Genomic DNA, 55,338 nt, shown 5'->3' on the forward strand with positions numbered 1-55,338 from the left:
ATCGCCACGAGGACGTCCGGGCGGTCGCCCGGCGTCAGGATGTCGTAGTCGGCGAAGTGAAGCTGGAAGCTCGACACCCCCGGCAGGGTCCCGGCAGGCGCGCGGATCTCGGCGGGGAAGTTCGGCAGCGTCGCGAGGTCGTTGCCGAAGGCCGCGGCCTCGGAGGTGAAGCGGTCCCCGGTCAGCTGCATCCCGTCGCCGGAGTCGCCGGCGAAGCGGATCACGACGCGATGGGTCTGCCTGACCTCGGTCTGCCGGATCTCGCCGTGGGCCACCAGGTGGTCCGGCAGGTCCGCCCCGACCTCGGTGTCAGTGCTCATCGAGCGGTCCAGTCCCTTCCTCGATCGTCGTGGCGTGCGATGTCACCACGTCAAACCTCCACGCTAACCCTGTGGTGATCGCCGCAGCGGGGCGGTTCGTCACGTGTCACAACGCTGGACCGAGCAAGCCCGCCTCAGGAGCGTCGGCGCAGCCGCTCGAGGCCCTCTCGGAACGCGGACGAGCGCAGCGAGGTCAGCTGCGGGCCGACCTCGGTGCTCACCGCGTCGGCGTGCTCGGTGAGGGTCGCCGTGGTGCGGATGGAGGCCTTGGTCGCACGCACCAGGTCGCGCGGCGCGCGGGCGGAGAAACCGGCCATGCGCAGCGCCTCCGTGACGACCGGCGAGTGCCCCTGGTCGGGCACCTCGCCGGGCACCCGGCGGAGCACGAGGCCGGCACGTTCAGCGGCCGCCGCGTCCATCGCCTCCCCGGCGAGCAGCATCGCCAAGGTGGTCTGCGGACCGACGAGCCGCTGGGTCATCCAGGTCATCCCGCCGCCGGGGTGGATGCCCAGACGCAGGAAGCCGGGCTCGAAATGGGCGGTGTCACCGGCGAGCCGGATGTCGGCCGCGAGCGCCATGTTGATGCCGGCGCCCACGGCGGGCCCGTCGACGGCGGCGATCGTGGGCAGCGGGCACGCGGCGAGCCGCAGGAAGCCGGCGTAGACCCCGCGGATGGCCTCCTCGCCGTCCTGCCCGGTCGTCGCGCCCACGGCGGCCAGTTCGTCGAGGTCACCGCCCGCGCAGAACGCGGGGCCACGATCGGCGGCGCCGGTGACCACGACGGCGTGCACGCGCTCGTCGGCCTCGACCTCGTCGAGGACCGCCACGAGGGCGTCCGAGAGGGCCCGGCTCATCGCGTTGCGGCGCTTCGGGTCCCGCAGGGTCAGCAGGGCGGTGACGCCACCGACCCCGCTGTCGTCCCGCGCGCCGTCGGGCGTGATCCGGTCGAGCAGGACGTCGGGGGTGTTGTCTGCCACGGCCGCCATCCTGCCCGGGACGGTTAACGTTCGCTCATGCCCGCGTCCCCCACCGCGTCGCCGAGCCTGGAGCTCCCCGCCGACGCGACGCTCCCCGAGCGGCATCCGAACGCCCCCGGCGTCGGCGAGCGGATTCCTCCGCACTCCGAGGTGTGCTTCGGGTGCGCGGACGTCCCGCACGGGCTGCGTCTCGAGTTCCGGGTCGCGGAGGACGCCGCGGGCGGGGTCGCGGTCTCCGCGCGCATGGTGCTGCGCGCCGACCAGCAGGGTGCGCCCGGCCTGCTGCACGGCGGGCTGCTGACCGCGGCCTTCGACGAGGTGCTCGGCTCGGTCGTCGCGCTGGTCACCCGGCCGTGCGTCACCGCACGGCTGGAGACCGACTTCCGCCGTCCGATGCCGATCGGGTCCACGCTGTGGCTGCGCGGCCGGGTCGACGGCCGCGCGGGACGCAAGCTCTACGTCAGCGGTTCCGCCCACCTCGACGCCGAGGACGGACCCGTCGTCGGGACCGCGAAGGCGCTCTTCCTCAAGGTCGGCATGGAGCACTTCCTGCGCAACAGCCGCCCGGAGGATCTCGAGGCACTCGGGGTGTCGGCGGAGCAGATCCGCGCCGCGCGTTCCTGAGCCGGGAACGGGCGGTGCGCCGCGCTCGTTGATCCGGGTGGAGTACCGGGAGCCGACTCCCGGAACGACACGAGAGGAACGACGGTGCGCAACGGGCTCAAGACCGCCCTGCTCCTCGGGGCGCTCAGCGCGTTCATCCTGGTCATCGGCTCGTTGTTCGGCCGTGGCGGCCTGCTGATCGCGCTGCTGATCGCCCTCGGGGTGAACGGCTACTCGTACTTCTTCTCCGACCGGCTCGCCCTGCGGGCCATGCACGCCGTGCCGGTCACCGAGGCCGAGCAGCCGCAGATGTACCGGATCGTGCGGGAGCTCGCGTCCGCCGCCCACCAGCCGATGCCCCGGCTCTACGTCAGCCCCACCGAGGCGCCGAACGCGTTCGCCACCGGCCGCAGCCCGCGGCACGCCGCGGTGTGCGCCACCACCGGGATCCTGCGGCTGCTCGACGAGCGGGAGCTGCGCGGCGTGCTCGGTCACGAGCTCTCGCACGTCTACCACCGCGACATCCTCATCTCGTCGGTCGCGGGCGCGCTGTCGAGCGTGGTCACCTACGTCGCCCTCGGCGCGCAGCTCTTCGGCGGGAACCGGAACGTCCTCGCGACCCTCCTGCTGGCCCTCGTCGGGCCGGTGGCGGCCGGCATCGTGCAGATGGCGGTCAGCCGCACCCGGGAGTACCAGGCCGACGCGAGCGGCGCCGAGCTCACCGGCGACCCGCTCGCGCTCGCCTCGGCGCTGCACAAGCTGGAGTACGGCACGCAGGCCGCGCCGCTCGCGCCGGACCCGCGTCTGGTCCCGCAGTCGCACCTCATGATCGCCAACCCGTTCCGGCCGGGCGAGGGCCTGTCCCGCATGTTCTCCACGCACCCGCCCATCGCCGACCGGATCGCCCGGCTGCAGCAGATGGCCCGTCACGGCTGATCGTCCGCGACGACGAGGTCCGCGACGTGCAGGAACACGTCGTCGTCGATGCCGACCGGTCCGGGGATGCGACGCAGGGGCTCGGTGCGGGGCGGGCGGCCACCCGTCCGGAGCCGGTACCGGCGCACCGCGACCAGGCGGTAGACGCGGCCCGTCGTCGACGGGAGGTCCGTGTCGAGGTACACCGAGCCCTCGACGTAGACCGGTTGGTCGGGGTCGAGGTCGGGCACCGACTCCAGCCCGGCGCGGTTGACCGGGACCACCCGGTCGCCGATCTCGAGGGCGTCGAGGTCGCCCGCCTCCGTCGTCAGCACCCCCGGCACGCCGCAGGCGACCACCGTCCCGTACTCGTCGAGATCCCACAGTCGCTCCGGGCGGCACCGGAGGCGGTCCACCTCGCTCGCGTAGATCACCGGGGTCGCCGTCAGGACGTCCCCGACGGCGGCCGCGGGCAGCAGGCCCTCCCGCAGGTGGCGGGGCAGGAGCTGCGCGGTGGTCACCTCGTCGCGGCGGGCGTCGGCACGCGAGGTCCAGCCTCCGTGCCGATGCCGGGCGGCCGTCATGTCCCCGCCCCGTCGGGCGCCGCCGCGCCGCTCGCGGTCTCCGGCGCGTCGAACGAGCGGTCCGCGACCAGGTCGGCGATGTACACCGCGTCCTCGGTGACCTCGGCCGGCGCGGGGAAGCGGGGCAGGGGCACCGGCGCGACCGGCACGTCGAGGGTGCGCCGGTAGCGCCGGACGGCGGCGAGCCGGAAGGGACGGCGGCAGAGCGCGACCGCGTCGCCGTGCTCGGTGCCCGGCTCGAGCACCGGATCGAGGTAGAGCGACCCGTCGAGGTGGACCGGGCTGTCGCCCTCCGGCGGCTGCGCCGCCGCCCAGTTCACCGGGGCGAGCCAGCCGCCCGCGTCCAGGACCTCGATCCGGCAGGTGCAACCCCCGGCCGGGTCGAGGTGGATCGTGGTGAGCGTGCCGCGGGCGTCGACGCAGCCGAACTCGTCGACCGACCAGTGGTCCGTGGGCCGGGTGCCGTGGTGCGTGGCGTCGGGATGGACCACGCCCGCGTAGATCGCCGGGGCCACCTCCAGGGTGTCGCCGACCCGCGGTCGTCCGAGCTCCCCGGCCGCCAGCAGGTGCGGCAGCAGCTGGACGGCCGTCGCCCCGGACGTCCGTGGCCGGGCGCCCGTGTTCCCGGCGGTGCGCCTCGTCCTGCGTCGCGTACTCATCGCGCCTCCCGTGTCGTCGTCTCACGGGCTTGGACTGCGGTGGGCGCCGATCGGTTCCGACTTTCTCTCAGCCGGTCGTCCTGTCGCGGTCTACGTCCCGGCCGGGGTCGCCTTGTCGTTGAGATTCACAACGACAGGGTGAGCGGTGGTGGGTGGAAGGCCGCGACAAGCTGGCCGGTGGGGGTCCTGTCGTTGTGGTTCGCCGGGACGAGCGGGCGCGGGGCGCGTTCGGCGTCTGTGGGAGACGGCGTTGGGGCCCGCCGGAGCGTCAGCTGGCGCCTTGTCGCGGTCTACGTCCCGGTCGAGCTCGCCTTGTCGTTGAGATTCACAACGACAGGGTGAGCGGTGGTGGGTGGAAGGCCGCGACAAGCTGGCCGGTGGGGGTCCTGTCGTTGTGGTTCGCCGCGACAAGCCGTCGTCACCCGGAGCCTCCACCCCGGGGTCTCGCCGGCTCCCCGCGCGGGAAGACTCGACCCATGAGCGCCGACTACGGCCCGCACGGCTCCAGCCTGCGGGACCTGCCCCGCCTGCGCCGCACCCGCCGTCGTCGGGAATCGACCTGGGATCGCACCGGGGGTAACGACGACCGGGCGCACGTGCCCGCCGGGGGCTCGGTGACCCTGCTCGACGTCGACGGGGCCGGCGTCGTGACGCACCTGTGGATCACCGTGAACGGCCCCCGACGACGGCGCGCGGAGCTTCTGAGGCGACTCACGATCCGGATGTGGTGGGACGGCGAGGAGTCCCCGAGCGTCCAGGCCCCGCTCGGCGACTTCTTCGGCGTGGGCCACGGGCGCACCACGAACTTCGTCTCCGCGCCGCTGCAGATGAGCCCCCAGGACGGACGGGCGCTGAACTGCTGGTTCGCGATGCCGTTCGCCGACGGCGCCCGCATCGAGGTGGCGAACGAGGCGCCCGGCGAGGTGTGGCTGTACGCCTACGTCGACCACGAGGAGCTCGACACCCTCGACGCCGAGGTCGGCCGCTTCCACGCCCAGTTCCGACGCGAGCGCACGCGGGGAGTCCGGCCCGGGCTCTCCAACGCCCGCTACCAGTTCGGCGGGCGGAACCTGACAGGAGACGGCAACTACACGATCCTGGACGCCCGCGGGCACGGGCACTACGTGGGCTGCGTGCTCAACGTCCGGCCTCGTCGGCGCCGCCGGTGGAACTGGTACGGCGAGGGCGACGACATGATCTTCGTCGACCAGGAGCCCGGCGACTGGCCCCCGACCCTGCACGGCACCGGGACCGAGGACTACGTCAACACGGCCTGGTGTCCGACCCAGGCGTACTCCGCGCCATACCACGGGGTCACGCTGCCGGGCGGCCGTAACTGGCGCGGCCCGGTCTCGCTCTACCGCTTCCACGTCGAGGACCCGGTCGTCTTCGAGCGCAGCATCCGCGTGACGATCGAGCACGGCCACGCGAACCGGCGCAGTGACGACTGGTCGTCGGTCGCCTACTGGTACCAGGCCGAACCGCACGTGCCGTTCGACCTCCCGCCGCTCGCGGAGCGGCTGCCGTGACCGGTCATTGGGTCTGGGTCGTCGGCCCGGACTGCTATCTCGACGACGACGGGCGCGAGCACCCGAAGCTCGCCCCGGGCGCCCCGGCGATGCGCTGGGCCTGCCACCGTGACACCCGGCCCGGGGACCTCGCCGTCCTCTACCGCTCGCAGCGCGCGAAGGACCTCGGCTACCTGTTGCGGGTCACCTCGGAACCGGCGTACGAGGCCGGGCCGCGGCCGTGGAACTGCGCTGCCGAGGTCGTCCGGCGACTCACCCCGCCGATCCCGCTCGCCGACCTGCGGGCCGACCCCGTGACGGCGACGTGGCCGGCGCTGCGGGCGTCGTTCGTGCGGACCGGCGCCCCGGTCCCCGAGGACGTGTGGGCACGGCTCCTGGAGATGGCCCCGTGACCGACCGGGCTGCTTGCCGACCACGTGCCACCCGGCTTCCTGACCCGCCGTCGGGAAGGATGAGCGCATGCACGATGCGGTGACCGAGCACGTCGACGCCCCGCCGGAGCGGGTGTGGGAGCTCGTCGCCGACGTGACGCAGACCCACCGCTACAGCGAGGAGACCTTCGAGGCGGAGTGGCTGGACGGAGCCGACGGTCCGGCGGTCGGCGTGCGCTTCCGCGGCCACGTGAAGCGCAACGGCCGCGGCCCGACGTACTGGACGACCTGCCGGGTCACCGCGTGCGAGCCCGGCCGCGAGTTCGGCTTCGAGGTCCTCGCCGGCGGACGGGTGGTGAACACCTGGCACTACGCCTTCCGTCCGTCGGACCGGGGCACCGACGTCACGGAGTCCTTCCGGCTGCCCGCGACCCCCGCGACCCGCCTCTACTGGACGCTCGCCGGCTGGGCCCGCGGGCGTACCAACCGGGCCAACATGCGGACCACGCTGCGCCGCATCAAGGACGTCGTCGAACACGGTTAGCCCGGGACGTGCTCGTCCCACCAGTCGACGACCTGCTGCCGGTGCACGAACGCGACCTCGGGCAGCGTCGTCACGTGCGCCAGGAAGTCGCGGACCGCGACCGCCCGGGCGGCCTGACCGCTCCAGCGCGGGTGCAGCCCGACCGTCATCATCCGGGCGCCCGCGCCGTGCCGGGCCTCGTCGAGCAGGAACTCGACCGCCCCGGTCAACGACTCCGCGAAGTGGCGCGGGGTCGCGTAGGTGGGCGGGAGGAAGTAGCGCGTGTCGTTGTGGACCTTGGAGTACGGCACGACGAGCCACGGGCGGCCGTCGACCTCGGTCCGGTACGGGAGCTCGTCGTCGACGGCGTCGCTGTCGTAGCGCAGGTCCGGGTGTGTCGCCGCCAGCCGGCGGGTCCGCTCCGACGGGAACGACCGCACGTACCACCCGCGGACCGGCCGCCCGACCAGCTCCGGCAGCACCCGCATCGCGTGCTCGAGGTCCGCCCGCTCCTCGTCCTCGGTCATCGCCGTGACCTCGGCCCAGCGGTAGCCGTGTCCGAGCACGTCGTGGTCGCTCGCCCGCAGCCAGGCCGCGAACGGAGGGTTGCGCTCCAGCGCGCGGGCGCAGACGCCGAACGTGACCGGGACGTCGAACCGCTCGAACAGCCGGACCAGGCGCCAGATGCCGACCCGGGCGCCGAAGGCGTAGTGGCCCTCGGTCCCGAGATCGCGGACCGCGGGATCGATCGGCAGGGCGTACTCGCCCCAGCCGTCGTTGCCCTCGCCGTCCTCCCAGGACGCCTCGGCGCCCTCCTCGACGTTCACGACGACGTTGACCGCGACCAGCGAGCCGTCCGGCCAGCGCGGGAGCGGTGTGGTCGGCCCGTACCCGACGAGGTCGCGCACCGCGTCGCTACCCGCTCGCCCCGGCCCGTCGCGCGACGTCCATGACGTACTCGCCGTAGCCGGACTTGCCCTGGGCCAGGCCGAGCCGCAACGCGTCGTCGGGGGTGATCCAGCCCTCGCGCAGGGCGAGTTCCTCGAGGCAGGCGATGCGGACGCCCTGGCGGTGCTCGAGCACGGAGATGTACTGCCCGGCCTCGACCAGTGAGTCGTGGGTGCCGGTGTCGAGCCAGGCGAAGCCACGGCCGAGGTCGATCAGGCGGGCGTCGCCGCGGTGCATGTAGGCGAGGTTGAGGTCGGTGATCTCGAGTTCGCCGCGCGGGGAGGGCGTCAGGGTCCGGGCGAGGGAGACGACGTCGTTGTCGTAGAGGTAGAGCCCGGTGATGGCGCGGTTGGACCGGGGCTTCGCGGGCTTCTCCTCGATGGAGATCAGCCGGCCGGTGGCGTCGGCCTCGCCGACGCCGTAGCGCTCGGGGTCGCCGACGGGGTAGCCGAACAGGGTGGCGCCCTTGTCGGCGTCGACCTGGGCGACGGCGCGCTGCAGGATCGTGGAGAAGCCCTGGCCGTGGAAGATGTTGTCGCCGAGGACGAGGGCGGCGGTGTCGTCGCCGATGTGGTCGGCGCCGATGAGGAAGGCCTCGGCCAGCCCGTTGGGCTCGGCCTGCTCGGCGTAGGAGAACCGCACGCCCCACTCGGAGCCGTCGCCGAGCAGCCGTTGGAAGGCGGGCAGGTCGACGGGGGTGGAGATGATCAGGATGTCCCGGATCCCGGCGATCATGAGTACCGAGATCGGGTAGTAGATCATCGGTTTGTCGTAGACCGGCAGGAGCTGCTTCGAGACCGCCCGGGTGACCGGGTGCAGTCGGGTGCCGCTGCCCCCGGCGAGCACGATTCCCTTCACGCCGGCGACTCTAGATGGCGCAGTGCGCCTCACTCCTTCGAGTGTCCCGGTCAAGGGGCGATAACGATCCGGTCGCCACTCGCGACATCCCGGTCACGAGCGCATCGCTCGGAAATCCCGCCCAGCGCACCTCCCGGGGGACACCTGTGCCCAGCCACCGACGTACCCGTCACGCCCGCCCCGTCGTCGGGCGGATCGCCCTCGCGGGTGTCGCGCTCGCCGGCCTGTCGGCCGCTCCCGGTGCCACGGTGGCCGTGACGACGCCGACCGAGGCCGTGCAGGCACCGACCGTCGCCGCTCCCGCGGACCAGGACGGTGCCCTCTGGTACGGCCTGCTCTCGGCCGCCGCACTCGCGGGCGCGGCCGGCGCGCACCAGCTCGCCGGCCGGCCGCGCCGCGCCTGAGCCGGGTGGTTCCCCGGGCGGCGCGGTCCCGGGGAGCCACCCGTCGCCAGGAGGCTCGTGAGGCTCAGGCCGGGAAGGCGACGAGCTCCTCGCGGTGGTGGAAGGGGTAGGGCGCGGGCCCGGCCTCGACCGCGCGGGCCGCGAGGATCTCCGCGTACTGCGTGCGCGGGTCGACGACGCCGTACTGCGCCCGGGCCTCGGCCGGCTCCCGCACGACGGGGTTCACCGGCTCGATGCCCCGCAGCAGGGGCTCGATCACCGGCACCGTCCGGGGGCTCGCGAGCTTGAGCGCCCACAGCTGCACGTGCTTGCTCGCCGCGACCGCCCGGACGACGGGGCGGGTCAGCGCGATGGCGACGTGGTCGGTGAATCCCGACTGCCCCGTCGCTCCCAGCTTGCGCATCCAGCGCGGCATCGTCGCGATGACCGCGCGGCGGGCGACGGCGTTGAACACGAGCCGCAGTGGGGCCGGCATCCGCTCGGGCAGCACGATCGTGTTCGCGTCGAGCAGGAAGTCCATCATGTCCTGCGCGACCTCCGAGCCGACCAGCCGCGGCCGGTAGGCGGCGAAGTAGGCGCGGATGCCGTCCCGGTCCCGGGGGACGTCGGCCGGGTCGATCGTCTGGAACTCGGCCGCCCGCGCGCACTCCTCCCAGTACCGCGTCTCCTCGTCCGGGGTGAGCTTCCCGGGGCCGAACACCTCGTAGGTGTAGAGGATCGAGTGCCACGCGGTGAGGTGGATCCACAGCTGCGAGGCCGGGTCGTTGGCGTCGTAGGTCCCGCCCGTCACCGGGTCGTGGCCGATCGCGCGCGAGTGGATCTTCATCAGGGTGTCCGACGCGCGGAGCACCGACTCGGCGTCGCCGAACTTCACCGTCGCGAAGTACTGCATCGTCCGGTCGTAGCGCAGCTTCGGGCGCTGCTTGACCTGCCCGGATTGGTCGACGGACGCCACGAGGTGTGGGTCGAGCTCCTCGATGACGACGGCGCGGAGGAACCCGAGCACGATCGAGGTCGGGTAGCTCCAGACCTTCCAGGTCACCGACTCCGGCCCGAAGAACCCGTAGTCCTGCTGCCGACGAGTGCCCACCACGTCCCACCTTCGTCGCTGGTATGTGAGACCGACGGTAACGGCAAACACCATGTAAGGGCTACCCCCGGTAAGAGGTACATGCCGTTCACCCTGGCGACGATCAGGGTTCCACCGGAGGTGCCGGGGCCTTCCCGACGGCGAGGGTGGTCGGCATGCGCCTGACCTCCCGCTCCTCGCGATCGCTCGACCTCGCCCGCCTCGAGGCCCTCGGGCTGGGAGCGGTCGAGATCGGGACGGCCCACCTGCTGCTCGGACTCGCCCGCGAGGGCCGCGAGAACGGCGACCCGCTGCTCGCGGACGTCGATCCGGACCGGGTCCGGGGGCTGCTGCCGATGCGGGGTGGTGACGTCGGGTCGCCCCCGCTGAGTCCGTGTGCGGCCGCGTCCCTCGCGGTGGCCGCCCGCCACGCGGCCGGCGGCCGGGTCGACGTGACCCACCTGCTGGCGGCCGTGCTGACCTACCCGTCGTCGACCGCGATCGGGGTCCTCGAACGGCTCGGCGTCGACGCCGGCCACCTCTGGGTCCGGGCGACCGCGGCCGTCCCGGAGCCGACTCCGCTGCTCGTCAGGAGGTGAGCAGGAGGTCGACGATCGCGACGACGCCGATCACGACGATCACCACGCGCAGCACCACCGGCGAGAGCTTCCGGCCGATCCGCGCCCCGAGCAGCCCGCCGACCGTCGAGGAGATCGCGAGGATCAGCACGACGGTCCAGTCGATGGGCGCGACGACCGCGTAGATCGCGCCCGCGACGAGGTTGACGACGGCGGCCAGCGCGTTCTTGAAGGCGTTCAGCCGCTGCAACGGGTCGTCGAGCAGGAGTCCCATGACCCCGACGAGCATGATCCCCTGCGCCGCGGTGAAGTAGCCGCCGTAGACCCCGACCAGGAAGATCAGCGGGTAGAGCAGCCAGGGGTGACCAGTGGACCCGGTGTCGCGGTCCCGGAGCCGCTTCGTGAGCAGCGGCTGCACGGCGACGAGCAGCACGGCGGCCGCGACCAGGACCGGCACGATCGTCTCGAAGGCGTCCGCGGGCAGCGAGAGCAGCAGCACCGTCCCGCCGATCGCGCCGAACAGCGACGCGATCCCGTAGCGCACGAGTCGGCGACCGTGCCCGCGCAGTTCCTCGCGGTAGCCGTACGCGCCGGTGATGGTCCCGGTGATGAGGCCGATCGCGTTCGACGTCGTCGCCGTGACGGGCGGGAAGCCGAGTGCCACCAGCACCGGGAAGGTCACCAGCGTCCCGGACCCGACAACGGTGTTGATCGTCCCCGCCCACAGCCCGGCGACGGCGATGAGCGCGATCTCCCACCAGGTCACGGCGCGCGACCCTACGACCGCCCGTGGGGGCGCCGCCCGCTGTCAGCACTGCGGCCTTGCTGACACTGGACGTCACGATCGCCACAACGTCGATCGGCGCCGGTCCGGCGACGACCGCCGACGTGATCAGCAGGCACTCAGAGCTCTCGCAAGCCCTCGGCGACAGCGCTGAGTACCCGTTCGTTGATCAGGAGCCGAAGGCGTTGCAGTTGACCGAGGCCGAGCCGTAGTCCCCGCCCTGCGACGAGGCGGACTTCGTGTCGAGCACGCGTCCGGCCTGGTCCGTGATCGTGCAGGTGAGGTCACCGGACGTGCCTGGGTAGGTGTAGGCGCTCAGCGACGCCGAGTGCCACGAGTCGCTGCCGACCGTCATGACCTTCGTCCACGGAACCTTGGTCGACTGCCCGGCCGATCCGGAGGAGCCGTCGACGCTCCAGTTCACCGAGGTCTTCGACGCCGACCCGGTGATGGAGAGCGTGTAGCTGGTGACCGCGGCCGACTCCTCGGTGCCGCCGACCGACTGCGCCGGAACGGCGGGACCGGACGACACGCTCGAGCCGATGTTGTTCAGGTCGTTCACGAAGGCCTCGGTGAAGGCGATCGCGGAGATGACGCCGAGGACCGACAGGGCGAGACCGATGGCGGCCATCACGAGACGGATACGGCGTCGGACGCCGATGACCACGGCCGCGATCCCGAGGCCCGCACCGACGATCCCGACGAGGATGCCGGCCTGGTTCAGGAAGGGGAGCGGCGAGAGGCCGAGCGTGACGATGCCGAGGATCAGCGTGGGCATGGCCAGGGAGTTCTTCGGCTGCGGCGGCTGCGGTCCACCCCAACCGCCCTGCATCGGCCACTGCCCCTGCGGGCCCCAGGGACCCTGCGGCGGGACGTACGGGCCACCCTGTTGCGGGTAGCCCGTGCCGGCCGGCGCGCCGTAGCCGTAGCCGTAGCCGTAGCCGTAGGGCGGCGGGTACTGCCCGGCGTCGCCGGAGGCGGGCTGCTGCTCGTGCGGCTGCCGGATGTCGGTCACGCGGGTCTTCCTTGACGAAGCGGTTACCCACGCTTCGTCAGGAGTGGAACTTGCGTTACCGACGCCGCCCGTTCGAGCGGATCGCCGTCAGCGGTAGTTCGTGAACTGCAGCGCGATGCCGAAGTCCTGGCCCTTGAGCAGGCCGATGACCGCCTGGAGGTCGTCCTTCTTCTTCCCGGTGACCCGGAGCTGGTCGTCCTGGATCTGCGCCTGGATGCCCTTGGGGCCCTCGTCGCGGATCACCTTGGAGATCTCCTTGCCCTTCTCCTTGGAGATGCCCTGCACGAGGGTGCCGGTGACCTTGTAGGTCTTCCCGGAGACCGACGGCTCGCCGACCTCGAACGCCTTCAGCGAGATGTCCCGCTTGATCAGCTTCTCCTTGAACACCTCGATCGCGGCCTTGCAGCGCTCCTCGGTCTCCGCGCCGATCGTGATGGCCTCCTCGCCGGCCCACGCCACGGACGCGCCGGTGCCCCGGAAGTCGTAGCGCTGCGAGAGCTCCTTGGCGGCCTGGTTGAGCGCGTTGTCCACCTCCTGGCGGTCCACCTTGCTCACGACGTCGAACGACGGGTTCGCCATGCCGGGGCTCCTCCTCGAGACTGCGGTGACGGCGGGTCGCCGCCCGGTCTACACCCACCCCCGGGTGCACCCCAGTGGTACACCGGCTTGTAGTCTTTCGGTCGCCGTCCAGCGAGGCGGTGTCCCCGGCGGGTTGCCCGAGCGGCCAATGGGAGCGGACTGTAAATCCGTCGCGAAAGCTTCGAAGGTTCGAATCCTTCACCCGCCACAACACGGCCCGTCGGCCCCGGTGTCACCGGGGGACGGGCCGTCGTCGCGTCCAGGGGTGGAAAGCCTGGTCATCTGTACGTCGAGCGATGACCCTGTACGCCCACCGCACCCCGACGAGGCGTAACGTCGATGATGTCGGTCGTGCCCCCCGCGGCCGATCCGGCCCCGGGACCGCACCCCCCTGCGTCCCGGGGCCACCCCTACACCGCGTCGTGACCCATCTCCCCGGTCCGCACGCGCAGCACGAGGTCGACGTGGCGCACGGAGATGTGGCCGTCCGCGTCGCCGAGGTTGGTGCGGATCTGCTCGACGAGCCGCTCGACGACGTCGTCGTCGACCACCGTCTCGATGCGCAGCCGCGGGACCAGGTCCACCGCGATCCGTGCGCCCTTGCGCAGTTCGACGTGGCCCGCCTCGTGCACCCGGACCTCGCTGATCGTCATCCCCAGGACCGCGAGGCGCTCGCAGGCCCGCCGGACGCCGTCGAGCGCGTGCGGGCGCACCACCGCCGTCAGCAGCTTCACGCGCTCCTCCTCCGGATCGGGGCCCCACGCTAGGCCCTGGACGCCCGGTCCTGCGACGCTCTGCGTCCGTGTCCGGTTCCGTTCTCGTCCTCGGCGGCCGCAGCGAGATCGGGGTCGCCCTCGCGCGGCGTCTCGTCGCCGGCGGCCGCGCCTCCACCGTCGTCCTCGCCGCGCGCCGTCACGACGACCTCGTCGCGGAGACGGCCTCCCTCGGCGCGGCGCGCGTGGAGACCGTCGAGTTCGACGCCGACGACGTGGCGGGGCACGCGGCGGTCCTCGACGAGGTCGAGCGCACCTGCGGCCTGCCGGACGTCGTCGTGGTCGCCTTCGGCGTCCTCGGCGACCAGCAGCGCGCGGAGTCGGACGCGGAGCACGCCCTGGCCGTGGTGCACACCGACTACGCGGCGCAGGTCGGGATCCTCACGCGGATCGCGGCCCGGATGCGGGCGCGCGGGCGCGGCGAGATCGTCGTGTTCTCCTCGATCGCCGGCTGGCGGGTGCGGCGGGCCAACTACGTCTACGGGTCGGCCAAGGCGGGCCTGGACGGGTTCGCGACGGGGCTCGCGGACGCGCTGCGGGGCTCCGGGGTGCACCTGACGGTGGTCCGCCCGGGCTTCGTCGTCGGGCGCATGACCGCCGACAGCGGCCTCTCACCCGCCCCGCTGTCCTCGACCCCGGAGCAGGTCGCCGACGCGGTCGCCGACGGACTCGCGTCGGGGCGGGACGTCGTCTGGGTTCCGCGTCGGTTGCGCCTGCTCGCCGCGGTCATGCGGGTGCTCCCGGCGCCCGTCTGGCGTCGGATGCCACGGTGACGATCGCCCGGGTGTGTGCACCCGACCGGGGGACTTCTCCTGCTCTCGACGTCGCTGCACGCCAGGGCGGCAACCGCTGAGCGGTGATGTTCGCCCTTCCGTCGCACGCCGGCCGCCGTTCGACGCAGTCGCAGGAAAACCGCGTGTGAACTGTTACTCGCGGGTTTGTCTCAGCCCTGTCTGATCGGACAGGATGAGCCGATCCGCGGCGGACGACGTCGGTCCGCCGGTCGCCACCCCACGTGTAGGAGGCCTCGAGGCGTGACCCTGTTGACCGCTCCGCTGCGACCGCTCGCCGATGTCCTGGACCTCACCTCCGAGGCCGTCGTCGCCCTGGGCACCCTCTCCGTCGGCGCGTTGAGCCTGCTCCTCGCGGCCGACGAGGACGACTATCCCCCGCTGCACTCCGTCGAGCGTCCCCGCTCCTGAGTCGCGCGCACCCTCACGGCGCCCGTCCGGACCCCGTCCGGGCGGGCGCCCGGTCGTCGTGGCGAGCCTCGAGCAGTGCGCGGATCGCCCGGAGCTCGTCGCGGATCTCGACGAGCAGGTCCGGCACCTCGTGGCCGCGCTCCCAGTGCGGGGTGACGTCGATGCCGAGGTCGGCGAGATCGCGCTCGTACAGCTCCGCGAGCAGCGTGCGGTAGGGCTCCTCCGGCACGGTCCCGTTCTCCCAGCGCGAGAGCTGGGTCTTCAGGCTGGCCGCCGAGGCGACCGCGACGCGACCGGCGTCGGCGAGTTCGCGGAGACGGGACACCGCGGCCGTCTGTGACCATCCCTTGTCGCGGCGAGCCTCGCGCAGGGAAACCACGCGGCGAGCGTAGACGAGCGGGGCTCAGTCCCGGCCGCGGGTGCGGGTGGCCCGCTTCGGTGCGGGCCGGGGACGACGGCCGGTGCGGCGGGGTGCGGGGGTGTCCTCCGGCGGCGGGGTGGGCGCGGCGGCGGGCAACGGACGCCGGGCGGCGCGGCGCGGGCGGCGGGACGGCAGACCGGACTCGATCGCGGCCGGGGGATCGTGCCGGTCGAGGAAGGCGCAGAGGGCGGGCCAGAGCCGGTCGCGCGACGCCCGTCCGCACAGCACGCCGAGGTGCCCGCCCGGGGCCGTCATGAGAGACGCGTCCGCGGACGTGAGCACCCCGGAACCGGCCCGCACCGCGCGGGGCGGCACCACGGTGTCGTCCTCGCCCGCCACGAGCAGGACCGGACGTTCGAGGCGCCCGAGGTCGATCTCGTGGCCCGCCACCCGGACCCGGCCCGACGCGAGTTCGCGGCCGTCGACCATCGCGTGGAACGAGGCCCCGACCTGGCCGGCCTGCGCGCCGACGATCGCCCGGACGTCGTCGACGGCTTCGAGCTGGGCGAGGAAGTCCCGGTCCGCGAGGTGGGCGAGGACGGTCAAGGGGGTGGTGAGCAGCGTGCCGACCGACCCGGCGGACAGCACGGACGGGACGCCCGGCAGGGTCGGCAGGAGCCCGAGCAGGGCCTGGGTGGTCGCGAGCACCGGCCCCCCGGCCGCCAGGGCCAACGGGCGCACGGGCACGCGTTCCGGGACCGGCTCGAGGGTGAACGGGGTCGCGATCGCGGTGACCGAGGCGATGGGGAGGCCCGGGTCGTCGGCCGCGGCGAGCAGCGTCGCGAGCCCCCCGATCGACCAGCCGACGACGTGCACCGGTGCTCCGTCGTGGTGCGCGGACACGGTGCGCACGACGTGCGGGAGGATGTCCTCCACCCAGCGCGCGAGGTCGGCGGGGGAGGCGGGGACCGGGGTCTCGTGCCCGACGACGTCCTCGTCGTCGACCTGGTGGACGTGCCGGCCCTCGCCGACGAGGTGCTCGACGAGGCTGCAGCCCCGTCGCAGGTCGAACGCGACCCCGCACGCCCCCAGCGGGGAGACCAGCAGCACCGGGGCGCCGCGCAGCCGCGCGGTCGGGTGCACGGCATAGCGGTAGGTGCTGACCTGGCCCGAGCGCGCGAGCCCGTGCGCGCGCCCCACCGCCCACGCGTCGGGGTCGGCGGGTCCGGTGTCGATGGCGACGCGCGGCATGCGGCGCAGGTCGGCGAGCGGGCCCTCGATCACCCGGTCACGGACGTTGGCGAGCGCCCGCGCGACAGTCCTCGGTGTGAACACGCCGCCCCCTCGCCCTCGGTCGCGATGATCGTGCCACCACCGCGGCCGGTCCTGCCCGACGGAGAGGGTCAGGCCTGGCTGACCACCCCGGCGGCCCGCAGCTTCTCCACGCGGTCGGCGTCCAGGCCCCACGCCGTGAGCGCCTCGACCGTGTGCTGGCCCGGGAGGGGCGGCGTCGTCGGGGCGGCGCTGGGCGTGCGGTCGAACCGCGGCGCGGGCGCCGGCTGGCGCACCCCGAAGGCCTCGGTGATGGTGCCGCGCGCCGCGATGTGCGGGTGCTCGGCCGCCTCCTCCATCTCCAGCACCGCGGCCACGCAGGCCTCGGTCGGCTCGAGGTCGGCGGCCCACTCGTCGCGGGTGCGGGTCGCGAACACCTCGGTCAGCTGCGCGGTGAACTCGGGCCAGCGGGAGATGTCCCACTGGTTCGTCGCGATGTCGGAGCCCTCGAGCCCGAGCCCGGACATCAGTGCGGCGTAGAACTGCGGCTCGATCGCCCCGACGGCCACGTACTTCCCGTCGGAGCAGCGGTAGGTCTCGTAGAACGGCGCCCCGCCGTCGAGCAGGTTCCGCCCCCGGCCACCGGGCCAGAGACCCTGCGCCCGCATCCCGTAGATCATCGCCATCTGCAGCGCCCCGCCGTCGACGATCGCCGCGTCGACCACCTGGCCCTGCCCGCTCGTCGCACGCTCCACGAGGGCACCGAGCACCCCGACGGCGAGCAGCATCCCGCCACCGCCGAAGTCCCCGACGAGGTTCATCGGGATGCCGGGCGAGCCGTCGGGACCCTCGACGTGGCCGACGACGCCCGCCGTCGCGAGGTAGGTCAGGTCGTGGCCCGCGCGGGAGGCCTGCGGGCCCTCCTGGCCCCAGCCGGTCATCCGGCCGTAGACCAGGCGCGGATTGCGCTCGCGGCACACGTCCGGCCCGATCCCCAGCCGCTCGGCGACCCCGGGGCGGAAGCCCTCCAGGAGCACGTCGGCCCCGGCCACGAGGTCCAGCAGCACCTCGACGGCCTCGGGCGACTTGAGGTCGAGCGCGACGGAGCGCCGGCTGCGATTGAGCACGTCCTTCGCCGGGTCGCCGAGCTGCAGCCCGCCGGCCTTCGTCCGGTCGATGCGCAGTACGTCGGCACCGAGGTCCGCGAGCACCATCGCCGCGAACGGGCCGGGTCCGATCCCGGCCACCTCGATCACCTTCACGCCGTCCAGGACACCCATGCCCGCACCCTAAATGACAGTCAGGGCTGACCGGAAGCGTGACGCCCCCGGAACGAACGAACGGCACCCTCGCAGCGTCTACGCGCGCGAGAGTGCCGTTCGTTCAATGCAGCCTCAGAGCGAATCGCGGAGGTTCTGGCCCTTCTCGGCCTTCTCCACGAGCGACGCCGGCGGGTCGAACCGGTCGCCGTAGGCCTTGGCGAGGATCCGCGAGCGCTCGACGAAGCCGGGCAGGCCGCCCGGGTAGCCGTCGATGTACTGCGCGACGCCGCCGGTCCAGGCCGGGAAGCCGATGCCCATGATCGAGCCGATGTTGGCGTCGGCGATGGTGTGCAGCACGCCCTCGTCGAAGCACTTCACGGTCTCGAGCGCCTCGGCGAAGAGCATCCGCTCCTTCATGTCCTCGAACGGCAGGCCGTCCGAGTCCGTCGCGCCGTGGAACTGCTCCTGCAGGCCGGACCACAGGTGGGTCCGCTTGCCGGACTCGTCGTACTCGTAGAACCCGGCGCCCGAGCTGCGGCCCTTGCGGCCCAGGTCGACCATCCGGTCCACGATCGCGTCCGACGGGTGCGGCGTCCACGTGCCGCCGGCCGCCTCGACACCCTTGCGGGTCTCCTCGCGGATGTGCTGCGGCAGCGTCAGGGTCAGCTCGTCCATCAGCTGCAGCGGCGGCGCCGGGTAGCCCGCCTGCGAGCCGGCCTGCTCGATGGCCGCCGGCGCCGCACCCTCGCCGAGCATGGCGACGGCCTCGTTGATGAACGTGCCGATGACGCGGCTGGTGAAGAACCCGCGCGAGTCCGACACGACGATCGGGGTCTTGCGGATCTGCAGCGCGATGTCGACCGCCTTCGCCAGCGTGGCGTCGGAGGTCTTCTCGCCCTTGATGATCTCCAGCAGCGGCATCTTGTCGACCGGCGAGAAGAAGTGCAGGCCCACGAAGTCCTCGGGCCGCTCGACGCCGGTCGCGAGGTCGGTGATGGGCAGCGTCGAGGTGTTCGAGCCCAGCACCGCGTCGGGCGCGAGGTACGGGTAGATCTCGGCGAAGACCTGCTTCTTGAGGTCCGGGCTCTCGAAGACGGCCTCGATGACGAGGTCGGCGCCCTGCGCGTCCTCGGGCTTCTCCGACGGCGTGATCCGGGCGAGGATCGCGTCCGCCTTCTCCTGGGTCTGCTTGCCGCGCGAGACGGCCTTGTCCAGGATCTTCTTCGAGTAGTCCTTGCCCTTCTCGGCGTTGGCCAGGGCGACGTCCTTGAGGACCACGTCGATCCCGGCGACCGCGCACGAGTACGCGATGCCCGCGCCCATCATCCCGGCGCCGAGCACGACCACCTTGGACGCGGTGTGCTTCTCGTAGCCGTCCGGGCGCGAGCCGCCCTTGTTGATCGACTGCAGGTCGAAGAAGAACGCGTTGATCATGTTCGTCGAGACCTGCCCGACGACGAGGTCGGCGAAGTAGCGCGACTCGATCTTGGCGGCGTTGTCGATGTCGACCTGCGAGCCCTCGACCGCGGCGCACATGATGTTGTACGGCGCCGGCATCGGGGCGTTCTTGAGCTGCTTGCGCAGGTTCGCCGGGAACGCGGGGAGGTTCGCCGCGAACTTCGGCACCGACGGGGTGCCGCCGGGGATCTTGTAGCCCTTGACGTCCCAGGGCTGCACGGCCTCGGGGTTGGCCTTCAGCCACTCCTTGGCCTTGCTCAGCAGCTCGTCGGGGGAGTCCACGACCTCGTCGACGAGGCCGGTCTCCTGCGCCGCGCGCGGGTTGCGCTGCTGGCCCTGCAGTAGGACCTGCAGCAGTGCGTCCGCGATGCCGAGCAGGCGCACGGTGCGCACCACGCCGCCGCCGCCGGGCAGCAGGCCGAGGGTGACCTCGGGGAGCCCGATCTTCGAGCCCTTCGCGTCCAGGGCGATGCGGTGGTGGGTCGCCAGGGCGATCTCCAGGCCGCCGCCGAGCGCGGCGCCGTTGATCGCGGAGACCACCGGCCTGCCGAAGGTCTCCAGGCGGCGCAGCGCGGTCTTGATCGCCTGCGACTGGTCGTAGGCCTTCTGCGCCTCCGAGGGACCGTAGCTGCGCAGGTCCTCGAGGTTGCCGCCGGCGAAGAAGGTCTTCTTCGCGCTGGTCAGCACGACGCCTGCGATCGAGTCCTTCTCGGCCTCGAGGCGGTCCAGCGTCGCCTCGAGGTCGGTGCCGAACCGGGCGTTCATGGTGTTCGCCGAGGAGTCCGGGTCGTCCATCGTCAGCGTGACGATGCCGTCGCCGTCCTGCTCCCACCGGAACATGTTGTCGCTCACTGCTCTTCGTGCTCCTTTGCTACGAGGTGGTGGGGGCGGGGACTCAGACGCGCTCGATGATGGTGGCGACACCCATGCCGCCGCCGATGCACAGCGTGACGATCGCGCGGCGCAGGTCGCGGCGCTCGAGCTCGTCGACCATGGTGCCCATGATCATCGCGCCGGTGGCGCCCAGCGGGTGGCCCAGGGCGATGGCGCCGCCCATGACGTTGGTGCGCTCGTGCGGGAAGCCCAGGTCCTTCATGAGCTTCATCGGCACCGCGGCGAACGCCTCGTTGATCTCGAGCAGGTCGATGTCGTCGATCGTCAGGCCGGCCTTCGCGAGCACCTTCTGGCAGGCGGGCGTGGGGCCGGTGAGCATGATCGTCGGGTCGGCGCCGGAGACGGCGGTCGCGACGACGCGGGCGCGCGGGGTGAGGCCGTTCTTCTTGCCGGCCTCCTCGCTGCCGACCAGCACCAGCGCGGCGCCGTCGACGATGCCCGAGGAGTTGCCGCCGTGGTGGACGTGGTCGATCTGCTCGACCCAGTGGTACTTCTGCAGCGCGACGGCGTCGAAGCCGCCCATCTCGCCGATGCCGGCGAACGACGGCTTGAGGCCCGCGAGCCCCTCCATCGTCGTCTCGCGCATGTGCTCGTCGTGGTCGAGGATCGTGAGGCCGTTGCGGTCCTTGACGGGGACGATCGAGCGGTCGAAGGCGCCGTCGGCCCACGACTTGGCGGCGCGGGTCTGCGACTCCAGCGCGTACGCGTCGACGTCCTCGCGCGAGAAGCCCTCGAGGGTGGCGATCAGGTCGGCGCCGATGCCCTGCGGGGCGAAGCCGGTCTTGAAGTTGGTCTCCGGGTCCATGGCCCAGGGCCCGCCGTCGGAGGCCATCGGGACGCGCGACATCGACTCGACGCCGCCGCCGATGAGCAGGTCCTCCCAGCCGGACGCGACCCGCTGCGCGACCTGGTTCACGGCCTCGAGGCCGGAGGCGCAGAAGCGGTTGAGCTGCACACCGCCGGTGGTGTCGGGGTACCCCGCGGCGATCGTGGCGGTCCGGGCGATGTCGCCGCCCTGGTCGCCGATCGGGGAGACGCAGCCGAGGACGACGTCCTCGATCTGGTCGACGTTCATCTCGGGGTTGCGTGCCTTGAGCTCGTCGAGCAGGCCGACGACCAGCGAGACCGGCTTGACCGAGTGCAGGGACCCGGTCGCCTTGCCCCGTCCACGGGGCGTGCGGATGGCGTCGTAGATGAATGCCTCGGTCACGGGCGGTGTCCCTTCCATACGGCACGTCGAGCACCCGGGCTGGCGCGTGCTCCTGACAGTCATGATGGACTGTTTGTGGCGCCTGTCAACGGGGTGAACGGTGACGTTACCGGCCGGTAGGGGTCAGGAGAAGGTCGAGTCCCCGATGTCGGTGACCCCGCGGGCGCAGTGACGGTCAACGTTGACCGTCACGGGTACGGTCGGCGACGATCTGTGGCCGTCGACCACCGGGAGGGAGGGCCCCATGACCGCAGGGAACGGGGCGGACGCCCCGGTGGACGCCGTCGAGCGCGAGATCCCGGAGCCGGCCGGCCGCCGCGGGACGGCCACGCGCCGCTCGCGCGAGCAGCGGACCTCCGACAGCCGGGTCCGCATCCTGGACGCGGCCGTCGCCTGCCTCGTGGAGTCGGGCTACGCCGGCACCACGACCCTGACGATCCAGGCCCGGGCGGGGGTGTCCCGCGGTCGGCTGCTGCACCACTTCCCGTCGAAGGAGAACCTGCTGGTCGCGGCCGCGCAGCACCTCGCGGCGACCCGCTTCGCCTCGGACGGGCTGGCCGCGGCCGAGCTGCCCGACCCGCGTCAGGACCCCGTCGCGCACCTCGACCGCGTGGTCGACGAGATGTGGAAGACCTACCAGCAGCCCTACTTCTGGGCGTCGGTCGAGCTCTGGACCGCCGCCCGCACGGACGCGGCGCTCGCGGCCGCCCTGCTGCCCGCGGAGCGACGTCTGGGCGCGGCGATCCGGCAGACGCTCGACGCCGTGTTCGAGCCGTACACCGAGCACGCCTTCTACCCGTTGGTGCGCGAGATGCTGCTGACCGGGATGCGCGGGGTGGCCCTCACCTACGGTTTCGACCCGCGGGACGCCGCCACCGACCCGCACGTCGCGCAGTGGAAGCAGATGACGCGGGTCCTGCTCGACTGAATCCCGTCACCGCGCGTGGGCGCGCACCGCCCGGGCGTAGGCCTCCGGGGTGCGGCCGAGGGCGGCGCGGAAGTCGCGGACGAGGTGGGCCTGGTCGGCGTAGCCCAGCGATCCCGCGACCTCGGCCCAGCTGACCCGGGCCCCGTCCCGCACCGCCTCGGCGGCCTCGAGCAGCCGGTACCGGCGCAGCACGTACGTCGGGGACACGCCGGCGCAGCGGGCGAAGGATCGCTGCAGGGCGCGCGCCCCGGTCCCGGAGCGGGCGGCGAGGTCGTCGAGCCTCCGCACCTCCCGGTCGGTCTCCGCGATCCGAGCGACGGCCGCGACGTCCCGGGCCTGGGCCACCCGGGCCGGATCGGCCTGCGCGAGGGCCTCCTCCAGGGCCGCGACGAGCACCTCGACGCGCGCGGGCTCGGCCGCCCGGGCGTCGGCGTCGTCGCCGCCCATCGCCGCGAGCAGCGTCGATGCCTCCAGCCCGGCGACGGTGTCCAGTCCGACGACGCGGCCGCGCAGCGCCGAGACGTCGTCGACGAAGGCCCCGAAGCCGCCGACCGTCGACTTCGCCGCCACGGTCCACCCGGTCCCGCCGAGCTCGCGGTCGACGAGGTCCAGGTACACCCCGTTGAGGACCGCCTCGGACGCCGTCCGGCCCGTCCGCGCGTCCGGCGTCCCGACCGAGACGTTCGCCGACGGATGGGGGAGGACCTCCTGTCGGTGGTTCCCGCCCGGTGGCAGCGCCCAGCGCACGGCCCAGACGAAGTCGACGATCCCGTCGAGCACGGGCGGCACGGGGTGGCGCGTGAAGGACACCCGCTGCCGGAGCAGCCAGGGATCGAGGATGCCGCGGCTGTCGCGCTCCACGGGTTCGGGCACGCCGCATCCTCCCGCTGCTCCGGGTGTCGCGGAAGTTCAATCCTGCGGCGGGACGCCTCGTCAGACTGAGGTCATGACCGAGACCCGGACACACCTCCACACCGTGCTCACCGACCTCGCGGACGTCGTCGGCGGCGTCGGGGACGACCAGTGGCGGACCCGGACCCCCTGCTCCGAGTTCGACGTCGACGCCCTGGTCGACCACGTCGCCGGCTGGTCGACGACGTTCGCCACCGGCTACGCCGACCCGGAGGGCCGGGCCCCGGGCGGTCCGACCGCGGTCGAGGGCGACCGCGCGGCCGCCATCCGCACCGCGGCCGACCGCATGGACGAGGCCCTGGCCGCCGGCGCGGCGCAGCGCCCGCTGTCCCTGGGCGGGGCCGCGATGCCGGGGGAGATGGCGCTGTCGATGATCCTCTGGGAGTACCAGGTGCACGGCTGGGACCTGGCCACGGCGCTGGGCCGCCCGTGGTCGCCCGACCCCGAGGGGCTCGAGGCCTCGCTGGCCTTCGCGCCGATGATGCTCACCGACGACTACCAGGGCGAGGGCAAGCCGTTCGCCGCCCGCGTGCCGGTCGCCGCCGACGCCCCGGCGCTGGACCGGCTCGTCGCGATCTCCGGCCGGGACCCGCACTGGTCGGCGTGACGGCCTCCTCCGGAGGAACGAACGGCACTCTCGTGCACAGAGAAGCTGCGGGAGTGCCGTTCGTTCACCACGGGGGAGACGATCAGATCAGCGACTTCAGCGTCTCCAGCTGAGTCTTGACGGTCGCGTGGTCGGGGTTCAGCGGCATGATGTTGAGCTGCGTGACCCCGGCGTCCGCGAACTGCTTGACCTGCGCGCGGACCTCGTCCTCGGTGCCGACGAGGGAGACGGCGTGGGCGAGCTCGTCGGGCACGACGGCCGCGGCCTCGTCCTTCTTGCCGGCGAGGTAGAGGTCCTGGATCTCCGCGGCCTCGTCGACGTAGCCGTAGCGCTGCATGAGCTGGTTGTAGAAGTTCTGGTCCTTCGCGCCCATCCCGCCGATGTAGAGCGCCATGGTCGGCTTGACGTACTGCAGCATCTCCCCGGCGCCCGGCCCGATCGCCAGGCCGACCGCGGTGGAGATGCCCAGCGGCCCGAGCTCGGGGGCCCGCTTCGCCTTCCCTGCCTCCAGGGACTCGCCCCAGATCTCGTGCGCCTTGCCCGGGTGGAAGAACAGCGGCTCCCACACCTGCACGAGCTCGGCGGCGAGCGCCACGTTCTTCGGCCCGAGCGCGGCGAGCAGGATCGGGATGTCCGCGCGCACCGGGTGGTTGATCAGCTTGAGCGGCTTGCCCAGGCCGGTGCCCTTCTCCGGGGCGAGCGGCACCTCGTAGTACTTCCCGGAGTGCTGCACCTTCTCGCGGCGCCACACCTGCCGGCAGATGTCGACGATCTCGCGCGTGCGGCCCAGGGGAGCGTCGTACTTGATGCCGTGGAAGCCCTCGATCACCTGCGGGCCGCTCGCGCCGATGCCGAGCGTGAAGCGACCGTCGGAGACGTAGTCCAGCCCGGCTGCCGTCATCGCCGTGAGCGAGGGGGTGCGCGTGTAGATCTGGATGATCCCGCTGGCGAGCTCGAGGTGCTCGGTGCGCGCCGCGATGTAGCCGAGCTGGCTGATCGCGTCGAACGTGTACGCCTCGCGGACGGCGACGGCGTCCAGCCCCGCCTTCTCCAGCTCCACGAGCTGGTCGACGGTCTCGCGGAACCCCTCGCCGCTGTAGGCGAGGCTCATCCCGATCTTCACTGCTGGGTCCTTCCCTCTGGCTGGAGAACGGCGGGCGGGGTGAACGACGGTCAGGGCTGACCGATCACGCGAGGGCGATCCGCCCGATGATCTCCTTCATGATCTCGGTGGTGCCGCCGTAGATGGTCTGGACGCGGTTGTCCAGGAACGCCTTGGCCACCGGGTACTCGCGCATGTAGCCGTAGCCGCCGTGCAGCTGGAGGCACCGGTCGATGACCTCCTTGGCGGTCTCCGAGGCCCAGTACTTGGCCATCGACGCCTCGGCCGGGCCCAGCTTCTTCGCGTTCAGCTCGGTGATGCACCGGTCGACGAAGGCCCGGGTGACGGCGAGCTTCGTGGTCAGCTCGGCGACCGTGAAGCGGGTGTTCTGCAGCGAGGCGATCGGGCGACCGAAGGCCGTGCGCTCCTTGACGTAGGCGATCGTGTCCTCGAGGACCTTCTCCGCGCCCGCCGTCGAGGCGATCGCGATCGAGAGGCGCTCGCGGGGCAGGTTCTGCATCAGGTAGATGAAGCCCTGGCCCTGCTCGCCGAGGAGGTTCGACGCGGGCACGCGGCAGTCGGTGAACGACAGCTCGGCGGTGTCCTGGGCCTTCATGCCGATCTTGTCCAGGTTGCGGCCGCGCTCGAAGCCGGGGGTGTCGCGCTCGACCGCGATGAGCGAGAAGCCCTTCGACCCGGCGTCGGGATCGGTCTTGGCGACCACGATGACGAGGTCGGACATGATCCCGTTGGTGATGAAGGTCTTGGCGCCGTTGATGACCCACTCGTCGCCGTCGCGGACCGCGCGCGTCTGGATGCCCTGCAGGTCGGAGCCGGTGCCGGGCTCCGTCATGGCGATCGCGGTGATCATCTCGCCGGAGCAGAAGCGGGGGAGCCAGCGCTCCTTCTGCTCGTCGTTCGTGAGCTCGGTGAGGTAGGGCGTCACGACGTCGTTCGCGAGGGGGAAGCCGAGGCCGGAGAACCCGGCGCGGGCGATCTCCTCGGAGAGGATCCAGAGGAAGGTCAGGTCGTCGGTGCCGCCCCCGCCGAAGCGCTCCTCGACGTCGAGCCCGAGCAGCCCGGTCTTGCCGGCCTGGAGCCAGACGTCGCGGCTGACGTGCCCGTCGGACTCCCACTGTTCGTGGTACGGCGCGACCTCCTTCTCCAGGAAGTCCCGGACCATCTCCCGGAACGCGTGGTGTTCGTCGGTGAAGATCGTGCGCTCCACGAGCGAGCTCCTCTCAAGGGGTGCCGTCAGGGTCCCCGGACCGGACGGTAACAGTCAAGCCTGACTCTTCGGTTGTCCTTCCTGTCCCCGCGCCGTCCCGCTAGCGTGCCGCCTCGCGGTGTGTCGCCCATCACCGGACACCCGATTCGTCCGATTCCGTCGACCAGGAGGCGTCGTGACCGCATCCGCCCCGTTCCGGCTCACCGACATCGTCCGGGACCATGCCCGGGACCACGGCGACCGCGTCGCCCTGACCGCCGGCGAGCAGCGACTGACCTACGCCGAACTCGAGGACCGCTCGGCGCGGGTCGCGGGTGGCCTCCGCGACCTCGGCCTGGCGGAGGGCGGCCGCGTGGTGTGGATCGGCAAGAACGCCACCCCGTTCTTCGAGCTGCTCTTCGGTGCCGCCTCGATCCGCGCCGCGGTCGCCCCGCTGAACCTGCGGCTCACCCCGGCCGAGCTGGTCGACCTCGTCGGCGACGCCGAGGCGGGGCTCGTCGTCCTCGGCCCGGAGTTCGCGGCGCTGCGGGAGAAGCTCGACGGCCCGACGGTGCTCGTCGTCGGCCAGGACTACGAGGGCTGGGTCGACGGGCTCACCGGGCGCGTCGAGCCGTCGGCGGACTCGGCCGACGACGACGCGGTCCTGCAGCTCTACACCTCGGGCACCACCGGGCGGGCGAAGGGCGTGCTGCTCTCGCACGGCAACTTCGCGGCGCTGCTCTCGGTCGGGGGCCACTGGGGCTTCGACGACGAGTCGGTGGGTCTCGTCGCCATGCCCCTGTTCCACATCGGCGGGTCGGGCTTCGCGCTCGTGTGCCTCTCGTTCGGTGCGCGCGTGGTGCTCGTCGCGGACATCGTCCCCGACCAGCTGCTCGAGACGATGGCCTCGGAGGGCGTCTCGAACGCCTTCCTGGTGCCGGCCGTGCTCCAGATGCTGTGCGCGGTGCCGGGTGCCGCCGACCGCGACTGGTCGCGCCTGCGGGCCATGGCCTACGGCGCCTCGCCGATCACCGGCGCGGTGCTGAACAAGGTGCTCGAGACCTTCAAGGCGCCGCTGTTCCAGGTCTACGGCGCGACCGAGACCACGGGTGCCATCACCCAGCTCGACCCCGAGGACCACGACCCGGACGGCCCCCGCGCGCACCTCATGCGCTCGGCCGGGAAGGCGTACCCGTGGGTGGAGCTCACGATCGTCGTCGACGAGGCCGAGGTCGGCCCGAACGAGATCGGCGAGGTCTGGATCCGCTCCTCGCAGGTGACGGCGGGGTACTGGCAGCGCCCGGAGGAGACCGACAAGGCGCTCACGTCCGACGGGTGGCTACGCACCGGCGATGGCGGCTACCTCGACGAGGAGGGCTACCTGTTCCTCACCGACCGCATCAAGGACATGATCGTCACCGGCGCGGAGAACGTGTACCCCATCGAGGTGGAGAACGTCGTCGCGCAGCACCCGGCGGTCGCGGACGTCGCCGTCATCGGGGTGCCCCACGAGAAGTGGGGCGAGGAGGTCAAGGCGGTCGTCGTCGCGAACGAGGGCCAGACGATCGACCCCGACGAGCTCGTGGCGTGGGTGAAGGAGCGCATCGCCGGGTTCAAGCGCCCGCGCTCGGTCGACGTCGTCGACGCGCTGCCGCGCAACGCGACGGGGAAGATCCTCAAGAAGGACCTCCGCGCGCAGTACGGCGAGGGTTCCTGACGACGGGTCCGGCTCCCGGACCGCGGGAGGAGGCAGGATCGGGGTGTGCTGACGCTCTCGTGGGCGAGCTACGGCGCGTTCGTCGCGTTCGCCCTGCTCATCTGCATCTCGCCGGGGCCCGACTTCGCGATCGTCACGAAGAACGCGCTGGCCGGTGGTCGCCTGTCGGGCATCTCGACCGCGCTCGGCGTCGGCGTCGGCAGCGCGGTCCAGGGCACGATCGCGGCGTTCGGGCTCGGCGCGATCATCGTGGCGTCGCGCCCGGTATTCGAGGTGGTCCGCTGGGCGGGTGTGGCCTACCTCTGCGTGCTCGGGGTGCAGGCCCTCCGCGCCGCGCTCCGTGCTCGGGGGACGGACGTCGTCGAACAGGTCCCGACGACCGGTCGCGGGGCCCTCACCCGCCTGCTGCAGGGCGTGCTGACCAACCTCACCAACCCGAAGGTCCTGGTCTTCTACCTGTCGGTGCTCCCGCAGTTCCTCGGCCCGACCGCGACCGTCGTCGACGCGCTGACCCTGGCGAACACGCTGCCCGTGATCGGCACGGTGTGGCTGCTCGCGATCGTGCTGGCCCTGCACCTCGTGCGGCGGTGGGTGCTGCGCCGCCGCGTCCGGCGGGCGCTCGACGGCGCGACCGGGCTCGCGATGCTCGGCCTCGCCGGGAGACTGGCGACCGACGCGCACTGAGGCCACGCTGCGGCCGTGCGCACCCTCTCCGACACCGTCTGGGCCGCGCTCGGCGTGGCCGGCGCCCTCGGCGGGATCCGGGTCATGGAGCGACTCCGGCCCGCGGTCGTCGCCGACGACGTCGGGGCGCCGGACGACCAGGCCGGCCTGCGGGAGCTCCCGAGGGCGTACCTCGTCTCCGCCGGGACGATCCTCGCGAGCCCGGTCGTGGCGTCCGGAGTCCGACTCCCGCGGTGGTCGGGTCCGCTCGGCCTCGTCGTCGGTCTCGCGGGCGTCGGGCTGCGCGTGTGGGCCATGCGCACGCTGCAGGGCCACTACGCGCACGCCCTGCGGGTCGTCGACGGCCAGCCCGTCGTCCGCACCGGCCCCTACGCCGTGGTGCGCCATCCCGGCTACCTGGGCGTGCTGCTGCTCTGGGTCGGAGCGGGGATCGCCGCCCGGAACGCCCTGGCGCCGGTGCTGACGCCGGCGGCGGTCGGCACCGCCTACCGCCACCGCATCGAGGCCGAGGACGCGCTCCTGCGCCGCGACCTCCCGGGCTACGACGAGTACGCGGCCGGGACGCCGCGCCTCGTCCCACTGGTCGGACGCCGCACCGGGTACAGGACCGGGATGTGACGGCGCTCGCTTCCGTAGCATGAAGTACGTTATGGTCGCCGCGGACGTCGTCGTCTCGAACGGAGGTTCCGACCGGTGAAGATCGACGTGGACTACGACAAGTGCAGCGGCCTCGGGATGTGCGAGTCGATCGCGCCCGACGTCTTCGAGGTCGAGGACGACGGATCCCTGACCCTGCACCTCGTCGAGGTGCCCGAGGGGCGCGAGGACGAGATCCGGCAGGCCTGCGAGGCGTGCCCGACCGAGGCGCTCTCGCTGGAGGACTGACGATGACCACCACCGAGCAGGCCCCCGAGAAGCCCGATCACGACCCCCTCGACCTGTCGTCGCTGGACTTCTGGTCGCGCTCCACCGCCGAGCGCGAGGAGACCTTCGCCGAACTGCGGGCCGAGCGGCCCGTCACGTGGCATCCGCCGGCCGAGGGTGTCCTGGGCCGCCCGGAGGGCGAGGGCGGCTTCTGGGCGGTCGTGCGACACGAGGACATCGCGTACGTCTCCAAGAACCCGAAGCTCTTCTGCTCCGGCCAGGGCGTGCAGTTCCAGGACGCGCCGCCGGAGCTGCTCGAGGCCAGCCAGTCGTTCCTCGCGATGGACTCGCCGCGGCACACGCAGCTGCGCAAGATCGTCGGGTCGGCGTTCACGCCGAAGCAGATCCGCACGCTCGAGAACCGGATCGCGCAGCGGGCGGACATGATCGTCGACGAGCTGCTCGAGCACGGGGACGGCGACTTCGTGCAACTCGTCTGCCGGCGACTCCCGATGTGGATGATCTACGACATGATGGGCCTGCCGGCCGAGCAGCAGGACGCGCTCGCCGAGGCCGCCGACCTGCTCGTCTCCGCCAACGACGCCGAGGTGCGCGCCGCGCACGGCGTGGACGACCCGGTGCAGCTCATGGGCCAGGCCCTGATGGCACTGCTGGGGCCCGGCCTCCAGGTCGCCGAGGAGCGCCGGAAGGACCCGCGCGACGACCTCATGACGAACCTCGTCCAGGCCGAGGTCGACGGACAGTCGCTCACCGACGACGAGATCGGTGCGTTCTTCGTGCTGCTCTCGGTGGCCGGCAACGACACGACGCGGAACACCATCGCGCACACCGCCGTCGCGCTGACCGAGTTCCGCGACGAGCGTCGTCGGCTCGCCGCGGACCTCGACGGCCTCCTGCCGACCGCGGTCGAGGAGATGGTGCGCTGGGCCTCGCCGGTGCTGACCTTCCGCCGGACCGCGGTCGAGGACACCGAGATCCGCGGGCAGCGGATCGCGGCGGGCGACAAGGTCGTCATGTTCTACGAGTCCGGCAACCGCGACACCGCGGTCTTCACCGACCCGCTGCGGCTCGACGTCGGGCGGGACCCGAACCCGCACCAGGGCTTCGGCGGCGGTGGCCCGCACTTCTGCATGGGCAACATGCTGGCCCGCACCCAGCTGCGGGAGATCTGGCGCCGGCTGCTCACAGTGGCCCCGGACTTCGAGGTCGGCGAGCCGGCCCGGCTGACGAGCAACTTCGTCAACGCGGTGAAGTCGCTGCCGATCCGGCTGAACCGCTGACCGGTCGCGCCGAGCTGCGCACGAGGACCTCGAACTGGTCGAGCTGGGCCGCGAGGTCGACCGGGGGCCCGGAGTGGTGCAGTTGCTGGTGTCCGACGAGCAGGCTGAGGCCCACCTCCGCGAGCGTCGCCGTCAGCTCCGCGTCGCCGATCAGCGGGCCGAGGACCTCCCGGAGCACCTCGCGGCGCCCGTCGTCCACCCGCTGCTGCGCGGCGGCGACCGCCTCGTCGGTCCCCGCCCAGCGCCGGATCGCGGTCTCGGCGGCGTGCGGCACGGTCACCGCGAGCCGCTTGGTGAGCTGGACGCGCTCGAGCGGATCGGGCTCGCGGCGCACGAGCGCGGCGACCCGGTGCACCTCCTCCTGCGCCCAGTGCTCGAGCAGGGCGGCGACGAAGCCGTCCCAGCTGCCGAAGTGGTGGTAGAAGCTGCCGCTGGTGACACCGACCTCCCGGCAGAGCCGCCCGATCCGGAGCGCGGGCAGCCCGGGCCCGGCGAGCAGCGCCATCGCGGCGGCGAAGAAGCGCTCGCGGGAGGCGGTGCGGGCCACGGCCTGTCCTCCTCCGCGCGACGGTCTCGACGCGGACCATAACGCACTATACGTTGTGCCCGGCCGTAGGCGACGTCGCCGCGGACGACCTTCGGAGGAGGAGCTGCGTGTATCCCGGGACCTACGCCGTGTCCGACCCGGAGCGGCCGGCCGTCGTCGTCGCCGAGACCGGCGAGACCCTCTCCTACGGCGAGCTGGACCGCGAGTCGACCCGCCTCGCCCGCGCCCTGCACGAGCAGGGTCTGCGTCGCGGTGACGTCGTCGCCATGCTCGCCGACAACACCCCCTGGGCCTTCGTCGTGTACTGGGCCGCGCAGCGCTCGGGTCTCTACATCACGGCGATCAACCACCACCTCGCGCCCGACGAGGCGGCCTACATCGTCGGCGACTGCGGTGCCCGGGTGCTGGTGGTCGCGGGGCAGCGGCCCACCCTGCGTGAGCTCGCCGTCGCCCTCGTCGACCGCACCCCCGGCGTCGAGCACCGGCTCGCGCTCGAGGGGGCGCTCGAGGGCCACGAGGACGGGGCGGCACTGCTCGCCGCCACATCCGCCGAGCCGCTCGCCGACCAGCCGCGGGGCGCGGACATGCTGTACTCCTCCGGCACGACGGGCCGGCCCAAGGGGATCAAGCCGTCCCTGCCGGAGCGACAGGTCGACGAGCCCGGCGACCTCATGCTCGCGGTGTTCGGCCGGCTCTACGGCTTCGACGAGGACACCGTCTACCTCTCCCCGGCGCCGGTCTACCACGCCGCGCCGCTGCGCTACTGCGGGATGATCCAGTCCACCGGCGGCACCGTCGTGATGATGCGGCGCTTCGACCCGGAGGCCGCCCTCGCGGCGATCGCGCGGTACCGCGTGACCCACGGTCAGTTCGTCCCGACGATGTTCGTGCGGATGCTCAAGCTGCCGCAGGAGACCCGGGACGCCTACGACGTCTCGAGCATCCGCGTCGCCGTGCACGCGGCCGCGCCGTGTCCGGTCGACGTCAAGCGGGCGATGATCGACTGGTGGGGCCCGGTGCTGCAGGAGTACTACGCCTCCACCGAGGCGAACGGTGTCGCCCTGATCGACTCGCCGACCTGGCTGGAGCACCCCGGCTCGGTCGGGCGCGCCGCGCTCGGCACGCTCCACATCTGTGACGACGACGGCCGCGAGGTGCCCACCGGCGACGTCGGCACGGTCTACTTCGAGCGCGACGAGGTCCCGTTCGCCTACCACAACGACGCGGAGAAGACGCGCGCCGCGTAGCACCCGGAGCACCCCACCTGGACGACGACGGGCGACCTCGGCCGCGTCGACTCCGAGGGCTTCCTGTACCTCACCGACCGCAAGAGCTTCATGATCATCTCGGGCGGGGTGAACATCTACCCGCAGGAGATCGAGGACGCCCTCGCGCTGCACCCGCGGGTCCTGGACGTGGCCGTCGTCGGGATCCCGGACGAGGACATGGGCGAGTCGGTCCTCGCCGTCGTCACGCCGGAGGGGGAGCCGTCGGACGCGCTGGCCGAGGAACTGCTGGAGCACCTGCGCGGCCGGATCGCGGGCTACAAGGTGCCGCGGCGCCTCGTGTTCGACGACGACCTGCCCCGCACGCCCACCGGGAAGCTCGTCAAGCACACGCTGCGCGAGCGCTACGGCGCGGCGGGGGTCGCGTGAGCGACGACGCCCACCGCGGCGGCTCGGGCACACCGCTCGTCCTGCTGCACGGCGCGTCGGTCTCCTGGCGCTCCTGGGACCCGGTGCTCCCCGCCCTCGAGCGCGAGCACCGCGTGTTCGCGCCCACGCTGCCCGGCCACCGGGGCGGACCGGCGTGGGACACCGCGCTCGGCCCGTTCACGATCGACCGCCTCGTCGACGGCGTGTGCGCCCAGCTGGACGCGGAGGGGATCGACACCGCCCACGTCGTCGGGAACTCGCTCGGCGGGTGGGTGGCCCTGGAGCTCGTCCGCCGCGGCCGCGCCCGCTCGGCGGTCGCGCTCTCCCCGGCCGGGGCCTGGCGCTCCGGCTGGGACCTGCGCCGGTTGCTGTGGACCTTCCGGGTCCTGCGGGTGGTCGCGCGCCCCGCGTTCGGCCCGGTGCTCGCGGCCCGACCGCGGCTGCGGCGGGCGCTGGTGCGGAAGACCATGGAGCACGGCGAGCGGCTCCCGCCGGAGCTGGTGCCCGACATGATCGCGGACGTGCGGGGATGCGACGTCCTGCTGCCGCTGCTCGACGCGGCCGTCGCCCACGGCTCCACCCGCGTGCTGCGCGACCTCCCGTGCCCGGTGCGGATCGCGTGGGCCGAACACGACCGCATGATCCCGTGGCGCTCCTACGGGGCCCCGATGCGCGACGTCGTCCCCGGGGCCGAGTTCGTGCGGCTGCCGGGCGTCGGCCACGTGCCGATGTGGGACGACCCGCAGCTCGTCGTGGACACGGTCCTCGGGGTCACGCGGGCCGTCGACGCGGGCGAGCGCGCCCTCGCCTGAGCGGGGATCAGCCCGCGAGGGCGGTCTGGCGCACCACCATCGCCGCCAGCTCGTCCGGGGCCTCGTCGGGAATCCAGTGCGACACCCCGGACAGCACCTCGAGGCGGTAGGGCGCCGTCACGAAGCGGGGGTTGTTCTCGACGGCGGCCCGGGTGATGAAGTCGTCTCCGTCGCTCCACACCTGCAGCGCGGGGCGCTGCACCGGCCGCGCGGTGTAGCCCGGCGAGGCCAGCGGCAGCGCCCGGTACCAGTTGAGGGGGCCGGTGATGTGCGCGGCGAGCGCCGCGGCGTCCCGGGCGGCATTGCCGGGCGTCGCGCCGGTCCGGCGCAGCATCGCGGCGAAGCGCCCCTCGTCGCCCAGCAGCAGCTCCGGCAGACGCGGCAGCTGGAACGCGCCCATGTACCAGGAGTGCGGCAGCTGCGGGCCGGCGTACATCGCCCGGAGGAACGCGGCCGGGTGCGGCACCGAGACACCGGTGACGGTGCGCACGAGCTCCGGCCGGTGCGCCGCCAGGGCCCACGCGACCACCGCCCCCCAGTCGTGCCCGACCACGTGGACCGATCCGGCACCGGACGATTCCACGAGCGCCGCGGCGTCGTCCACCAGGTTCTCGACCCGGTAGGCGCGGCGACCGCTCGGCCGGGCCCCCGGCGAGTAGCCCCGCTGGTCCGGGGCGAGGGTGCGCAGGCCGGCGTCGTGCAGGCGGGTGGCGACCGGGTCCCAGGAGACGGACGTCTGCGGGAAGCCGTGCAGCAGGAGCACCGTCTCGTCGGCGTCCTCCGGGCCGGCGTCGGTGACGTCGAACCGCAGCGATCCGTGCGTGAAGGCCGTGAGCCGGGGCATGGTCGGTCATCCTGCCGCAGGCCGGAGACGCAGCGCAGCGCAGCTCGACCCGCCAGAACGGTTCCGCGACACGTCCCCGAACGCACCCGTCCGACGGCGGCGTCACGTTACGGTCGCCCCGCGCGTCACCCGGGCGGGGTGCGCGACGACCGGCGGAAGGACCCGATGAACCCGCGAGTGCGACTCCTGATCATCCTGATCGTCGTCGCGGTCATCCTGTACTTCGTCATCGCCCAGCCGGACAACGCGGCGGCCCTGGTCCGGACGATCCTCGCCGCGATCGGCGACGCGATCAACCAGATCATCCGCTTCTTCCGGGGCCTGACGGCCTAGTCCACAGGGGACAGGATGCGCCGCACCAGGTGCATCGCGAGCACCACGGACCGCTCGCGGACGTCGCCCCGCGCGCCGGGCAGCACCGGGTCGCGCACGATCTCGGCGCCGTCGGCCGTGCGCACGCAGAAGCAGACGTAGCCGACCGGCTTCTCCTCGGTGCCCCCGCCCGGGCCCGCGACACCGCTGATCGCGACCGCGACGTCCACGCCGAAGGCGTCGATCGCACCGCGCGCCATGGCCTGCACGGCCTGCGTCGAGACCGCGCCGTGGGTGTCCAGGACCTCCTGCGGGACCCCGAGCAGGTGCGCCTTCGCCTCGTTCGAGTAGGAGACGATGCCGCCCTGGACGTGCGCGGAGGCCCCGGCCGGCTCGGTGAGCCGGCCGGCCAGCAGGCCGCCGGTGCAGGACTCCGCCGTGGCGATCGTGTGCCCCTCGAGGAGGTCGAAGAGGAGTTCGTCGATCGTCTGCCCCGTCCGGGAGAAGACCGCGGAGCCGTGCCGGGCGTCGATCTCGGACACGACGGCGTCGTGCGCGGCCGCGGCGGCCTCGTCCCCGGGACGCCGGCGCAGGTCGACCTCGAGGGCGAAGTCGCGCAGGCAGGTGGTGATCTCCAGGGGCGTGATATCGGTGCGCTCCCCGGCGGCCCGCAGGGTCGCCGCGATCTCGGACTCCGGCACCCCGAACAGCCGCAGGTGGGTCTCGGCGAACGGCTCGGTGCGGGCGAGCAGTGCCTGCATCGGCGCGGAGGCCACGGCGTCGTCCCACATGCCCTGGACCTCCCGTGGCGGGCCGGGGAGCACCAGCACGGTGGGGCGGAAGCCGTCCCCGGGCGGCACGGCCAGGCCGGGGGCGGTGCCGACCGGCGGGATGGCCGCGGCCCCGCGAGGCACCATGGCCTGCTTGCGGTTCGCGTCAGCGAGGGCATCGGCGTCCCAGCGCAGCCGGTCGGCGAAGCGGGCGATGATGTCGCCGACGACCTTCTCCATGTGCTCGTCGAGCTCGAGCGGACGACCGGTGAGGTCGGCGACGACGGCGGCGGTCAGGTCGTCGGCGGTCGGTCCGAGGCCGCCGCTGGTCACCACCAGGTCGAGATCGGCGAGGGACCGCAGCGCGGCCTCCATCTCCTCCGGCCGGTCGCCGACGAGGACGATCTCGACGACGTCGACGCCGAGCCCGCCGAGGCGCTCGGCGATCCACGGTCCGTTCGCGTCGCGCACCCGACCCGCCAGCAGCTCGCTCCCGGTGGCGACGATGCCCGCCGTGACCCGTGCTCCCACCGACATCGCCGGTCCTCCTCGTTCGTGCGCCGTCCCTGGCGTCCCCATCCCACCAGGGGAGGCGGCGATCCGCCGGACACCGGGGGCTCCGGCGTCACCACGTGTCCGGGAGGTTCCGGAGCGTCATAGCCTCCGGCCGGTTCGGGCCTCCGGCGGCGGGATTGCTCTCAATGGGTGATACAAGAGGGCACAATCCATTCAGGATTCTTGCGTAGAGTGAGCGGGTACCTGATGAGGTGACGACGGCGCGCCCCACGGTGGACGCGAGGACGGGGTGAACGCGGATGTCGGCTGCGACGACGCGGGTCCCCGTGCCCCCCGCGCCGCTCGACGGCCCCGGGAGGACCGGGCGGTGAGCGCCCTGGTCCTCACCGCCCTCGTCGTCGTCGTGGTCGCCGTCCTGGCGCTCGTCGTCGTGATCGCGATGCGTGCCGCGCGGCGCCGTCGCACGTCGGACCTACGCACCCTCGGTGCGGTCGGACGGGCCCTCGCGGCACACGCGAGTCGTCGCGGGACGGACGACGGACGGGCCGCGGCGCGCGCCGTGGCCGAGGCGCTGCGCCAGCGGTTCGACGCCCGCCGGGTGGTGATCGCGGTGGCCACGCTCGTCGAGCAGGTCGGGGTCCCGTTGCCGGACGACCTGCGCGCGGTCGACCTGGTCGCGCCCGACGAGGCCTTCCGCCCGGGCCGCGGTGCGTCGCGGTGGCACCGCCGCTCCGCGCCCGTCGCGGTCCGCAGCTGGATGCGGGCCCGCGGGACCGCCGAGATCCTCGTCGCCCCGGTGGCCGCCCCGGAGCTCTACGACGCGTCCGGCGAGGCGCAGCCGCCGGAGGTGGTGCGCTCCCGACGCGGGGTCATCGAGATCCACGAACCGGGTCGCGGCCGTCGGGGCGGGGGACGGCGCATGCCCGGGCGGTCGCGGGTGCGGGGCGAGCTCGCGCTGCTCGCCACCATCGCCCGCCAGGTCGGTGCGGAGGTCGAGAACACGCGGCTCGAGGCGAGGCTGCGGCGTGACGCGCACCGCGACCCGCTGACCGACCTGCTCAACCGCTCGGGCTTCCTCCAGGCGACGGCGCGCGAGCTGCACGCCGGCGGGGGCGCGGTGGCCGTCGTCTCCTTCGGGCTCATCGACCAGGTCAACGACACGCTCGGGCACGCCAGCGGGGAACAGTTCGTCACCCTGGCCGCCCGCCGGCTCGAGGCGGTCTGCGGGAGTGGCCGGGCCGCGAGCGTGGCTCCGGGGGCACGCCTCGCCGCGCGCCTCGAGGGCGACACGTTCGCCGTCGTCGTCGCGGACGTGGACCCGGAGACCGCCCACCGCAGTGCGATCGAGATGCGCGACCACCTGGTCCGGCCGCTCGTCGTGGAGGGCATCCCCTTCGAGGCGCCGGTGCTCGTGGGCGTCGCCGCCGCGGGCGTCCCGGGGCTCGCCGGCGAGCGCGACGGCCACGTCCTCGCCTCCCGGCTCCTCTCCCGCGCCGACATCGCCCTGTCCGCCGCGCGCGAGGGCAGCGGGCCCGTCCGGTGCTACGAGCCGAGCATGGGGGAGCGGGCCGACCGACGGCTCGCGCTGATCCGCGGCTTCGGACCCGCCGTCACCGACGGGCACCTGCGGGTGCACTACCAGCCGACGGTCTCGCTCGAGGGGCGCACCGTGCTCGGGGTGGAGGCGCTCGCCCGCTGGGAGCACCCGGAGCTGGGGGCCCTGCTGCCCGACGAGTTCGTCCCCGTCCTGGAGGCCACCGGGCAGATCGGGGGACTCACCGAGTTCGTGCTCGACGAGTCGCTCGCGGCGGCCCGGCGGTGGCACGACCGCGGCATGCGGCTGTCGGTGGCGGTGAACCTCTCGGTGGGCTCGCTCGACGACGGGTTCCCCGACCTCGTCGCCGCGGCCCTGGACCGGCACGGCGTGCCCGCCGAGCTGCTCATCCTCGAGGTGACCGAGAGCGGGGTGTCCGCGGAGCGGGAGTACGCGCTGCCGGCGCTGCGCCGCCTGCACGCCCTCGGGTGCCGGCTCGCGGTGGACGACTTCGGGACCGGACAGTCCTCGCTGGCCCACCTGCGCCGGCTCCCCGTCGACACGGTCAAGATCGACAAGAGCTTCGTGCTCGGCATGGGGACCGAGACCGGCGACGTCGCCGTCGTCCGCGCGATCGTGGAGATGGGACACACGCTCGGGCTGACCGTGGTCGCCGAGGGCGTGGAGAGCGCGGCGGTGCGGACCGCCCTGGCCGACATGGGCTGCGACGTGGCGCAGGGCTACCTGGTGTCCAAGCCCCTGCCGGCGGGGTGCCTGGAGCAGTGGCTGGACTCCCTCGCGGAGGCGGGGGGTGCCCCGCCGGGGGCCGAGGGAGGCCCTGTACGCTGGTCACCACCCACGGGGACGGCGCCCGGCACCACCGGAGCCGCCTGACCGGTGGCAGACTGGCCCCTTTAGCTCAGTCGGCAGAGCGTCTCCATGGTAAGGAGAAGGTCTACGGTTCGATTCCGTAAAGGGGCTCGGTGACGAGGAGGCCGGCGGGCTGGGTCCGCCGGTTTCGTCATGCCGTGGCGGTGTAGCTCAGGTGGCAGAGCAAACGGCTCATAATCGTTGTGTCGCCGGTTCAAGTCCGGCCACCGCTACCAGATCCGATGCAGTAGCAGTAGTTCTCGAAAGGACACTCCCATGGCCGCAACCGACGTGCGCCCGAAGATCACGCTCGCGTGCGAGGAGTGCAAGAACCGCAACTACATCACGCGCAAGAACCGGCGGAACGACCCCGACCGGCTCACGCTGAAGAAGTTCTGCCCGAACTGCGGCACGCACCGCGGGCACCGCGAGACCCGCTGACCGGAACGCCCCGCCGTGCCGCTGGACGCCTCCTTCGTCGGCCGGACCTGGCCGGCGCGGACCTACCGGGTCGGCGCCGAGAAGGTCCGTGAGTTCGCGCTGGCCGTCGGGGCCACCGATCCGGTGCACACCGACGCCGAGGCGGCCCGGGCCGCCGGGCACGCGGACGTCCTCGCGCCGCCGACCTTCCCGGTGGTCTTCACCTGGGAGGCGACGCGGGAGGTCGTCGACGACCCGGCGCTCGGGCTCGACTTCTCCCGTGTGGTGCACCGGGACCAGTCGTTCGAGCTGCACCGCCCGGTCGTGGCCGGTGACGTCCTGACGACCGTCGTGAGCGTCGCGGAGATCAAGGAACTGGCGGGCAACGACGTCGTCACCTTCCGGTGCGACGTCACCGATCCCGACGGGGAGCCGGTGCTGGTCAGCACGGCGACGCTCGTCGGACGGGCCGGGGAGGCGTCGTGAGTCTCCCCGCGGTCGCCGTCGGCGACGAGCTCGAGGGTCGGCCGGTCACCGTCACCCGCGCCGACCTGGTGCGCTACGCGGGCGCCTCGGGCGACCTCAACCCGATCCACTGGAACGAGCGCACCGCCACCGCGGTCGGCCTCCCCGGCGTCATCGCCCACGGGATGCTCACGATGGCCCTGGCCGCGCAGTTCGTGGCCGACTGGGCGGGCGACCCCGCCGCGGTCCGGTCCTTCTCCACCCGCTTCACCCGCCCCGTCGTCGTCCCGGACGACGACCAGGGCGCGACCGTCACGCTCGGCGCGACCGTCAAGGCCGTCGACGACGACGGCTCGGTGACCCTCGGGGTGACGGCCCTGGGCCCGGACGGCAAGGCCGTGCTGGGCAAGGCGCTCGCGGTCGTCCGCGCCCGCTGACGCGTCTCGCTCCCTTCCGATCGAACGGCACCCTCGCAGCTTCTATGCGCGCGAGAGTGCCGTTCGTTCGCTCCGGGGCGGCTCCGCTCACTCCGCCGCGGCGTCCGCCAGCGTCTCCACCACCGCGCGCGAGGTGGCCTCGGACCCGGCCGCGTTCGGGTGGAACGGGTAGGCCGGGGCGGTCGGCACCAGGCCCTCGACCCACTTCACGCCGGGTGCCTGGCAGAAGTCGTGGCCGACCGACGGGCCGGCGGTGTCCACCCAGGTCGCGTCGCCCGCCGCGGCCGAGCGCTCGAGGCGCGTGTTGAGCTCGGTGAGGATGCCGCGCAGGTAGGCGACGTCACCCGGCGCAATGGGCACGGCCGGGTAGCAGCCGAACCCGGACGCGGGCAGGACGGACGGGTAGCCGACCAGTGCGACCCGGGCCTCCGGCGCGCGCCGGTGCACCTCGCGCAGCACCCGGGCGAGCGTCGGGCCGAGGGCGGCGATCCGGGCCCGGAGCTGGTCGGTGCCGCCGGCGGTGTAGCGGTCCCGGCAGGGCGTCCCGACGGGGAGGGCGGAGAGGCACGTCCGCACGATCTCGGCGAAGCCGATGTCGTTGCCGCCGATCCCGATCGTCACCAGCGCGGTGTCCCGGGTCAGCGCCGAGAACTGCGGCGGGTTGGTGCCCGCGTTCGTGCGCTGGGCGGTCCGGAACCCGTCGGTGGTCGCCCCGGAACAGCTCACGTCCGTGAGCGGGACGCCGAGCCGCTCCGCGACGAGGTGCGGGTAGTTCGTGACCGAGCGCAGACAGCCGATCGGGCTCCCGGCGTTCGTCCCGGTCAGCGGGGCCGAGGTGTAGGAGTCACCGAGGGCGACGTAGGGCCCGGTGGGTGGGCCGCCCTCCTGGGCGGAGGCCACCCCACCGCCCGCGAGGACGAGCCCCGTGACGACGCACCCGACCAGCATCGACCGCCACGTCCGCCGCACCCACGCTCCACCCGTCGTCCCGAACCGCTGCCGGGACCGAGGATCTCTCAGGACATCTCGGCGAGGAGATCGCCCATCCGGCTGACTCCGGCCCGGAGGTCGTCGTCGCCCAGGGCGTACGAGAGCCGGAAGTACCCCGGCGTCCCGAAGGCCTCGCCCGGGACGACCGCCACCTCGGCGTGCTCGAGGATCGCGGCGGCGAGGTCGACGGAGGTCTTCGGCCGCTCGCCGCGCAGCTCCTTGCCGAGCAGGCCCTGCACGTCGGCGTACACGTAGAAGGCGCCCTTCGGCGTGGGGCACTCGACCCCGTCGATGGCGGAGAGCATCTCCACGATGGTGCGCCGGCGGCGGTCGAACGCCGCGCGCATCTCCTCGACCGCGTCCAGCGGGCCGGAGACGGCGGCCAGGGCCGCTCGCTGTGCGACGTTGCAGACGTTGGAGGTGACGTGCGACTGCATGTTCGCGGCCGCCTTGATGACGTCGGCCGGCCCGATCAGCCAGCCCACGCGCCACCCGGTCATCGCGTAGGTCTTCGCGACCCCGTTCACCACGATGCAGCGGTCGGCGAGCTCGGGCACGGCCACCGGCATCGAGACGTGCTCGGCGCCGTCGTAGACCAGGTGCTCGTAGATCTCGTCGGCGATCACCCAGATGCCGTGCTCGACGGCCCAGCGCCCGACGGCCTCGACGAGCTCGCGGGGGGCGACCGCGCCCGTCGGGTTCGACGGCGAGCACCACAGCAGCACCTTGGTGCGCGGGGTCCGCTTCGCCTCGAGCGCCTCGACGGTGGGCAGGAAGCCGGTCGAGGCGTCGGTGTCGACCTGCACCGGGTCCCCGCCGGCCATCCGCGCGGCCTCCGGGTAGGTGGTCCAGAACGGCGCGGGGAGCAGGACCTCGTCGCCCGGGTCGACGATCGTCGCGAAGGCCTCGAAGACCGCCTGCTTCCCGCCGTTGGTGATCAGCACCTGGGACGCGGCGACCTCCCAGCCGGAGTCGCGCAGCGTCTTCGCGGCCACGGCCTCGCGCAGCTCGGGCAGGCCACCCGCCGGGGTGTAGCGGTGGTTCTTCGGGTCGCTGCACGCGGCGACCGCGGCGTCGACGACCGGCTGCGGCGTGGGGAAGTCCGGCTCGCCCGCACCGAACCCGATCACCGGCCGGCCGGCGGCCTTGAGGGCCTTCGCCTTCGCATCCACGGCCAGCGTCGCCGACTCCGCGATCCCGCCGATGCGCTCGGAGATGCGACGGTCGGTGGCGGCGGGAGCGAGGCCTCCGGAGGACGACGAGGACGTGACTGCGGTCATGTCATGGGATTCTCCCACCCGCGCCGCGTCGGACCCCGGGCAGGTCGCCGGGACCGGCAGGGGGAGCCGGGAACCCCGTCGACGGGGTGCCGTAGCATGGTGTGCACAGGGCGATGAGTCCTCGGTTCGGCGTGCGTGCGCACCCGGGTCGGGTCCTCCTCGCCCGGCGGCTCCCGACGGGCCGCCACAGGGGCGTAGCTCAATTGGCAGAGCAGCGGTCTCCAAAACCGCAGGTTGCAGGTTCAAGTCCTGTCGCCCCTGCAGCGCGACCGTGCAGGATCGAGGACGGCGCCCCGCGACCCGCAGGTCGGTCCGCGGGAGGCCCGGGGTGAGGACGGAACAGTGAGCGAGGACCGCAGCGGCCGTGGGGCCGACCGGCCCGACGGCGACGACGCGCGTCCCACCACCGCCGCGGGTCGTCGTCGTCGTGCCGGCGACGGCGGGGACACCTCCTCGGGCTCGTCGGTCGCCACCAAGGGCTCGCCGACCCCGTCGCGGGACGGCCGCCCGTCCGGGTCCGAGGGCAACGTCCTGCAGCGGCTGCGCCGGTTCCTGCGGGAGGTCGTCGCCGAGCTGCGGAAGGTCCACTGGCCCACGCGTCGGCAGATCGTCGTGTACACGGTGGTGGTCCTGGTCTTCGTGGCCTTCATGGTCACGCTGGTGGGCCTGCTGGACGTCGGTTTCCAGAAGCTGACGTTCACGCTGTTCGGCTGATCGCACGCCGGCACGTCCCGTGCGGTCCACCGCCGCGCACCCGAAGGAAGTGAGACGAGAAGTGACCTCCGCAGATGTCCCCGCCACCGGGCCCGAGGGCGGCGAGCCCGAGCTCGTGGGCGAGTCCCGCACACGTGGCGTGATCGTGCGCGAGGGCTCGGACCTGAGCACCGAGGAGGCCCCGGCGACCCTCGACGACGCCGAGGTCGCCCGCGCCGCCGCGCAGGCCCGCGAGGAGTCCGACGCGGATGCCGAGGACACCGATCCCGAGCACGACCCCGAGGCCGACCTGGCCGCCGCCCGCGAGGCGCTCGGCGGCCCGACCGGCGACGGGGACGACGAGCCGGAGGATCAGGCCGTCACCACGGCCGACGAGACCGCGGTGGGCGCCGAGGGTGCCCCGGCGGAGGAGCCCGTCGCCGAGGTCGAGCCCGACGAGCCCGAGGACCCGGTCCAGGCCCTCAAGGACTCGCTGCGCCTGGCGCCCGGCGACTGGTACGTCGTGCACTCCTACGCCGGCTACGAGAACAAGGTGAAGACCAACCTCGAGACGCGCGTGCAGACGCTCGACGTCGAGGACTTCATCTTCCAGGTCGAGGTGCCCACCGAGGAGGTCACCGAGATCAAGAACGGCCAGCGCAAGCAGGTCCAGCGCAAGGTCCTGCCCGGCTACATCCTCGTGCGGATGGACCTCAACGACGCCTCGTGGAGCGCGGTGCGCAACACGCCCGGCGTCACCGGGTTCGTCGGGGCGACGTCGCGGCCCTCGCCGCTGACCCTCGACGAGGTCGTGAAGTTCCTGCTGCCGCGCCAGGAGGCCCCGGCGAAGAAGGCCAAGGGCGGCGCCGACGGGACGTCCGGGACGTCCGCGGCCGCCGCGAGCGGGCCGGCGCCGGTCGAGGTCGACTTCGAGGTCGGCGAGTCGGTCACCGTCATGGACGGGCCGTTCGCGACGCTGCCGGCGAGCATCTCCGAGGTCAACGTCGACGCCCAGAAGGTCAAGGTCCTGGTGTCGATCTTCGGCCGCGAGACCCCGGTGGAGCTGGGCTTCAACCAGGTGTCGAAGATTTGAGTCGTCCTCCCGGAGTCCGGTCCGGGAGGCGAGCCCCGATGAAGAACGTGAGGAAGTCCTAGGGATGCCCCCGAAGAAGAGGCGACTGTCCGCAGTCGTCAAGCTGCAGATCAAGGCGGGCGCGGCGACGCCCGCGCCGCCGGTCGGCCCCGCGCTGGGTCAGCACGGCGTCAACATCATGGAGTTCTGCAAGGCCTACAACGCCGCCACCGAGGCGCAGCGCGGGCAGGTCGTGCCGGTCGAGATCTCGATCTACGAGGACCGCTCCTTCACCTTCGCGCTCAAGACCCCGCCGGCCGCGAAACTGCTGCTCGCCGCCGCCGGGATCCAGTCCGGCAGCGCGACGCCGCACACCAAGAAGGTCGGCTCGGTGACCGACGCCCAGGTCCGCGAGATCGCGCAGACCAAGATGGCGGACCTGAACGCGAACGACCTCGACCAGGCCGCGAAGATCATCGCCGGGACCGCCCGGTCGATGGGCCTGACCGTCTCCGGCTGAGAGCACTCACCGGCAGACCGTGGGAGGGCGTGCGCCGCCCGTCACCACACCTGATCCACTCACCACGAAGGAACAGCGAATGAAGCGCAGCAAGGCCTACCGCCAGGCCGCCGAGCTCATCGACGAGGAGCGGCTCTACGCGCCGCTCGAGGCCGTCGAGCTCGCGAAGAAGACGTCGAACACGAAGATGGACGCGACCGTCGAGGTCGCGATGCGTCTCGGGGTCGACCCCCGCAAGGCCGACCAGATGGTCCGCGGCACGATCAACCTGCCGCACGGCACCGGCAAGACCGCCCGCGTCATCGTGTTCGCCACCGGCGACAAGGCGACCGAGGCCGAGAACGCCGGCGCCGACGTCGTCGGGTCCGACGACCTGATCGAGCGCATCCAGGGCGGGTGGCTCGAGTTCGACGCCGCCGTCGCCGCGCCGGACCAGATGGCCAAGGTCGGCCGCGTCGCCCGCATCCTCGGCCCGCGCGGTCTGATGCCGAACCCGAAGACCGGCACGGTCACCCCGGACGTGGCCCGCGCCGTCTCGGACATCAAGGGCGGCAAGGTCAACTTCCGCGTGGACAAGCAGGCGAACCTGCACCTGGTCATCGGCAAGGCCAGCTTCGACGCCGAGAAGCTCGTCGAGAACTACGGGGCCGCCCTCGACGAGATCCTCCGGGCGAAGCCGGCCGCCGCCAAGGGTCGCTACGTCAAGAAGGTCACCGTGACGACGACGATGGGCCCGGGCATCCCGGTCGACCCGAACCGCACGCGCAACCTGGCCTCGACCGAGGCCTGACCGACCGCGCACCACGGCCCGGGACACCCCGCTCGACGGAGTGTCCCGGGCCGTCGCGTATCCTGGCCACGACAGCCCGGCGGATCCGTCCGCCGGTATCGTCACCGAGTTCCACCCGAGACCGCTGGTCTCCTCCCCCTCCTCCGGGTGGGGAAGGACGAAGGTCCGCTCGTCGGACGGCCCGCGCAGGAGGACGAGGCAGCGATGCGCCGCGGGCCCCGGCCCGTGCCACCTCATCGAGCCCCGTGCGCCTGCGCACGGGGCTCCCGTCGTTTCCGGGCCCGTCGTTCTCGGGAGAACCGTCCGTACGCCCGAGTGAGGAGAGGAGGCGCGGATGGCTGAACGTGCACCGGCCGCCGACAAGGTGGCCGCCGTCGCCGAGATCACCGCGGAGTTCCGCGACGCCTCGGCCATGGTCGTGACCGAGTACCGGGGCCTGTCGATGAAGCAGATCACGCAGCTGCGTCGATCGCTGGGCTCCGACGTGACCTACGCCGTCGCGAAGAACACCCTGGTCAAGCGGGCTGCCGCCGAGGCCGGGGTCGAGGGGCTGGACGACCTGCTCGTCGGCCCGACGGCGATCGCGTTCGTGTCCGGGGAGCCCGTCGACGCCGCCAAGGCGCTGCGGGAGTTCCAGAAGGACAACAAGGCCCTCGTCGTCAAGGGCGGCTACATGGAGGGGCGTCCCCTCTCCGCCGCCGAGATCGACAAGCTGGCCGACCTCGAGAGCCGCGAGGTCCTGCTGGCGAAGCTCGCGGGAGCCATGAAGGGCAACCTCGCGAAGGCCGCCGGCCTGTTCAACGCCCCGGCCTCGCAGATCGCCCGGCTCGCCGCGGCCCTGCAGGAGAAGCGGGCCGCCGAGGGCAGCGGGAGCACCGAGGAGGCCGTCGCCGCGGTCGAGTCGGCCGACGCCGCCGCTGCCGACGCCTGACGGGTCGACCCCGACCCACCCACCAGCCCGCCCGGTCGCACACCGGGCGTCGTACGAGGAAGGAACCGCCACCATGGCGAAGCTGTCCACCGACGAGCTGCTCGACGCCTTCAAGGAGATGACGCTCCTCGAGCTCTCGGAGTTCGTGAAGCAGTTCGAGGAGACCTTCGAGGTCACCGCGGCCGCCCCGGTCGCCGCGGCCGCCGCCCCGGCCGCCGGCGGTGCCGCCGCGCCGGCCGAGGAGGAGAAGGACGAGTTCAACGTCGTCCTCGAGGCCGCCGGCGACAAGAAGATCCAGGTCATCAAGGTCGTCCGCGAGGTCGTCTCGGGCCTGGGCCTCAAGGAGGCCAAGGAGCTCGTCGAGAGCGCCCCGAAGCCGATCGTCGAGGGTGCCACCAAGGAGGCCGCCGAGGCCGCCAAGGCGAAGCTCGAGGAGGCCGGCGCCAAGGTCAGCCTGACCTGATCCGGCGCTGACCGCGTCTCCCTGAGGAGGCGCTGCACGACCGCCACGACGGGGCGGGGTCCATCCGGACCCCGCCCCGTCGTCGTCTCCTGGACCGTTCGGAGCAGCAATCCGGACCATCGGCTCACCCGTTCGCCCAGGGCCGGCCTCCTCCGTACGCAGGGGTATCCCTCCCGGGTGACGGGGGTTACCCGTCCAGTAACCTCCCCTGGCACCCGTCGTTGTCGATGTGATGCCCGACTCCTCGGGCCGTCGCGCCGAGACCGGGCGCACAGCTCGAGTCGGTCCGTCGCGGACGGCGAGGTCGGACACCAGGCCGGGAGGAAGTTCCATGGGTGGCGTCGAGGTCGGGATCAAGAACCTCTCGAAGTCGTTCGGCAGCTCGAACATCTGGTCCGACGTGACGCTGACGCTGCCGGCGGGCGAGGTCAGTGTCCTGCTCGGTCCGTCGGGAACCGGTAAGTCGGTCCTGCTGAAGTCGATCATCGGGCTTCTGAAGCCGGAGAAGGGCTCGATCTTCATCCACGACACCGACCTCGTGCGGTGCTCGGAGTCGAAGCTCTACGAGATCCGGAAGCTGTTCGGGGTGCTGTTCCAGGACGGCGCGCTGTTCGGGTCGATGAACCTCTACGACAACATCGCGTTCCCGCTGCGCGAGCACACCCGCAAGGGCGAGTCCGAGATCAAGGACATCGTCATGGAGAAGCTCGACCTGGTCGGGCTCGGCGGCGCGGAGGACAAGCTCCCCGGCGAGATCTCCGGCGGGATGAAGAAGCGCGCCGGCCTCGCCCGCGCGCTGGTGCTCGACCCGGAGATCATCCTGGTCGACGAGCCCGACTCCGGCCTGGACCCGGTGCGCACGGCGTACCTCAACCAGCTGATCGTCGACCTGAACACCCAGCTCGACGCGACGATCCTGATCGTCACCCACCACCTGGGCACGGCCCGGTCGCTCCCGGACAACATCGGGATGCTGTTCCGCCGCAACCTGGTGATGTTCGGCCCGCGCGAGGTGCTGCTGACCTCCGAGGAGCCCGTGGTCCAGCAGTTCCTGCAGGGCCGCCGCATCGGTCCCATCGGGATGTCCGAGGAGAAGGACACCGCCCAGATGGAAGCCGAGATGGAGGAGCTCAAGAAGCAGGGCGGCTCGGCGGAGTCCGAGGAGTCGTTCATCGACCCGCAGCTGCTGCCGACCGAGGGGCTCGGCGAGCGCAAGGCGACCCAGCGCCGCAAGGACCGGGTCATGCAGATCCTCCACACCCTCCCGGAGAAGGCGCAGTCGGCCATCCTCGAGTCGCTGACCGAGGAGGACATGGAGCGCTACGGGATCTCGCGCGACCAGGACCGCACCGAGCTCATCGAGGTCACCCGGGACAACCCTCCGGAGGACGCCGACCCGTTCGGGTACCAGGCGATGGAGGAGAACCAGACCGAGTCGATGACCGAGGGGTCGCCGGCGGAGTCCGGTGGCGAGCCCGGCTCGGGCGACCCGGACGGCGACCCGGAGGCCCGCAAGGCCCCGCCGGAGCCGCCGGAGTCCGACGAGCCGCTCGTGGGTGTCCCGGTCGACGACTACGCCGGCGGCACGGTCGTGCTCCCGCAGGCCGGCGAGCACACCAAGGACGAGGACGAGAAGTCCGACGAGGGCGGCAACGCGCCCGAGGACGCGTCCGGTTCCGGCTCGGAGGCGTCGGAGACGGCGGCCGACGAGACGCGGACCGACCCCGGTAACGACACCGGGACCACCGAGGACTCCGACGAGCAGCGCACCGAGCAGATCCCGGTGGCGCAGGACGGCGGGTCCTCGGGCGGCTCCGGCGCGACCGGTGAGGACGACGGGCCCACCCAGCTCGTCGCGACGCAGCCGGCCGGGTCCGACCGGGGCGAGGAGCGGTCCGGGTGGGCGGCTCCCGCGGCCACCGACGGGTCCGGGCAGGAGCAGTCCGCGGCCGATCAGCTCGCCGGCGGCGCGAACCCGCAGAACCCCCAGCCGCAGCAGCAGGGCGGCCAGGGACACCGGCGCTCCGAGGGCGGCCTGCGGCGCCTGTTCCGGCGGGGCGACTCGTGACGTCGCGGATCACGGCCGGGCGCTTCCCGGGCGCCGGGGCCCTCTCCGCGACGGGCAAGCTCTTCGCCCTCGGTCTGGACATCTTCGTCGGCATCTTCCAGCGGCCGTTCCAGACGAAGGAGTTCATCGAGCAGTGCTGGTTCATCTCGCGGGTGTGCATCCTGCCCGCGGCGCTGGTCTCGATCTCCTTCGGTTCGGTCATCTCGCTGCAGCTGGGCTCGCTGATCCGGCAGTTCGGTGCCCAGTCGTTCTCCGGCGCGGCCAGCACCCTGGCCGTCATCCAGCAGGCCGCCCCCGTCATCTGCGCCCTGCTGGTGGCGGGCGCGGGCGGGTCGGCGGTCTGCGCGGACCTCGGCGCCCGCACCATCCGTGAGGAGATCGACGCGATGGAGGTGCTGGGCATCAACCCCATCCAGCGCCTCGTCGTCCCCCGCGTCCTCGCCGCGATGCTCGTGTCGGCCCTGCTGTTCGGCCTGGTCTCGATCGTCGGCGTCGCCGGCGGCTACTACTTCAACGTGGTCCTGCAGGGCGTCACCCCGGGCGCCTACATCCAGGGCTTCTCGGCACTCTCGAAGCCCAGCGACCTGCTGGTCGGCTTCATCAAGGCGGTCCTGTTCGGCCTCGCGGCCGGGGTCGTCGCGGCCTACCGGGGGCTGAACCCCTCGGGCGGGCCGAAGGGCGTGGGGGACGCGGTCAACCAGGCCGTCGTCATCACGTTCATCCTGCTGTTCGCGATCAACGTGATCGTGACCGCCGTGTACCTGAACCTCGTCCCACCGAACAAGTTCTAGGCACGGACCCCTCATGCGGCTCGCTCCCCACACGGCCGGAGACACACACCGATGGCAGTGATCACGCGTCGCGCCCGCGCGCTCGTGGACGCCCCCCTGGGGGTCCTCGACACGATGGGGGACCAGGCGGCGTTCTTCGCGAAGACGATCGGCTGGATCCCCCGCACCCTGCGTCGCTACAAGCGCGAGGTGCTGCGCCTGCTCACCGAGGTGGCCTTCGGGTCGGGTGCCCTGGCGCTGATCGGCGGCACGGTCGTCATCGTCGCGACCCTGACGTTCTTCACCGGCTCCGTGGTCGGGCTGCAGAGCTACTCGGCCCTGAACCAGATCGGTACCTCGGCGTTCTCCGGCTTCGTCACCGCGTACTTCAACACCCGTGAGGTGGCGCCGCTGGTCGGCGCGCTCGCCCTGTCCGCGACCGTCGGCGCCGGGTTCACCGCGCAGCTCGGCGCGCAGCGGGTGTCCGAGGAGATCGACGCGCTCGAGGTCATGGCGGTGCCGTCGCTGCCCTTCCTGGTGACCTCGCGGGTGATCGCCGGCTTCATCGCCGTCATCCCGCTCTACGTCATCGGGCTGGTCGCGTCGTACCTGGCCTCACGGCTGCTGGTGACGAACTTCTACACCCAGTCGTCGGGCACCTACGACCACTACTTCAACCTGTTCCTGCCGCCCGAGGACGTCGTCTACTCGTTCGCCAAGGTCCTCGTCTTCGCCTTCGCGATCATCCTGATCCACTGCTACTACGGCTACAACGCCGGCGGCGGCCCCGCCGGCGTGGGCGTGGCCGTCGGGAACGCGGTGCGGAACTCCATCGTCGTCTTCACCGTCCTGGACAACCTGTTGACGCTCGCGATCTGGGGCACCACGACGTCGATCCGGATCGCCGGATGACCGCCCCCACGAAGGACCTCCGCCCGCCGCTCTCGTCGACCCGCCGGCGCCTCTACGGCCTCGCGCTGCTGCTGATCATGGCGCTGGTCGTCGGGCTGTGCATCGCGCAGTTCAACAAGGTGTTCAAGCCGGTCGACATGGTCACGCTCCAGACCGACACCGTCGGCAACCAGCTCTCCAAGCAGGGCGACGTCAAGGTGCGCGGCGTCATCGTCGGCGAGATCAAGTCCGTCGAGTCGGACGGTCAGAAGGCCACCGTCCAGATGGCGATGGACCCCGACGCGCTCACCGCGATCCCGAGCAACGTGACCGCCCGCCTGATTCCCAAGACCCTGTTCGGCGAGCGCTTCGTGTCGCTGGAGATCCCGCAGGCCCCGTCCCCGCGGCGCCTGCAGGACGGCGACCTCATCGGCCAGGACCGGTCGCAGAACGCCGTCGAGACCGAGCAGGTGCTGAACAACCTGCTCCCGGTGATCCAGGCGGTCGAACCGCAGAAGCTCTCCGACACCTTGGGCGCGATCTCGCAGGCCCTGTCCGGACGAGGCCAGCAGACCGGCGCGACGCTGGTGCAGCTCAACCAGTTCCTCACCGGGATCAACCCGTCGCTGCCCGACCTCATCAACGACCTGCGCCTGCTCGCGCCGACCGCGGACATCTACAACGCCGCGCTGCCGGACCTGCTCTCCGCGCTGGACAACCTGGTCACGACGAGCCGGACGCTGGTCGAGGAGCGGGCCGCGTTCGAGTCGACGTTCCGCACCGTCACCTCCGCCTCCGACGTCACGACGACGTTCCTGGCGGCCAACCGCGCGAACATCATCGAGCTGTCCGCGCGCTCGTACCCGGTGCTCGACCTCCTGCGCCGGTACAGCCCCGAGTTCCCCTGCCTGTTCCAGCAGCTCACGGACGTCACCCCCAAGATCAACGAGGTCCTGGCGCCGGACACCGGCATCAAGATCGCGGCGGAGATCGTCATCGACCGCGGGAAGTACGTGCCCAGCGACGCCCCGGCCTACCGGGACAAGCGCGGCCCGCGCTGCTACATCGTCAACGGCAAGGCGCCGCAGTACCCGCCGGGCGGCCCGTTCGCCGACGGGTCGTTCGCCCCGCCCGCGGCCAGCAACGCGGGCATGGACGTCACCGGCGGCGACAACGGCGGCATCCAGACCCGCCAGGCCCCGCCCGGGACGGCCGTCTCGCCCGGCAACACCTCCGGCAACACCGCGACGGACGGGACCGGCGCCTCCGGCGCCACGCAGGCTCCCGCCGCCGACGCCCCGGCCGAGACCGAGGGCCAGGGCGCCGCGCGGGTCGACGCCGCGAACATCGGCCTGCCGAACACGCCCAATTCACCCGAGGAGCGGAGCCTGGTGACCGAGCTGACCGGGATGCAGATGGGTGTCGCCCCGGCGCAGGTGCCCGCGTTCGCCCCGTACCTCACCGCCGCCACGATGCGCGGCACGACGGTGGAGCTCGGATGAGGGGCGTCGTCGCACCGCTGGTCAAGCTGGCGATCTTCGCGATCGTCACCGTCCTGTCGGTGGTCCTGCTCCTGGGGACGATCCAGAACAACTTCTTCGCCTCGACGCAGGAGTACAAGGCCCGCTTCACCGACGCGTCCGGCCTGATCGCCGGCAGCGACGTCCGCATCGCGGGTGTCCGGGTCGGCCGGGTCACCGACGTGCAGGTGGTCGACCGGTCCGTCGCCGAGGTCTCCTTCGACGTCGACGAGGCCCGCAAGCTCCCGACCGGGGCGCGGTTCGCGATCAAGTACCAGAACCTCGTCGGCCAGCGGTACCTGGAGATCCAGCGCGGCAACGGGCCGATGAACCAGTTCCTCGCGCCGGGTGACACGGTCCCGGTGACGCAGACCCAGCCGCCGCTGAACCTCACGGTGGTGTTCAACGGCTTCAAGCCGTTGTTCCAGGCGCTGAGCCCGGACGACGTGAACAAGCTGTCGTTCGAGATCATCCAGGTGCTGCAGGGCGAGAGCGGCAACATCAACCAGCTGCTCGCCAGCACCGCATCGCTGACCTCGACGATCGCCGACCGCGACGCCGTGATCGGCCGCGTCATCAACAACCTGAACCTGACGCTCGACACCGTCAACGCCCGCGACGACAAGCTCTCCAGCCTCATCGTCTCGTTGCAGCAGCTCGTCAGCGGGCTCGCGCAGGACCGCGTCGCGATCGGGTCGACGCTGCAGCCGATCGCGGACCTCACGCAGGTCACGGCGGGCTTCCTGGCCGACGCCCGGCCGCCGCTCCGGGACGACATCGTCAAGCTCGGCCAGGAGGCCGACATCCTCAACCGCAACCGGGGCCTCGTGGAGAACGCCTTGCGGAATATCCCGCAGAAGGCCAACAACTTCGGCCGGGCCGGCAGCTACGGGTCCTGGTTCAACTTCTACCTGTGCTCGGCGGGCGTCCAGATCGACACCTCGCTGCCCGGGCCGATCCAGCTCCCGCTACCGAACCCGATCTCGATCAGCCTGCCGCCGGGCCCGCCGATCAGCCGCACGGATCGGTGCAGCGCATGAACCGGATGAAGCCGTTCCGCAAGCGGAACCCGATCATCATCGGGGCGGTGAGCCTGCTCGTCCTCGTGCTGCTCATCCTCGCCTCGCTGAACATCCGCGACCTGCCCCTCATCGGGCAGGGGGCGACCTACACCGCGCGGTTCGGCGAGGCCGCGGGCGTGCAGCCCGACGACGACGTCCGCGTCGCCGGCATCCGGGTCGGCACCGTCACCGACGTCGCGCTCGACGGGAACGACGTGGTCATCTCGTTCAAGGCGCCGGACGCCTGGATCGGCGACCAGACCCGGGCCTCGATCGAGATAAAGACGCTGCTCGGGCAGAAGTACATCGCGCTCGACCCCGAGGGCGGCGAAGCGCTGAACCCGGACGTGGCCATCCCGCGGAGCCGCACGACGGCACCGTTCGACGTCATCCAGGCGTTCTCCGACCTGACGACGACGGTGGAGGGGCTGAACACCGACCAGCTCGGCACCAGCCTCGACACGCTGTCGCAGACCCTCGACGGGGCCTCCGGGCCGATCCGTCCGGCCCTCGACGGGCTCTCCCGGCTCTCCCGAACGATCTCCTCCCGGGACCAGGAGCTGGCGAAGCTGCTGGCCAACACGCGGGCGACCACCCAGGTGCTGGCCGACCGCAACCGGGACGTCGAGCTCCTCATCCAGAACGGGAACCTGCTCCTCGGGGAGCTGCGCAGCCGCAAGGCCGCGATCGACGACCTGCTCAACGGCACGATCGCGTTGTCGAACCAGTTGCGCGGCCTGGTCGCGGACAACCGGGCGACGCTCGGCCCGACGCTGGACAGCCTGAACGGCGTCCTCACGACGCTGCAGGCGAACTCGGCGAACCTCGAGAACGGCATACGCTTGCTGGCGCCGTTCGTCCGGGTCTTCGCGAACGTCGTCGGCAACGGCCGCTGGTTCGACGCCTACATCTGCAACCTCGACCCGCCGCTCGACGTGGACTGCAACACCGGCGACACCGCGGCCCAGCAGGCCTTCGCCCAGCAGCTCCTCGGGCTGCTCAACCCCAACGCGGGTGCGGTCGGCAACGCCGTGAACCAGCTCGGGGGGCCGCTGCTGCAGGCCGGCCAGGCGGCGGGGCTCGACCTGAACACGCTGTTCCCGGGCGGCGTCCCGCTCATCAACCCCGCCGCGATCGGACAGGCGCAGGCGGCCAGACCGACGGCTCCGCAGCCGACCCAGGGAGGGGGCTGACCCGTGACGACGCGCCTCACGACCCTGTTCGACAGCTTCGCCCGGACCCTCGCGATCGTGCTGATCGTCGCGCTCGTCGCGACCGCCGGGCTCTGGTACGCGCTCGAGCGGGGGAGCTCACGGACGATCACCGCGTACTTCTCGAGCGTGGTCGGCCTCTACACCAAGAACACGGTCAACGTGAACGGTGTGGCGGTCGGGACGGTCGAGGACATCGTCCCGCAGGGCAACGTCGTCCGGGTCGAGCTCAAGGTCGACAACAGGGTGCCGGTCGCGGCCGACGCCAAGGCCGTGATCGTCGCGCCGACGCTGGTGTCCGACCGCTACGTGCAGCTCGGTCCGGCCTACACCGGCGGCCCGATGATGAACGACGGCGCCGTCATCCCGGTCCAGCGCACGGCGGTCCCGGTCGAGCTCGACCGGGTCTACAAGAGCCTCGACCTCCTGGCGACGTCCCTCGGTCCGAACGCCGTCAACAAGGACGGCGCGCTCAACGGTCTGCTCAAGTCCTCCGCGAACGCCCTGGGTGGCAACGGCGAGGCGATCAAGCAGACGATCACCGAGCTCGCCGGAGCGGTCGGCACGCTCTCGGATAACCGCGGCAACCTGTTCGCCACGGTCGACAACCTCGGCGTCTTCACGAACATGCTGGCCCGCAACGACGGCCAGGTGCGGCTGCTGAACAACCAGCTGGCCGACATCTCGGGCTTCCTCGCGGCCGAGCGCGGCAACCTCTCCGAGGTCCTGCGGGTGCTCCCGCCGGCCCTGGAGGACGTCGCCTCCTTCGTCCGGGAGAACCGGGACGGGCTGCGGACCGACGTCGGGCAGCTGGCGAGCATCACCGACATCCTGGTGCGGCAGAGCCGGGCGCTGACCGAGTTCACCGATGCCGCGCCGCTCGCGCTCGGCAACCTGACGAACTCGTTCAACGCCAGTTCGGACACGCTCGACGTGCGTCCGGTGCTCTTCCCCGGACTGAGCCTGCCGCCGATCAGCCGCGAGTCGCTGCTGTGCGGCCTGCTCAGCGCCGGACTCGGAGGGCTGGTGCCGCAACTCCCGCCCAACACGCCGCTGCCGCCGCTGCTCCTCGCGGGGCAGGTCCAGTGCGCCACGCAGACCCCCGCGGGTGTCGCAGCCCTGAACGACGCACTGAAGCCGTTCCAGCAGCTGGCCGCCGCGCTGAACCAGAACCAGACGGTCGCCCCGGCGCTCGCGGGTCTCCTGCGGAACGCCACGGTGCCCCCGACGCCGACGGAGCGCGACGCGGCGCAGGACACGACGGCGCCGACCGCGCCGGGCCAGGGCCTGATCTCCGCGCTGGCGGGAGGAGGACGGTGAGCACCGAACGGAGCCTCCGCCGGGCCTGGCGGCTGGCGGTCGTGGCGCTCGTGGCGGCCCTCGGGCTGTCCGGCTGCGGCCTGCAGTCCGTCCAGGAGGTGCCGCT

59 protein-coding genes, 4 tRNA genes and 2 pseudogenes (2 of these 65 cut by a window edge) are annotated in these 55,338 nt (G+C 72.5%); 41 read left to right on the forward strand and 24 right to left on the reverse strand.

Annotation, left to right across the window (positions count from 1 at the left end; all coding sequences use genetic code 11):
• A protein-coding gene (locus QRT03_RS05305) for a 2-oxoacid:acceptor oxidoreductase subunit alpha (protein ID WP_286051466.1) crosses the window boundary here: on the reverse strand, nt 1–320 show its beginning. It extends 1,600 nt beyond the left edge of the window; 320 of the gene's 1,920 nt are visible here — the first part of the coding sequence; it begins with the start codon at nt 318–320; the stop codon falls past the left edge of the window.
• Nucleotides 321–454: 134 nt separating this feature from the next.
• Nucleotides 455–1,306: an enoyl-CoA hydratase-related protein gene (locus QRT03_RS05310; protein WP_286051467.1), complete on the reverse strand. Its 852-nt coding sequence runs from the start codon at nt 1,304–1,306 to the stop codon at nt 455–457.
• Nucleotides 1,307–1,333: 27 nt separating this feature from the next.
• Here QRT03_RS05310 and QRT03_RS05315 point away from each other — a divergent pair, with 27 nt between their 5' ends.
• Together QRT03_RS05315 and htpX are read left to right on the forward strand one after the other, a co-directional pair.
• Nucleotides 1,334–1,921: a PaaI family thioesterase gene (locus QRT03_RS05315; protein ID WP_286051468.1), complete on the forward strand. Its 588-nt coding sequence runs from the start codon at nt 1,334–1,336 to the stop codon at nt 1,919–1,921.
• A gap of 84 nt (nt 1,922–2,005) precedes the next feature.
• Nucleotides 2,006–2,836, forward strand: coding sequence for a zinc metalloprotease HtpX (gene htpX, locus QRT03_RS05320; protein WP_286051469.1), 831 nt, complete (start codon nt 2,006–2,008; stop codon nt 2,834–2,836).
• Here the strand turns inward: htpX and QRT03_RS05325 are convergent.
• The gene (locus QRT03_RS05325) at nt 2,827–3,399 is read right to left on the reverse strand and encodes a hypothetical protein (protein WP_286051470.1); all 573 of its coding nucleotides are present in this window, start codon (nt 3,397–3,399) and stop codon (nt 2,827–2,829) included. The two genes, htpX and QRT03_RS05325, sit on opposite strands and share 10 nt — an antisense overlap.
• Nucleotides 3,396–4,058 carry a hypothetical protein gene (locus QRT03_RS05330; RefSeq protein ID WP_286051471.1) on the reverse strand — a complete coding sequence of 221 codons (663 nt, stop codon included), beginning with the start codon at nt 4,056–4,058 and terminating at the stop codon, nt 3,396–3,398. The genes QRT03_RS05325 and QRT03_RS05330 overlap by 4 nt, the downstream gene beginning before the upstream one ends.
• A gap of 476 nt (nt 4,059–4,534) precedes the next feature.
• Between QRT03_RS05330 and QRT03_RS05335 the strand changes: the two genes are divergently transcribed.
• The 3 genes from QRT03_RS05335 (at nt 4,535) to QRT03_RS05345 (ending at nt 6,502) form a co-directional block, all read left to right on the forward strand.
• A complete protein-coding gene (locus QRT03_RS05335; protein ID WP_286051472.1) occupies nt 4,535–5,587 on the forward strand; it encodes a glycoside hydrolase family 172 protein in 1,053 nt (350 codons plus the stop codon).
• Entirely contained in the window at nt 5,584–5,979 is a 396-nt protein-coding gene (locus QRT03_RS05340; protein ID WP_286051473.1) for an EVE domain-containing protein, read from the forward strand. Before QRT03_RS05335 ends, QRT03_RS05340 begins: the two co-directional genes overlap by 4 nt.
• Nucleotides 5,980–6,046: 67 nt before the next feature.
• Complete coding sequence (locus QRT03_RS05345) at nt 6,047–6,502, forward strand: SRPBCC family protein (RefSeq protein ID WP_286051474.1); 456 nt, start codon at nt 6,047–6,049, stop codon at nt 6,500–6,502.
• Here the strand turns inward: QRT03_RS05345 and QRT03_RS05350 are convergent.
• Nucleotides 6,499–7,389 carry a polysaccharide deacetylase family protein gene (locus QRT03_RS05350; RefSeq protein ID WP_286051475.1) on the reverse strand — a complete coding sequence of 297 codons (891 nt, stop codon included), beginning with the start codon at nt 7,387–7,389 and terminating at the stop codon, nt 6,499–6,501. The genes QRT03_RS05345 and QRT03_RS05350 overlap by 4 nt on opposite strands.
• A 7-nt stretch (nt 7,390–7,396) precedes the next feature.
• Nucleotides 7,397–8,287, reverse strand: coding sequence for a glucose-1-phosphate thymidylyltransferase RfbA (gene rfbA, locus QRT03_RS05355; RefSeq protein ID WP_286051476.1), 891 nt, complete (start codon nt 8,285–8,287; stop codon nt 7,397–7,399).
• 146 nt (nt 8,288–8,433) lie between these two features.
• On the opposite strand from rfbA, the gene QRT03_RS05360 reads away from it, so the two are divergent.
• Nucleotides 8,434–8,691: a hypothetical protein gene (locus QRT03_RS05360; RefSeq protein ID WP_286051477.1), complete on the forward strand. Its 258-nt coding sequence runs from the start codon at nt 8,434–8,436 to the stop codon at nt 8,689–8,691.
• Between the two features lie 64 nt (nt 8,692–8,755).
• Here QRT03_RS05360 and QRT03_RS05365 read toward each other — a convergent pair whose 3' ends face one another.
• Entirely contained in the window at nt 8,756–9,781 is a 1,026-nt protein-coding gene (locus QRT03_RS05365) for an oxygenase MpaB family protein (protein WP_286051478.1), read from the reverse strand.
• Nucleotides 9,782–9,936: 155 nt separating this feature from the next.
• Here QRT03_RS05365 and QRT03_RS05370 point away from each other — a divergent pair, with 155 nt between their 5' ends.
• Nucleotides 9,937–10,359 (forward strand): Clp protease N-terminal domain-containing protein, encoded by a 423-nt coding sequence (locus tag QRT03_RS05370; RefSeq protein ID WP_286051479.1) that lies wholly within the window; start codon nt 9,937–9,939, stop codon nt 10,357–10,359.
• Here the strand turns inward: QRT03_RS05370 and QRT03_RS05375 are convergent.
• The 3 genes from QRT03_RS05375 to QRT03_RS05385 all read right to left on the reverse strand — a co-directional run bounded on the left by QRT03_RS05375 (nt 10,349) and on the right by QRT03_RS05385 (nt 12,716).
• Nucleotides 10,349–11,104 (reverse strand): sulfite exporter TauE/SafE family protein, encoded by a 756-nt coding sequence (locus QRT03_RS05375; protein WP_286051480.1) that lies wholly within the window; start codon nt 11,102–11,104, stop codon nt 10,349–10,351. The two genes, QRT03_RS05370 and QRT03_RS05375, sit on opposite strands and share 11 nt — an antisense overlap.
• 187 nt (nt 11,105–11,291) lie before the next feature.
• The gene (locus QRT03_RS05380; RefSeq protein ID WP_286051481.1) at nt 11,292–12,137 is read right to left on the reverse strand and encodes a hypothetical protein; all 846 of its coding nucleotides are present in this window, start codon (nt 12,135–12,137) and stop codon (nt 11,292–11,294) included.
• Between the two features lie 87 nt (nt 12,138–12,224).
• Nucleotides 12,225–12,716, reverse strand: a complete 492-nt coding sequence (locus QRT03_RS05385; protein WP_286051482.1) for a YajQ family cyclic di-GMP-binding protein — start codon at nt 12,714–12,716, stop codon at nt 12,225–12,227.
• A 127-nt stretch (nt 12,717–12,843) separates the two neighbouring features.
• Here QRT03_RS05385 and QRT03_RS05390 point away from each other — a divergent pair.
• Nucleotides 12,844–12,924, forward strand: a tRNA-Tyr gene (locus QRT03_RS05390).
• Between the two features lie 202 nt (nt 12,925–13,126).
• Here QRT03_RS05390 and QRT03_RS05395 read toward each other — a convergent pair.
• Nucleotides 13,127–13,450 (reverse strand): P-II family nitrogen regulator, encoded by a 324-nt coding sequence (locus tag QRT03_RS05395; RefSeq protein WP_286051483.1) that lies wholly within the window; start codon nt 13,448–13,450, stop codon nt 13,127–13,129.
• A gap of 68 nt (nt 13,451–13,518) precedes the next feature.
• Here QRT03_RS05395 and dprE2 point away from each other — a divergent pair, with 68 nt between their 5' ends.
• Nucleotides 13,519–14,262, forward strand: a complete 744-nt coding sequence (dprE2, locus tag QRT03_RS05400) for a decaprenylphospho-beta-D-erythro-pentofuranosid-2-ulose 2-reductase (protein WP_286051484.1) — start codon at nt 13,519–13,521, stop codon at nt 14,260–14,262.
• A gap of 261 nt (nt 14,263–14,523) precedes the next feature.
• Nucleotides 14,524–14,691 (forward strand): hypothetical protein, encoded by a 168-nt coding sequence (locus QRT03_RS05405; protein ID WP_286051485.1) that lies wholly within the window; start codon nt 14,524–14,526, stop codon nt 14,689–14,691.
• A 13-nt stretch (nt 14,692–14,704) separates the two neighbouring features.
• Here the strand turns inward: QRT03_RS05405 and QRT03_RS05410 are convergent, their stop codons facing one another.
• The 5 genes from QRT03_RS05410 to QRT03_RS05430 all read right to left on the reverse strand — a co-directional run bounded on the left by QRT03_RS05410 (nt 14,705) and on the right by QRT03_RS05430 (nt 21,166).
• Entirely contained in the window at nt 14,705–15,070 is a 366-nt protein-coding gene (locus tag QRT03_RS05410) for a hypothetical protein (protein ID WP_286051486.1), read from the reverse strand.
• A gap of 24 nt (nt 15,071–15,094) precedes the next feature.
• The gene (locus QRT03_RS05415) at nt 15,095–16,387 is read right to left on the reverse strand and encodes an alpha/beta fold hydrolase (RefSeq protein WP_286051487.1); all 1,293 of its coding nucleotides are present in this window, start codon (nt 16,385–16,387) and stop codon (nt 15,095–15,097) included.
• A 68-nt stretch (nt 16,388–16,455) separates the two neighbouring features.
• Complete coding sequence (locus QRT03_RS05420) at nt 16,456–17,604, reverse strand: CaiB/BaiF CoA transferase family protein (protein ID WP_286051488.1); 1,149 nt, start codon at nt 17,602–17,604, stop codon at nt 16,456–16,458.
• Nucleotides 17,605–17,718: 114 nt separating this feature from the next.
• Nucleotides 17,719–19,884 carry a 3-hydroxyacyl-CoA dehydrogenase NAD-binding domain-containing protein gene (locus QRT03_RS05425; protein ID WP_286052068.1) on the reverse strand — a complete coding sequence of 722 codons (2,166 nt, stop codon included), beginning with the start codon at nt 19,882–19,884 and terminating at the stop codon, nt 17,719–17,721.
• Nucleotides 19,885–19,939: 55 nt separating this feature from the next.
• A complete protein-coding gene (locus QRT03_RS05430) occupies nt 19,940–21,166 on the reverse strand; it encodes an acetyl-CoA C-acetyltransferase (protein ID WP_286051489.1) in 1,227 nt (408 codons plus the stop codon).
• A 226-nt stretch (nt 21,167–21,392) separates the two neighbouring features.
• Here QRT03_RS05430 and QRT03_RS05435 point away from each other — a divergent pair, with 226 nt between their 5' ends.
• Nucleotides 21,393–22,076: a TetR/AcrR family transcriptional regulator gene (locus QRT03_RS05435; protein ID WP_286051490.1), complete on the forward strand. Its 684-nt coding sequence runs from the start codon at nt 21,393–21,395 to the stop codon at nt 22,074–22,076.
• A gap of 6 nt (nt 22,077–22,082) precedes the next feature.
• Here the strand turns inward: QRT03_RS05435 and QRT03_RS05440 are convergent, their stop codons facing one another.
• Complete coding sequence (locus QRT03_RS05440) at nt 22,083–22,949, reverse strand: helix-turn-helix domain-containing protein (RefSeq protein WP_286051491.1); 867 nt, start codon at nt 22,947–22,949, stop codon at nt 22,083–22,085.
• 73 nt (nt 22,950–23,022) lie between these two features.
• Between QRT03_RS05440 and QRT03_RS05445 the strand changes: the two genes are divergently transcribed.
• Nucleotides 23,023–23,595, forward strand: coding sequence for a TIGR03086 family metal-binding protein (locus QRT03_RS05445; protein WP_286051492.1), 573 nt, complete (start codon nt 23,023–23,025; stop codon nt 23,593–23,595).
• A gap of 82 nt (nt 23,596–23,677) precedes the next feature.
• Here QRT03_RS05445 and QRT03_RS05450 read toward each other — a convergent pair whose 3' ends face one another.
• Nucleotides 23,678–24,718 carry an LLM class F420-dependent oxidoreductase gene (locus QRT03_RS05450; RefSeq protein ID WP_286051493.1) on the reverse strand — a complete coding sequence of 347 codons (1,041 nt, stop codon included), beginning with the start codon at nt 24,716–24,718 and terminating at the stop codon, nt 23,678–23,680.
• A gap of 64 nt (nt 24,719–24,782) precedes the next feature.
• Nucleotides 24,783–25,925 carry an acyl-CoA dehydrogenase family protein gene (locus QRT03_RS05455; protein WP_286051494.1) on the reverse strand — a complete coding sequence of 381 codons (1,143 nt, stop codon included), beginning with the start codon at nt 25,923–25,925 and terminating at the stop codon, nt 24,783–24,785.
• Between the two features lie 175 nt (nt 25,926–26,100).
• Between QRT03_RS05455 and QRT03_RS05460 the strand changes: the two genes are divergently transcribed.
• The 5 genes from QRT03_RS05460 to QRT03_RS05480 all read left to right on the forward strand — a co-directional run bounded on the left by QRT03_RS05460 (nt 26,101) and on the right by QRT03_RS05480 (nt 30,470).
• Complete coding sequence (locus tag QRT03_RS05460) at nt 26,101–27,621, forward strand: long-chain-fatty-acid--CoA ligase (RefSeq protein WP_286051495.1); 1,521 nt, start codon at nt 26,101–26,103, stop codon at nt 27,619–27,621.
• Nucleotides 27,622–27,666: 45 nt separating this feature from the next.
• Nucleotides 27,667–28,305, forward strand: coding sequence for a LysE family translocator (locus tag QRT03_RS05465; RefSeq protein WP_345783233.1), 639 nt, complete (start codon nt 27,667–27,669; stop codon nt 28,303–28,305).
• A gap of 15 nt (nt 28,306–28,320) precedes the next feature.
• Nucleotides 28,321–28,923: a methyltransferase family protein gene (locus QRT03_RS05470; protein ID WP_286051496.1), complete on the forward strand. Its 603-nt coding sequence runs from the start codon at nt 28,321–28,323 to the stop codon at nt 28,921–28,923.
• Nucleotides 28,924–28,998: 75 nt separating this feature from the next.
• Nucleotides 28,999–29,190 (forward strand): ferredoxin, encoded by a 192-nt coding sequence (locus QRT03_RS05475; protein WP_286051497.1) that lies wholly within the window; start codon nt 28,999–29,001, stop codon nt 29,188–29,190.
• 2 nt (nt 29,191–29,192) lie between these two features.
• The gene (locus tag QRT03_RS05480) at nt 29,193–30,470 is read left to right on the forward strand and encodes a cytochrome P450 (protein WP_286051498.1); all 1,278 of its coding nucleotides are present in this window, start codon (nt 29,193–29,195) and stop codon (nt 30,468–30,470) included.
• Here QRT03_RS05480 and QRT03_RS05485 read toward each other — a convergent pair.
• Entirely contained in the window at nt 30,430–31,017 is a 588-nt protein-coding gene (locus QRT03_RS05485) for a TetR/AcrR family transcriptional regulator (protein WP_286051499.1), read from the reverse strand. The genes QRT03_RS05480 and QRT03_RS05485 overlap by 41 nt on opposite strands.
• 107 nt (nt 31,018–31,124) lie before the next feature.
• On the opposite strand from QRT03_RS05485, the pseudogene QRT03_RS05490 reads away from it, so the two are divergent.
• Together QRT03_RS05490 and QRT03_RS05495 are read left to right on the forward strand one after the other, a co-directional pair.
• A pseudogene (locus tag QRT03_RS05490) lies at nt 31,125–32,672 on the forward strand (acyl-CoA synthetase).
• Entirely contained in the window at nt 32,669–33,484 is an 816-nt protein-coding gene (locus QRT03_RS05495) for an alpha/beta fold hydrolase (RefSeq protein ID WP_286051500.1), read from the forward strand. Before QRT03_RS05490 ends, QRT03_RS05495 begins: the two are co-directional and overlap by 4 nt.
• 7 nt (nt 33,485–33,491) lie before the next feature.
• Here QRT03_RS05495 and QRT03_RS05500 read toward each other — a convergent pair whose 3' ends face one another.
• The gene (locus QRT03_RS05500) at nt 33,492–34,328 is read right to left on the reverse strand and encodes an alpha/beta fold hydrolase (protein WP_286051501.1); all 837 of its coding nucleotides are present in this window, start codon (nt 34,326–34,328) and stop codon (nt 33,492–33,494) included.
• Nucleotides 34,329–34,493: 165 nt separating this feature from the next.
• Here QRT03_RS05500 and QRT03_RS05505 point away from each other — a divergent pair, with 165 nt between their 5' ends.
• Complete coding sequence (locus QRT03_RS05505) at nt 34,494–34,661, forward strand: hypothetical protein (protein WP_286051502.1); 168 nt, start codon at nt 34,494–34,496, stop codon at nt 34,659–34,661.
• Here the strand turns inward: QRT03_RS05505 and QRT03_RS05510 are convergent.
• Nucleotides 34,658–35,947 carry a competence/damage-inducible protein A gene (locus QRT03_RS05510; protein WP_286051503.1) on the reverse strand — a complete coding sequence of 430 codons (1,290 nt, stop codon included), beginning with the start codon at nt 35,945–35,947 and terminating at the stop codon, nt 34,658–34,660. The two genes, QRT03_RS05505 and QRT03_RS05510, sit on opposite strands and share 4 nt — an antisense overlap.
• Before the next feature lie 346 nt (nt 35,948–36,293).
• On the opposite strand from QRT03_RS05510, the gene QRT03_RS05515 reads away from it, so the two are divergent.
• The 6 genes from QRT03_RS05515 (at nt 36,294) to QRT03_RS05540 (ending at nt 39,652) form a co-directional block, all read left to right on the forward strand.
• A complete protein-coding gene (locus QRT03_RS05515; protein WP_286051504.1) occupies nt 36,294–38,354 on the forward strand; it encodes a putative bifunctional diguanylate cyclase/phosphodiesterase in 2,061 nt (686 codons plus the stop codon).
• A gap of 14 nt (nt 38,355–38,368) precedes the next feature.
• Nucleotides 38,369–38,441, forward strand: a tRNA-Thr gene (locus QRT03_RS05520).
• Between the two features lie 49 nt (nt 38,442–38,490).
• Nucleotides 38,491–38,566: transfer RNA gene (locus QRT03_RS05525), tRNA-Met, on the forward strand.
• 40 nt (nt 38,567–38,606) lie between these two features.
• The gene (gene rpmG / locus QRT03_RS05530; RefSeq protein WP_230756020.1) at nt 38,607–38,771 is read left to right on the forward strand and encodes a 50S ribosomal protein L33; all 165 of its coding nucleotides are present in this window, start codon (nt 38,607–38,609) and stop codon (nt 38,769–38,771) included.
• 15 nt (nt 38,772–38,786) lie between these two features.
• Nucleotides 38,787–39,236, forward strand: a complete 450-nt coding sequence (locus tag QRT03_RS05535; protein WP_286051505.1) for an FAS1-like dehydratase domain-containing protein — start codon at nt 38,787–38,789, stop codon at nt 39,234–39,236.
• Nucleotides 39,233–39,652 (forward strand): MaoC/PaaZ C-terminal domain-containing protein, encoded by a 420-nt coding sequence (locus tag QRT03_RS05540; protein ID WP_286051506.1) that lies wholly within the window; start codon nt 39,233–39,235, stop codon nt 39,650–39,652. Before QRT03_RS05535 ends, QRT03_RS05540 begins: the two co-directional genes overlap by 4 nt.
• Nucleotides 39,653–39,739: 87 nt before the next feature.
• Here the strand turns inward: QRT03_RS05540 and QRT03_RS05545 are convergent, their stop codons facing one another.
• Complete coding sequence (locus QRT03_RS05545; RefSeq protein WP_286051507.1) at nt 39,740–40,621, reverse strand: SGNH/GDSL hydrolase family protein; 882 nt, start codon at nt 40,619–40,621, stop codon at nt 39,740–39,742.
• Nucleotides 40,622–40,668: 47 nt separating this feature from the next.
• A complete protein-coding gene (locus QRT03_RS05550; RefSeq protein ID WP_286051508.1) occupies nt 40,669–41,922 on the reverse strand; it encodes a pyridoxal phosphate-dependent aminotransferase in 1,254 nt (417 codons plus the stop codon).
• 188 nt (nt 41,923–42,110) lie between these two features.
• Between QRT03_RS05550 and QRT03_RS05555 the strand changes: the two genes are divergently transcribed.
• The 15 genes and pseudogenes from QRT03_RS05555 to QRT03_RS05625 all read left to right on the forward strand — a co-directional run.
• Nucleotides 42,111–42,183 (forward strand) — tRNA-Trp (locus QRT03_RS05555).
• Between the two features lie 81 nt (nt 42,184–42,264).
• Entirely contained in the window at nt 42,265–42,636 is a 372-nt protein-coding gene (gene secE, locus QRT03_RS05560; protein ID WP_286051509.1) for a preprotein translocase subunit SecE, read from the forward strand.
• 115 nt (nt 42,637–42,751) lie between these two features.
• On the forward strand, nt 42,752–43,708 hold the full coding sequence (gene nusG / locus QRT03_RS05565) for a transcription termination/antitermination protein NusG (protein WP_425604799.1): 957 nt from the start codon (nt 42,752–42,754) through the stop codon (nt 43,706–43,708).
• A gap of 64 nt (nt 43,709–43,772) precedes the next feature.
• Nucleotides 43,773–44,207 (forward strand): 50S ribosomal protein L11, encoded by a 435-nt coding sequence (gene rplK / locus QRT03_RS05570; RefSeq protein ID WP_286051511.1) that lies wholly within the window; start codon nt 43,773–43,775, stop codon nt 44,205–44,207.
• Between the two features lie 79 nt (nt 44,208–44,286).
• Entirely contained in the window at nt 44,287–44,997 is a 711-nt protein-coding gene (gene rplA, locus QRT03_RS05575; protein WP_286051512.1) for a 50S ribosomal protein L1, read from the forward strand.
• A gap of 334 nt (nt 44,998–45,331) precedes the next feature.
• Nucleotides 45,332–45,928 carry a 50S ribosomal protein L10 gene (rplJ, locus tag QRT03_RS05580; protein ID WP_286051513.1) on the forward strand — a complete coding sequence of 199 codons (597 nt, stop codon included), beginning with the start codon at nt 45,332–45,334 and terminating at the stop codon, nt 45,926–45,928.
• Between the two features lie 73 nt (nt 45,929–46,001).
• Nucleotides 46,002–46,391, forward strand: coding sequence for a 50S ribosomal protein L7/L12 (rplL, locus tag QRT03_RS05585; RefSeq protein ID WP_286051514.1), 390 nt, complete (start codon nt 46,002–46,004; stop codon nt 46,389–46,391).
• A 331-nt stretch (nt 46,392–46,722) separates the two neighbouring features.
• Nucleotides 46,723–47,775 (forward strand): annotated as a pseudogene (locus QRT03_RS05590) (ABC transporter ATP-binding protein); the annotation flags it as partial.
• 680 nt (nt 47,776–48,455) lie between these two features.
• A complete protein-coding gene (locus tag QRT03_RS05595) occupies nt 48,456–49,250 on the forward strand; it encodes an MlaE family ABC transporter permease (protein WP_286051515.1) in 795 nt (264 codons plus the stop codon).
• Between the two features lie 51 nt (nt 49,251–49,301).
• The gene (locus QRT03_RS05600; RefSeq protein WP_286051516.1) at nt 49,302–50,141 is read left to right on the forward strand and encodes an MlaE family ABC transporter permease; all 840 of its coding nucleotides are present in this window, start codon (nt 49,302–49,304) and stop codon (nt 50,139–50,141) included.
• Complete coding sequence (locus tag QRT03_RS05605) at nt 50,138–51,622, forward strand: MCE family protein (RefSeq protein WP_286051517.1); 1,485 nt, start codon at nt 50,138–50,140, stop codon at nt 51,620–51,622. Before QRT03_RS05600 ends, QRT03_RS05605 begins: the two co-directional genes overlap by 4 nt.
• The gene (locus tag QRT03_RS05610) at nt 51,619–52,680 is read left to right on the forward strand and encodes an MCE family protein (protein WP_286051518.1); all 1,062 of its coding nucleotides are present in this window, start codon (nt 51,619–51,621) and stop codon (nt 52,678–52,680) included. The genes QRT03_RS05605 and QRT03_RS05610 overlap by 4 nt, the downstream gene beginning before the upstream one ends.
• Nucleotides 52,677–53,894 carry an MCE family protein gene (locus QRT03_RS05615; RefSeq protein ID WP_345783234.1) on the forward strand — a complete coding sequence of 406 codons (1,218 nt, stop codon included), beginning with the start codon at nt 52,677–52,679 and terminating at the stop codon, nt 53,892–53,894. The genes QRT03_RS05610 and QRT03_RS05615 overlap by 4 nt, the downstream gene beginning before the upstream one ends.
• Nucleotides 53,895–53,897: 3 nt before the next feature.
• A complete protein-coding gene (locus QRT03_RS05620; RefSeq protein WP_286051519.1) occupies nt 53,898–55,232 on the forward strand; it encodes an MCE family protein in 1,335 nt (444 codons plus the stop codon).
• Nucleotides 55,229–55,338, forward strand: partial view of an MCE family protein gene (locus tag QRT03_RS05625; RefSeq protein WP_286051520.1) — the beginning only. The gene runs 1,189 nt beyond the window's last position; the window shows 110 of its 1,299 coding nt (coding positions 1–110); its start codon is at nt 55,229–55,231; its stop codon lies beyond the right edge, outside the window. Before QRT03_RS05620 ends, QRT03_RS05625 begins: the two co-directional genes overlap by 4 nt.

It is taken from the genome of Actinomycetospora termitidis, assembly GCF_030286555.1.
GTDB lineage: Bacteria > Actinomycetota > Actinomycetes > Mycobacteriales > Pseudonocardiaceae > Actinomycetospora > Actinomycetospora termitidis.

Bases quoted from the DNA above. Each gene is read 5' to 3' on its own strand.
- QRT03_RS05550 (WP_286051508.1), bottom strand. From the start codon at position 41,922: ATGACCGCAGTCACGTCCTCGTCGTCCTCCGGAGGCCTCGCTCCCGCC.
- rplA (WP_286051512.1), top strand. From the start codon at position 44,287: ATGAAGCGCAGCAAGGCCTACCGCCAGGCCGCCGAGCTCATCGACGAG.
- rplL (WP_286051514.1), top strand. From the start codon at position 46,002: ATGGCGAAGCTGTCCACCGACGAGCTGCTCGACGCCTTCAAGGAGATG.
- QRT03_RS05510 (WP_286051503.1), bottom strand. From the start codon at position 35,947: ATGTCGGTGGGAGCACGGGTCACGGCGGGCATCGTCGCCACCGGGAGC.
- QRT03_RS05325 (WP_286051470.1), bottom strand. From the start codon at position 3,399: ATGACGGCCGCCCGGCATCGGCACGGAGGCTGGACCTCGCGTGCCGAC.
- QRT03_RS05615 (WP_345783234.1), top strand. From the start codon at position 52,677: ATGAACCGGATGAAGCCGTTCCGCAAGCGGAACCCGATCATCATCGGG.
- QRT03_RS05430 (WP_286051489.1), bottom strand. From the start codon at position 21,166: ATGGAAGGGACACCGCCCGTGACCGAGGCATTCATCTACGACGCCATC.
- QRT03_RS05370 (WP_286051479.1), top strand. From the start codon at position 9,937: ATGCGCCTGACCTCCCGCTCCTCGCGATCGCTCGACCTCGCCCGCCTC.
- QRT03_RS05445 (WP_286051492.1), top strand. From the start codon at position 23,023: ATGACCGAGACCCGGACACACCTCCACACCGTGCTCACCGACCTCGCG.
- QRT03_RS05310 (WP_286051467.1), bottom strand. From the start codon at position 1,306: ATGGCGGCCGTGGCAGACAACACCCCCGACGTCCTGCTCGACCGGATC.
- QRT03_RS05505 (WP_286051502.1), top strand. From the start codon at position 34,494: ATGAACCCGCGAGTGCGACTCCTGATCATCCTGATCGTCGTCGCGGTC.
- QRT03_RS05315 (WP_286051468.1), top strand. From the start codon at position 1,334: ATGCCCGCGTCCCCCACCGCGTCGCCGAGCCTGGAGCTCCCCGCCGAC.
- rplJ (WP_286051513.1), top strand. From the start codon at position 45,332: ATGGCTGAACGTGCACCGGCCGCCGACAAGGTGGCCGCCGTCGCCGAG.
- QRT03_RS05500 (WP_286051501.1), bottom strand. From the start codon at position 34,328: ATGCCCCGGCTCACGGCCTTCACGCACGGATCGCTGCGGTTCGACGTC.
- QRT03_RS05600 (WP_286051516.1), top strand. From the start codon at position 49,302: ATGGCAGTGATCACGCGTCGCGCCCGCGCGCTCGTGGACGCCCCCCTG.
- QRT03_RS05335 (WP_286051472.1), top strand. From the start codon at position 4,535: ATGAGCGCCGACTACGGCCCGCACGGCTCCAGCCTGCGGGACCTGCCC.
- rplK (WP_286051511.1), top strand. From the start codon at position 43,773: ATGCCCCCGAAGAAGAGGCGACTGTCCGCAGTCGTCAAGCTGCAGATC.
- rpmG (WP_230756020.1), top strand. From the start codon at position 38,607: ATGGCCGCAACCGACGTGCGCCCGAAGATCACGCTCGCGTGCGAGGAG.
- QRT03_RS05330 (WP_286051471.1), bottom strand. From the start codon at position 4,058: ATGAGTACGCGACGCAGGACGAGGCGCACCGCCGGGAACACGGGCGCC.
- QRT03_RS05480 (WP_286051498.1), top strand. From the start codon at position 29,193: ATGACCACCACCGAGCAGGCCCCCGAGAAGCCCGATCACGACCCCCTC.
- QRT03_RS05385 (WP_286051482.1), bottom strand. From the start codon at position 12,716: ATGGCGAACCCGTCGTTCGACGTCGTGAGCAAGGTGGACCGCCAGGAG.
- QRT03_RS05420 (WP_286051488.1), bottom strand. From the start codon at position 17,604: ATGGGTGTCCTGGACGGCGTGAAGGTGATCGAGGTGGCCGGGATCGGA.
- QRT03_RS05435 (WP_286051490.1), top strand. From the start codon at position 21,393: ATGACCGCAGGGAACGGGGCGGACGCCCCGGTGGACGCCGTCGAGCGC.
- QRT03_RS05425 (WP_286052068.1), bottom strand. From the start codon at position 19,884: ATGTTCCGGTGGGAGCAGGACGGCGACGGCATCGTCACGCTGACGATG.
- QRT03_RS05610 (WP_286051518.1), top strand. From the start codon at position 51,619: ATGAGGGGCGTCGTCGCACCGCTGGTCAAGCTGGCGATCTTCGCGATC.
- QRT03_RS05605 (WP_286051517.1), top strand. From the start codon at position 50,138: ATGACCGCCCCCACGAAGGACCTCCGCCCGCCGCTCTCGTCGACCCGC.
- QRT03_RS05345 (WP_286051474.1), top strand. From the start codon at position 6,047: ATGCACGATGCGGTGACCGAGCACGTCGACGCCCCGCCGGAGCGGGTG.